General features: G+C 71.1%; 66 protein-coding genes (1 of these 66 cut by a window edge). 55 read left to right on the top strand and 11 right to left on the bottom strand.

Annotated features, from left to right (window positions below):
• Positions 1–121: 121 nt before the first annotated feature.
• The 37 genes from rpsJ (at position 122) to N6H00_RS23270 (ending at position 22,120) form a co-directional block, all read left to right on the top strand.
• Positions 122–430 carry a 30S ribosomal protein S10 gene (gene rpsJ / locus N6H00_RS23090; protein WP_003948644.1) on the top strand — a complete coding sequence of 103 codons (309 nt, stop codon included), beginning with the start codon at positions 122–124 and terminating at the stop codon, positions 428–430.
• Between the two features lie 13 nt (positions 431–443).
• On the top strand, positions 444–1,088 hold the full coding sequence (gene rplC / locus N6H00_RS23095; RefSeq protein WP_020869262.1) for a 50S ribosomal protein L3: 645 nt from the start codon (positions 444–446) through the stop codon (positions 1,086–1,088).
• A gap of 8 nt (positions 1,089–1,096) precedes the next feature.
• Entirely contained in the window at positions 1,097–1,750 is a 654-nt protein-coding gene (gene rplD / locus N6H00_RS23100) for a 50S ribosomal protein L4 (protein ID WP_268973739.1), read from the top strand.
• Positions 1,750–2,076: a 50S ribosomal protein L23 gene (gene rplW, locus N6H00_RS23105; protein ID WP_030835099.1), complete on the top strand. Its 327-nt coding sequence runs from the start codon at positions 1,750–1,752 to the stop codon at positions 2,074–2,076. The genes rplD and rplW overlap by 1 nt, the downstream gene beginning before the upstream one ends.
• A gap of 47 nt (positions 2,077–2,123) precedes the next feature.
• Positions 2,124–2,960, top strand: coding sequence for a 50S ribosomal protein L2 (gene rplB, locus N6H00_RS23110; protein ID WP_268973740.1), 837 nt, complete (start codon positions 2,124–2,126; stop codon positions 2,958–2,960).
• A gap of 12 nt (positions 2,961–2,972) precedes the next feature.
• A complete protein-coding gene (rpsS, locus tag N6H00_RS23115) occupies positions 2,973–3,254 on the top strand; it encodes a 30S ribosomal protein S19 (protein ID WP_020869258.1) in 282 nt (93 codons plus the stop codon).
• Between the two features lie 40 nt (positions 3,255–3,294).
• Positions 3,295–3,642 (top strand): 50S ribosomal protein L22, encoded by a 348-nt coding sequence (rplV, locus tag N6H00_RS23120; protein ID WP_030835105.1) that lies wholly within the window; start codon positions 3,295–3,297, stop codon positions 3,640–3,642.
• Positions 3,642–4,466: a 30S ribosomal protein S3 gene (gene rpsC / locus N6H00_RS23125; protein ID WP_268973741.1), complete on the top strand. Its 825-nt coding sequence runs from the start codon at positions 3,642–3,644 to the stop codon at positions 4,464–4,466. Before rplV ends, rpsC begins: the two co-directional genes overlap by 1 nt.
• A 4-nt stretch (positions 4,467–4,470) precedes the next feature.
• Complete coding sequence (gene rplP / locus N6H00_RS23130) at positions 4,471–4,890, top strand: 50S ribosomal protein L16 (protein WP_009715875.1); 420 nt, start codon at positions 4,471–4,473, stop codon at positions 4,888–4,890.
• Entirely contained in the window at positions 4,890–5,114 is a 225-nt protein-coding gene (gene rpmC, locus N6H00_RS23135) for a 50S ribosomal protein L29 (protein WP_009715874.1), read from the top strand. Before rplP ends, rpmC begins: the two co-directional genes overlap by 1 nt.
• Entirely contained in the window at positions 5,114–5,401 is a 288-nt protein-coding gene (gene rpsQ, locus N6H00_RS23140; protein ID WP_014054172.1) for a 30S ribosomal protein S17, read from the top strand. Before rpmC ends, rpsQ begins: the two co-directional genes overlap by 1 nt.
• A 126-nt stretch (positions 5,402–5,527) precedes the next feature.
• On the top strand, positions 5,528–5,896 hold the full coding sequence (gene rplN, locus N6H00_RS23145; protein ID WP_003998823.1) for a 50S ribosomal protein L14: 369 nt from the start codon (positions 5,528–5,530) through the stop codon (positions 5,894–5,896).
• 3 nt (positions 5,897–5,899) lie between these two features.
• The gene (rplX, locus tag N6H00_RS23150) at positions 5,900–6,223 is read left to right on the top strand and encodes a 50S ribosomal protein L24 (protein WP_030835110.1); all 324 of its coding nucleotides are present in this window, start codon (positions 5,900–5,902) and stop codon (positions 6,221–6,223) included.
• Positions 6,223–6,783 carry a 50S ribosomal protein L5 gene (gene rplE / locus N6H00_RS23155; protein WP_256652946.1) on the top strand — a complete coding sequence of 187 codons (561 nt, stop codon included), beginning with the start codon at positions 6,223–6,225 and terminating at the stop codon, positions 6,781–6,783. Before rplX ends, rplE begins: the two co-directional genes overlap by 1 nt.
• A gap of 3 nt (positions 6,784–6,786) precedes the next feature.
• Entirely contained in the window at positions 6,787–6,972 is a 186-nt protein-coding gene (locus N6H00_RS23160; RefSeq protein ID WP_003956452.1) for a type Z 30S ribosomal protein S14, read from the top strand.
• 209 nt (positions 6,973–7,181) lie between these two features.
• Entirely contained in the window at positions 7,182–7,580 is a 399-nt protein-coding gene (rpsH, locus tag N6H00_RS23165) for a 30S ribosomal protein S8 (protein ID WP_210947165.1), read from the top strand.
• A 21-nt stretch (positions 7,581–7,601) separates the two neighbouring features.
• Positions 7,602–8,141: a 50S ribosomal protein L6 gene (rplF, locus tag N6H00_RS23170; RefSeq protein ID WP_268973743.1), complete on the top strand. Its 540-nt coding sequence runs from the start codon at positions 7,602–7,604 to the stop codon at positions 8,139–8,141.
• Positions 8,142–8,144: 3 nt separating this feature from the next.
• Positions 8,145–8,528 (top strand): 50S ribosomal protein L18, encoded by a 384-nt coding sequence (gene rplR, locus N6H00_RS23175; protein WP_268973744.1) that lies wholly within the window; start codon positions 8,145–8,147, stop codon positions 8,526–8,528.
• 43 nt (positions 8,529–8,571) lie between these two features.
• Positions 8,572–9,177 (top strand): 30S ribosomal protein S5, encoded by a 606-nt coding sequence (gene rpsE, locus N6H00_RS23180; protein ID WP_030835127.1) that lies wholly within the window; start codon positions 8,572–8,574, stop codon positions 9,175–9,177.
• 2 nt (positions 9,178–9,179) lie between these two features.
• Positions 9,180–9,362 (top strand): 50S ribosomal protein L30, encoded by a 183-nt coding sequence (gene rpmD, locus N6H00_RS23185; RefSeq protein WP_037952898.1) that lies wholly within the window; start codon positions 9,180–9,182, stop codon positions 9,360–9,362.
• Position 9,363: 1 nt separating this feature from the next.
• Positions 9,364–9,819, top strand: coding sequence for a 50S ribosomal protein L15 (gene rplO, locus N6H00_RS23190; RefSeq protein ID WP_268973745.1), 456 nt, complete (start codon positions 9,364–9,366; stop codon positions 9,817–9,819).
• Positions 9,820–10,023: 204 nt separating this feature from the next.
• Positions 10,024–11,337: a preprotein translocase subunit SecY gene (gene secY / locus N6H00_RS23195; protein ID WP_030835136.1), complete on the top strand. Its 1,314-nt coding sequence runs from the start codon at positions 10,024–10,026 to the stop codon at positions 11,335–11,337.
• A complete protein-coding gene (locus tag N6H00_RS23200; RefSeq protein WP_268973746.1) occupies positions 11,337–11,993 on the top strand; it encodes an adenylate kinase in 657 nt (218 codons plus the stop codon). The genes secY and N6H00_RS23200 overlap by 1 nt, the downstream gene beginning before the upstream one ends.
• 116 nt (positions 11,994–12,109) lie before the next feature.
• Positions 12,110–12,946, top strand: a complete 837-nt coding sequence (gene map, locus N6H00_RS23205; protein WP_268977080.1) for a type I methionyl aminopeptidase — start codon at positions 12,110–12,112, stop codon at positions 12,944–12,946.
• A 244-nt stretch (positions 12,947–13,190) separates the two neighbouring features.
• A complete protein-coding gene (gene infA, locus N6H00_RS23210; RefSeq protein ID WP_003956442.1) occupies positions 13,191–13,412 on the top strand; it encodes a translation initiation factor IF-1 in 222 nt (73 codons plus the stop codon).
• 28 nt (positions 13,413–13,440) lie between these two features.
• Positions 13,441–13,554 (top strand): 50S ribosomal protein L36, encoded by a 114-nt coding sequence (gene rpmJ, locus N6H00_RS23215; protein WP_003956441.1) that lies wholly within the window; start codon positions 13,441–13,443, stop codon positions 13,552–13,554.
• A 197-nt stretch (positions 13,555–13,751) separates the two neighbouring features.
• Positions 13,752–14,132, top strand: coding sequence for a 30S ribosomal protein S13 (rpsM, locus tag N6H00_RS23220; protein ID WP_060945198.1), 381 nt, complete (start codon positions 13,752–13,754; stop codon positions 14,130–14,132).
• A 66-nt stretch (positions 14,133–14,198) separates the two neighbouring features.
• Positions 14,199–14,603 (top strand): 30S ribosomal protein S11, encoded by a 405-nt coding sequence (rpsK, locus tag N6H00_RS23225; protein ID WP_009715860.1) that lies wholly within the window; start codon positions 14,199–14,201, stop codon positions 14,601–14,603.
• Positions 14,604–14,631: 28 nt separating this feature from the next.
• Positions 14,632–15,258, top strand: a complete 627-nt coding sequence (rpsD, locus tag N6H00_RS23230; protein ID WP_268973749.1) for a 30S ribosomal protein S4 — start codon at positions 14,632–14,634, stop codon at positions 15,256–15,258.
• A gap of 108 nt (positions 15,259–15,366) precedes the next feature.
• Positions 15,367–16,389 (top strand): DNA-directed RNA polymerase subunit alpha, encoded by a 1,023-nt coding sequence (locus N6H00_RS23235; RefSeq protein ID WP_009715858.1) that lies wholly within the window; start codon positions 15,367–15,369, stop codon positions 16,387–16,389.
• A gap of 78 nt (positions 16,390–16,467) precedes the next feature.
• The gene (gene rplQ / locus N6H00_RS23240) at positions 16,468–16,995 is read left to right on the top strand and encodes a 50S ribosomal protein L17 (protein WP_268973750.1); all 528 of its coding nucleotides are present in this window, start codon (positions 16,468–16,470) and stop codon (positions 16,993–16,995) included.
• A gap of 78 nt (positions 16,996–17,073) precedes the next feature.
• Complete coding sequence (gene truA / locus N6H00_RS23245) at positions 17,074–17,940, top strand: tRNA pseudouridine(38-40) synthase TruA (protein ID WP_268973751.1); 867 nt, start codon at positions 17,074–17,076, stop codon at positions 17,938–17,940.
• A 177-nt stretch (positions 17,941–18,117) separates the two neighbouring features.
• Complete coding sequence (locus N6H00_RS23250) at positions 18,118–18,996, top strand: STAS domain-containing protein (protein ID WP_268973752.1); 879 nt, start codon at positions 18,118–18,120, stop codon at positions 18,994–18,996.
• Entirely contained in the window at positions 18,993–19,403 is a 411-nt protein-coding gene (locus N6H00_RS23255) for an STAS domain-containing protein (RefSeq protein ID WP_268973754.1), read from the top strand. Before N6H00_RS23250 ends, N6H00_RS23255 begins: the two co-directional genes overlap by 4 nt.
• 28 nt (positions 19,404–19,431) lie before the next feature.
• Positions 19,432–19,866 carry an ATP-binding protein gene (locus N6H00_RS23260; RefSeq protein WP_268977081.1) on the top strand — a complete coding sequence of 145 codons (435 nt, stop codon included), beginning with the start codon at positions 19,432–19,434 and terminating at the stop codon, positions 19,864–19,866.
• Entirely contained in the window at positions 19,863–20,882 is a 1,020-nt protein-coding gene (locus tag N6H00_RS23265) for a SpoIIE family protein phosphatase (protein WP_268973755.1), read from the top strand. Before N6H00_RS23260 ends, N6H00_RS23265 begins: the two co-directional genes overlap by 4 nt.
• A complete protein-coding gene (locus tag N6H00_RS23270) occupies positions 20,879–22,120 on the top strand; it encodes a PP2C family protein-serine/threonine phosphatase (protein ID WP_268973756.1) in 1,242 nt (413 codons plus the stop codon). Before N6H00_RS23265 ends, N6H00_RS23270 begins: the two co-directional genes overlap by 4 nt.
• Positions 22,121–22,169: 49 nt before the next feature.
• Here the strand turns inward: N6H00_RS23270 and N6H00_RS23275 are convergent, their stop codons facing one another.
• From N6H00_RS23275 to N6H00_RS23285, 3 genes are all read right to left on the bottom strand, one after another.
• Positions 22,170–22,694 carry a hypothetical protein gene (locus N6H00_RS23275; protein WP_268973757.1) on the bottom strand — a complete coding sequence of 175 codons (525 nt, stop codon included), beginning with the start codon at positions 22,692–22,694 and terminating at the stop codon, positions 22,170–22,172.
• 99 nt (positions 22,695–22,793) lie between these two features.
• The gene (locus tag N6H00_RS23280) at positions 22,794–24,881 is read right to left on the bottom strand and encodes a glycosyltransferase (protein WP_268973758.1); all 2,088 of its coding nucleotides are present in this window, start codon (positions 24,879–24,881) and stop codon (positions 22,794–22,796) included.
• 507 nt (positions 24,882–25,388) lie between these two features.
• A complete protein-coding gene (locus N6H00_RS23285; RefSeq protein WP_268973759.1) occupies positions 25,389–26,264 on the bottom strand; it encodes a hypothetical protein in 876 nt (291 codons plus the stop codon).
• 790 nt (positions 26,265–27,054) lie between these two features.
• Here N6H00_RS23285 and rplM point away from each other — a divergent pair.
• The 3 genes from rplM (at position 27,055) to glmM (ending at position 29,542) form a co-directional block, all read left to right on the top strand.
• Complete coding sequence (gene rplM, locus N6H00_RS23290) at positions 27,055–27,498, top strand: 50S ribosomal protein L13 (protein WP_268973760.1); 444 nt, start codon at positions 27,055–27,057, stop codon at positions 27,496–27,498.
• 41 nt (positions 27,499–27,539) lie between these two features.
• Positions 27,540–28,043, top strand: a complete 504-nt coding sequence (rpsI, locus tag N6H00_RS23295) for a 30S ribosomal protein S9 (protein WP_268973761.1) — start codon at positions 27,540–27,542, stop codon at positions 28,041–28,043.
• Between the two features lie 140 nt (positions 28,044–28,183).
• On the top strand, positions 28,184–29,542 hold the full coding sequence (glmM, locus tag N6H00_RS23300; RefSeq protein ID WP_268973763.1) for a phosphoglucosamine mutase: 1,359 nt from the start codon (positions 28,184–28,186) through the stop codon (positions 29,540–29,542).
• A 396-nt stretch (positions 29,543–29,938) separates the two neighbouring features.
• Here the strand turns inward: glmM and N6H00_RS23305 are convergent, their stop codons facing one another.
• Together N6H00_RS23305 and coaA are read right to left on the bottom strand one after the other, a co-directional pair.
• Positions 29,939–30,880 (bottom strand): DUF389 domain-containing protein, encoded by a 942-nt coding sequence (locus N6H00_RS23305; RefSeq protein ID WP_268973764.1) that lies wholly within the window; start codon positions 30,878–30,880, stop codon positions 29,939–29,941.
• Between the two features lie 12 nt (positions 30,881–30,892).
• Positions 30,893–31,903: a type I pantothenate kinase gene (coaA, locus tag N6H00_RS23310; RefSeq protein WP_443073014.1), complete on the bottom strand. Its 1,011-nt coding sequence runs from the start codon at positions 31,901–31,903 to the stop codon at positions 30,893–30,895.
• A gap of 95 nt (positions 31,904–31,998) precedes the next feature.
• Between coaA and glmS the strand changes: the two genes are divergently transcribed.
• Both glmS and N6H00_RS23320 read left to right on the top strand, forming a co-directional pair.
• The gene (gene glmS, locus N6H00_RS23315; RefSeq protein WP_268973765.1) at positions 31,999–33,846 is read left to right on the top strand and encodes a glutamine--fructose-6-phosphate transaminase (isomerizing); all 1,848 of its coding nucleotides are present in this window, start codon (positions 31,999–32,001) and stop codon (positions 33,844–33,846) included.
• Between the two features lie 4 nt (positions 33,847–33,850).
• Positions 33,851–34,219, top strand: coding sequence for a holo-ACP synthase (locus N6H00_RS23320; protein WP_268973766.1), 369 nt, complete (start codon positions 33,851–33,853; stop codon positions 34,217–34,219).
• A 374-nt stretch (positions 34,220–34,593) separates the two neighbouring features.
• Here N6H00_RS23320 and N6H00_RS23325 read toward each other — a convergent pair whose 3' ends face one another.
• Genes N6H00_RS23325 through N6H00_RS40575 form a run of 3 tightly spaced genes read right to left on the bottom strand, consistent with a single transcriptional unit; the run spans position 34,594 to position 36,495 of the window.
• Entirely contained in the window at positions 34,594–34,959 is a 366-nt protein-coding gene (locus tag N6H00_RS23325) for a hypothetical protein (RefSeq protein ID WP_268973767.1), read from the bottom strand.
• A gap of 14 nt (positions 34,960–34,973) precedes the next feature.
• On the bottom strand, positions 34,974–35,795 hold the full coding sequence (locus N6H00_RS23330; RefSeq protein WP_443073015.1) for a transcriptional regulator: 822 nt from the start codon (positions 35,793–35,795) through the stop codon (positions 34,974–34,976).
• Entirely contained in the window at positions 35,677–36,495 is an 819-nt protein-coding gene (locus N6H00_RS40575) for a helix-turn-helix domain-containing protein (RefSeq protein ID WP_443073016.1), read from the bottom strand. The genes N6H00_RS23330 and N6H00_RS40575 overlap by 119 nt, the downstream gene beginning before the upstream one ends.
• On the opposite strand from N6H00_RS40575, the gene N6H00_RS23335 reads away from it, so the two are divergent.
• From N6H00_RS23335 to N6H00_RS23345, 3 genes are read left to right on the top strand one after another with little or no spacing between them, the layout of a single operon-like run.
• Positions 36,470–36,877, top strand: a complete 408-nt coding sequence (locus N6H00_RS23335; RefSeq protein WP_268973768.1) for an ATP-binding protein — start codon at positions 36,470–36,472, stop codon at positions 36,875–36,877. The two genes, N6H00_RS40575 and N6H00_RS23335, sit on opposite strands and share 26 nt — an antisense overlap.
• Positions 36,878–36,905: 28 nt before the next feature.
• Entirely contained in the window at positions 36,906–37,796 is an 891-nt protein-coding gene (locus N6H00_RS23340; protein WP_268973769.1) for a radical SAM/SPASM domain-containing protein, read from the top strand.
• A 5-nt stretch (positions 37,797–37,801) separates the two neighbouring features.
• The gene (locus tag N6H00_RS23345) at positions 37,802–38,623 is read left to right on the top strand and encodes a phosphotransferase (RefSeq protein ID WP_268973770.1); all 822 of its coding nucleotides are present in this window, start codon (positions 37,802–37,804) and stop codon (positions 38,621–38,623) included.
• A gap of 327 nt (positions 38,624–38,950) precedes the next feature.
• Here N6H00_RS23345 and N6H00_RS23350 read toward each other — a convergent pair whose 3' ends face one another.
• A complete protein-coding gene (locus tag N6H00_RS23350) occupies positions 38,951–40,429 on the bottom strand; it encodes an NAD(P)H-hydrate dehydratase (RefSeq protein WP_268973771.1) in 1,479 nt (492 codons plus the stop codon).
• Positions 40,430–40,534: 105 nt separating this feature from the next.
• Between N6H00_RS23350 and alr the strand changes: the two genes are divergently transcribed.
• The 4 genes from alr (at position 40,535) to N6H00_RS23370 (ending at position 44,049) form a co-directional block, all read left to right on the top strand.
• Entirely contained in the window at positions 40,535–41,689 is a 1,155-nt protein-coding gene (gene alr, locus N6H00_RS23355) for an alanine racemase (protein ID WP_268973772.1), read from the top strand.
• A gap of 2 nt (positions 41,690–41,691) precedes the next feature.
• Positions 41,692–42,915 carry an alpha/beta fold hydrolase gene (locus N6H00_RS23360; protein WP_268973773.1) on the top strand — a complete coding sequence of 408 codons (1,224 nt, stop codon included), beginning with the start codon at positions 41,692–41,694 and terminating at the stop codon, positions 42,913–42,915.
• 180 nt (positions 42,916–43,095) lie between these two features.
• Positions 43,096–43,614, top strand: a complete 519-nt coding sequence (tsaE, locus tag N6H00_RS23365) for a tRNA (adenosine(37)-N6)-threonylcarbamoyltransferase complex ATPase subunit type 1 TsaE (RefSeq protein ID WP_268973774.1) — start codon at positions 43,096–43,098, stop codon at positions 43,612–43,614.
• 219 nt (positions 43,615–43,833) lie between these two features.
• Positions 43,834–44,049 (top strand): hypothetical protein, encoded by a 216-nt coding sequence (locus tag N6H00_RS23370; protein ID WP_268973775.1) that lies wholly within the window; start codon positions 43,834–43,836, stop codon positions 44,047–44,049.
• Between the two features lie 168 nt (positions 44,050–44,217).
• Here N6H00_RS23370 and N6H00_RS23375 read toward each other — a convergent pair whose 3' ends face one another.
• Positions 44,218–44,757 carry a hypothetical protein gene (locus N6H00_RS23375; protein WP_268973776.1) on the bottom strand — a complete coding sequence of 180 codons (540 nt, stop codon included), beginning with the start codon at positions 44,755–44,757 and terminating at the stop codon, positions 44,218–44,220.
• Between the two features lie 214 nt (positions 44,758–44,971).
• On the opposite strand from N6H00_RS23375, the gene tsaB reads away from it, so the two are divergent.
• The 4 genes from tsaB to N6H00_RS23395 are packed head-to-tail and all read left to right on the top strand — an operon-like array spanning position 44,972 to position 47,604.
• Complete coding sequence (tsaB, locus tag N6H00_RS23380; RefSeq protein WP_268973777.1) at positions 44,972–45,640, top strand: tRNA (adenosine(37)-N6)-threonylcarbamoyltransferase complex dimerization subunit type 1 TsaB; 669 nt, start codon at positions 44,972–44,974, stop codon at positions 45,638–45,640.
• Between the two features lie 5 nt (positions 45,641–45,645).
• The gene (gene rimI, locus N6H00_RS23385) at positions 45,646–46,248 is read left to right on the top strand and encodes a ribosomal protein S18-alanine N-acetyltransferase (protein WP_268977083.1); all 603 of its coding nucleotides are present in this window, start codon (positions 45,646–45,648) and stop codon (positions 46,246–46,248) included.
• On the top strand, positions 46,241–47,341 hold the full coding sequence (gene tsaD, locus N6H00_RS23390) for a tRNA (adenosine(37)-N6)-threonylcarbamoyltransferase complex transferase subunit TsaD (protein ID WP_268973778.1): 1,101 nt from the start codon (positions 46,241–46,243) through the stop codon (positions 47,339–47,341). Before rimI ends, tsaD begins: the two co-directional genes overlap by 8 nt.
• Complete coding sequence (locus N6H00_RS23395) at positions 47,338–47,604, top strand: hypothetical protein (protein WP_268973779.1); 267 nt, start codon at positions 47,338–47,340, stop codon at positions 47,602–47,604. The genes tsaD and N6H00_RS23395 overlap by 4 nt, the downstream gene beginning before the upstream one ends.
• Positions 47,605–48,418: 814 nt before the next feature.
• On the opposite strand, the gene N6H00_RS23400 is transcribed toward N6H00_RS23395, so the two are convergent.
• Complete coding sequence (locus N6H00_RS23400) at positions 48,419–50,902, bottom strand: AfsR/SARP family transcriptional regulator (protein ID WP_268973780.1); 2,484 nt, start codon at positions 50,900–50,902, stop codon at positions 48,419–48,421.
• A gap of 98 nt (positions 50,903–51,000) precedes the next feature.
• Here N6H00_RS23400 and N6H00_RS23405 point away from each other — a divergent pair, with 98 nt between their 5' ends.
• Together N6H00_RS23405 and N6H00_RS23410 are read left to right on the top strand one after the other, a co-directional pair.
• A complete protein-coding gene (locus tag N6H00_RS23405; RefSeq protein ID WP_268973781.1) occupies positions 51,001–51,894 on the top strand; it encodes an alpha/beta fold hydrolase in 894 nt (297 codons plus the stop codon).
• Positions 51,895–52,119: 225 nt separating this feature from the next.
• Positions 52,120–52,799 carry the 5' portion of a hypothetical protein gene (locus N6H00_RS23410; protein WP_268973782.1) on the top strand. It continues 46 nt past the right edge of the window, so 680 of the gene's 726 nt are visible here — the first part of the coding sequence; it begins with the start codon at positions 52,120–52,122; its stop codon lies off the right edge, out of view.

The following is a 52,799-nucleotide window of genomic DNA, read 5'->3' on the forward strand; positions in this document are numbered from 1 at the left end:
CACGGAGATCTGTAAGAAGGACTGCGACACGCCCGACCGCGTGGGTCGGAAGTGAGGTGGAGAGGGCCGCGTACGCCACCGGGTCCCAGAGCGTTACGAGAGACAGGACTACGAAGTAGCCATGGCGGGACAGAAGATCCGCATCCGGCTCAAGGCCTACGACCACGAGGTCATCGACTCTTCGGCGAAGAAGATCGTCGAGACGGTGACCCGCACTGGTGCGTCGGTCGCGGGCCCGGTGCCGCTGCCCACAGAGAAGAACGTGTACTGCGTCATCAAGTCGCCGCACAAGTACAAGGACTCGCGCGAGCACTTCGAGATGCGTACGCACAAGCGCCTCATCGACATCCTCGACCCCACGCCGAAGACCGTCGACTCGCTCATGCGGCTCGACCTGCCGGCGGGCGTCGACATCGAGATCAAGCTCTGAGGTGACGCGCGAGATGGCTAAGCAGATCAAGGGCGTCCTGGGCGAGAAGCTCGGCATGACGCAGGTCTGGGACGAGAACAACCGTGTCGTCCCGGTCACCGTCGTCAAGGCCGGTCCCTGCGTCGTGACCCAGGTCCGTACCGATGACGCGGACGGCTACAGCGCCGTCCAGATCGCCTTCGGCGAGATCGACCCGCGCAAGGTGAACAAGCCCCTCAAGGGCCACTTCGCCAAGGCCGATGTGACCCCGCGCCGCCACCTGGTGGAGCTGCGTACCGCCGACGCCGGTGAGTACACGCTCGGCCAGGAGGTCACCGCCGAGGTGTTCGAGTCCGGTGTCAAGGTCGACGTGACCGGCACCAGCAAGGGCAAGGGCACCGCCGGTGTCATGAAGCGCCACGGCTTCGGCGGCCTCGGCGCCGGCCACGGCACCCAGCGCAAGCACCGCTCGCCGGGCTCCATCGGTGGCTGCGCCACCCCGGGCCGCGTGTTCAAGGGCCTGCGCATGGCCGGCCGCATGGGCAATGAGCGGGTCACCACCCAGAACCTGACCGTCCACGCCGTTGACGCGGAGAAGGGTCTGCTCCTGATCAAGGGAGCGGTTCCTGGTCCGAACGGCGGCCTCGTCCTGGTCCGTACCGCGGCCAAGGGGGCCTGAGGTAACCGATGAGCACCATTGACATCCTTTCGCCGGCAGGCGACAAGGCCGGGACCGTCGAGCTCCCCGCGGAGATCTTCGACGCGCAGGTCAGCGTTCCGCTGATCCACCAGGTCGTCGTCGCCCAGCTGGCCGCTGCCCGCCAGGGCACGCACAAGACGAAGACCCGCGGCGAGGTCCGTGGCGGTGGCAAGAAGCCGTACCGCCAGAAGGGCACCGGCCGCGCGCGCCAGGGTTCGACCCGCGCGCCGCAGTTCGCCGGCGGTGGCACCGTGCACGGTCCCGTGCCGCGCGACTACAGCCAGCGCACCCCGAAGAAGATGAAGGCCGCCGCGCTGCGTGGCGCCCTCTCCGACCGGGCGCGCCACGACCGGATTCACGTCGTGACCGGCGTGGTCGACGGCGACATCTCCACCAAGGCCGCGAAGGCCCTGCTGGGCAAGATCAGCGAGCGCAAGAACGTGCTGCTGGTCGCCGAGCGGAGCGACGAGGCCGCGTGGCTGTCCGCCCGCAACCTGCCCCAGGTGCACATCCTGGAGCCGGGCCAGCTGAACACGTACGACGTGCTCGTCTCCGACGACGTGGTCTTCACCCAGGCCGCCTTCGAGTCCTTCGTGGCTGGTCCCAAGGCCGCTGAGAAGACCGAAGGGAGCGCCGCCTGATGAGTGAGGCGACCGCTGTCACCAGCAAGACCTTCACCGACCCCCGCGACGTTCTCGTCAAGCCGGTGGTCTCGGAGAAGAGCTACGCGCTGCTGGACGAGAACAAGTACACGTTCATCGTCGACCCGCGCGCCAACAAGACCCAGATCAAGCAGGCCGTCGAGGCGGTCTTCTCGGTCAAGGTCACCGGGGTCAACACGATCAACCGGCAGGGCAAGCGCAAGCGCACCCGCACCGGTTTCGGCAAGCGCAAGGACACCAAGCGCGCCATCGTGACCCTCGCCGAGGGCGACCGTATCGACATCTTCGGCGGCCCGGTCTCCTAACGGAGATCGGAACGTCCAGAAGTCCGGAATCTTCCGAGGACTGAGAAATGGGTATCCGCAAGTACAAGCCGACGACCCCGGGCCGTCGTGGCTCCAGCGTCGCCGACTTCGTCGAGATCACGCGGTCCACGCCGGAGAAGTCGCTGGTCCGCCCGTTGCACAGCAAGGGTGGTCGTAACAACGCCGGCCGCATCACGGTCCGCCACCAGGGTGGCGGTCACAAGCGTGCGTACCGCGTGATCGACTTCCGCCGTCACGACAAGGACGGCGTCCCGGCGAAGGTCGCACACATCGAGTACGACCCCAACCGCACCGCGCGCATCGCGCTGCTGCACTACGCCGACGGCGAGAAGCGCTACATCCTCGCGCCGCGCGGCCTGTCGCAGGGCGACCGGATCGAGAACGGCCCCGGCGCCGACATCAAGCCCGGTAACAACCTGTCGCTGCGCAACATCCCGGTTGGTACCACTCTCCACGCCATCGAGCTGCGGCCCGGCGGCGGCGCGAAGTTCGCCCGCTCCGCGGGTGCCTCCGTGCAGCTGCTGGCGAAGGAGGGCTCCATGGCCCACCTGCGCATGCCGTCCGGTGAGATCCGCCTGGTCGACGTCCGCTGCCGCGCCACCGTCGGCGAGGTCGGCAACGCCGAGCAGTCGAACATCAACTGGGGCAAGGCCGGCCGCATGCGCTGGAAGGGCGTCCGCCCGACCGTTCGTGGTGTGGTCATGAACCCCGTCGACCACCCGCACGGTGGTGGTGAGGGCAAGACCTCCGGTGGTCGCCACCCGGTCTCGCCGTGGGGTCAGAAGGAGGGCCGTACGCGCTCGCCGAAGAAGGCCAGCAACAAGTACATCGTCCGCCGCCGCAAGACGAACAAGAAGCGCTAGGAGCGGGTTTAGATGCCGCGCAGTCTCAAGAAGGGGCCCTTCGTCGACGACCACCTGATCAAGAAGGTGGACACGCAGAACGAAGCCGGCACCAAGAACGTCATCAAGACCTGGTCCCGCCGCTCGATGATCGTCCCGGCCATGCTCGGCCACACGATCGCGGTGCACGACGGCCGCAAGCACGTCCCGGTGTTCGTCACCGAGTCGATGGTCGGCCACAAGCTCGGCGAGTTCGCGCCGACCCGCACCTTCCGCGGCCATGAGAAGGACGACCGCAAGTCGCGTCGTCGCTGATCAGCGGAAAAGACTCATGACAGACACCGAAGGGACAACCATGGAAGCCAGGGCCCAGGCGCGGTACATCCGCGTCACGCCCATGAAGGCCCGCCGCGTGGTGGACCTCATCCGTGGCATGAGCGCCACGGAGGCTCAGGCGGTCCTGCGTTTCGCCCCGCAGGCCGCGAGCGTGCCGGTCGGCAAGGTGCTGGACAGCGCCATCGCCAACGCCGCGCACAACTACGACCACACCGACGCCGACAGCCTCTACATCTCCGAGGCGTACGTCGACGAGGGCCCGACCCTGAAGCGGTTCCGTCCGCGCGCCCAGGGCCGCGCCTACCGGATCCGCAAGCGGACCAGCCACATCACCGTGGTCGTCAGCAGCAAGGAAGGAACCCGGTAATGGGCCAGAAGGTAAACCCGCACGGGTTCCGGCTCGGCATCACCACCGACTTCAAGTCCCGGTGGTACGCCGACAAGCTGTACAAGGACTACGTCAAGGAAGACGTCGCCATCCGCCGGATGATGACGAAGGGCATGGAGCGCGCCGGTATCTCCAAGGTGGAGATCGAGCGCACCCGTGACCGCGTCCGCGTCGACATCCACACCGCCCGGCCGGGCATCGTCATCGGCCGCCGCGGCGCGGAGGCCGACCGTATCCGCGGCGAGCTGGAGAAGCTCACCGGCAAGCAGGTGCAGCTGAACATCCTCGAGGTGAAGAACCCCGAGACCGACGCTCAGCTGGTCGCCCAGGCCGTCGCCGAGCAGCTCTCCTCCCGCGTCTCCTTCCGTCGTGCGATGCGCAAGTCGATGCAGAGCTCGATGAAGGCCGGCGCCCGCGGCATCAAGATCCAGTGCGGTGGCCGTCTCGGCGGCGCCGAGATGTCCCGCTCGGAGTTCTACCGCGAGGGCCGGGTGCCCCTGCACACCCTCCGGGCCAACGTCGACTACGGCTTCTTCGAGGCCAGGACCACCTTCGGCCGCATCGGCGTCAAGGTGTGGATCTACAAGGGCGACGTCAAGAACATCGCCGAGGTCCGCGCCGAGAACGCCGCCGCCCGCGCCGGCAACCGTCCGTCGCGTGGCAGCGACCGCCCGCAGCGCCGTGGTGGCGAGCGCGGTGGCCGCGGCCGTAAGCCGCAGCAGTCGGCCGCCGCCACCGAGGCCAAGGCCGAGGCGCCCGCCGCCGCGGCCGCTGAGCCCAGCGCCGCCGGAAAGGAGAGCTGACCCCATGCTGATCCCTCGCAGGGTCAAGCACCGCAAGCAGCACCACCCCAAGCGGTCCGGCATGGCCAAGGGCGGTACGGAGCTGGCGTTCGGCGAGTACGGCATCCAGGCCGTCACCCCGGCGTACGTCACCAACCGTCAGATCGAGGCCGCTCGTATCGCGATGACCCGCCACATCAAGCGTGGCGGCAAGGTCTGGATCAACATCTACCCGGACCGTCCGCTGACGAAGAAGCCCGCTGAGACCCGTATGGGTTCCGGTAAGGGTTCGCCGGAGTGGTGGGTCGCGAACGTCAAGCCCGGCCGGGTGATGTTCGAGCTGTCCTACCCGAACGAGAAGACTGCGCGTGAGGCGCTCACCCGCGCTGCTCACAAGCTCCCGATGAAGTGCCGGATCGTGCGGCGCGAGGCAGGTGAGTCGTGATGGCGGCCGGTACCAAGGCGTCCGAGCTGCGTGAGCTGAACAACGAGGACCTCGTTGGCAAGCTCCGTGAGGCCAAGGAAGAGCTGTTCAACCTCCGCTTCCAGGCGGCGACCGGACAGCTTGAGAACCACGGCCGGCTGAAGGCCGTCCGCAAGGACATCGCCCGGATCTACACCCTGATGCGGGAGCGCGAGCTCGGCATCGAGACGGTGGAGAGCGCCTGATGAGCGAGACGAATGTGACTGAGAACGCAACGCAGAACCGCGGCTTCCGCAAGACCCGTGAGGGTCTGGTCGTCAGCGACAAGATGGACAAGACCGTCGTCGTCGCCGTCGAGGACCGCGTCAAGCACGCGCTGTACGGCAAGGTCATCCGCCGTACCAACAAGCTCAAGGCGCACGACGAGCAGAACGCCGCGGGTGTCGGCGACCGCGTCCTCCTGATGGAGACCCGGCCGCTGTCCGCGACCAAGCGCTGGCGCGTCGTCGAGATCCTCGAGAAGGCCAAGTAGGTAATTCCCGTAAGGGGATTCCAAGTACCGCAGCCTGCGGGCAATAGCCCGCAGGACAGTTCCGCCAGGCTCGGCAGGGGCTGATCCAGCCCCTGCCGGGAACCGGCAGACGATCAGGAGATAGACGTGATCCAGCAGGAGTCGCGACTGCGCGTCGCCGACAACACGGGAGCGAAGGAGATCCTTTGCATCCGTGTTCTCGGTGGCTCCGGTCGCCGCTACGCGGGCATTGGTGACGTCATCGTCGCCACCGTCAAGGATGCGATCCCCGGTGGCAACGTGAAGAAGGGTGACGTCGTCAAGGCGGTCATCGTGCGCACCGTCAAGGAGCGCCGCCGCCCGGACGGTTCGTACATCCGCTTCGACGAGAACGCGGCCGTCATCCTCAAGAACGATGGCGACCCCCGCGGCACCCGTATCTTCGGCCCGGTGGGCCGTGAGCTGCGCGAGAAGAAGTTCATGAAGATCATCTCCCTCGCGCCGGAGGTGCTGTAACCGATGAAGATCAAGAAGGGCGACCTGGTCCAGGTCATCACCGGCAAGGACAAGGGCAAGCAGGGCAAGGTCATCGCGGCCTTCCCGCGCGAGGACCGTGTCCTGGTCGAGGGTGTCAACCGGGTCAAGAAGCACACCAAGGCCGGCCAGACCGCTCGTGGTTCGAAGACCGGCGGCATCGTGACGACCGAGGCCCCGATCCACGTGAGCAATGTTCAGCTCGTGGTGGAGAAGGACGGCAAGAAGGTCGTCACCCGCGTCGGATACCGCTTCGACGACGAGGGCAACAAGATCCGCGTTGCCAAGCGGACCGGTGAGGACATCTGATGACTGCCACCACCACTGCACCGCGTCTCAAGACGCGCTACCGCGAAGAGATCCAGGGCAAGCTGCAGGAGCAGTTCTCGTACGAGAACGTCATGCAGATCCCCGGTCTGACCAAGGTCGTGGTCAACATGGGTGTGGGCGACGCCGCCCGCGACTCCAAGCTGATCGAGGGCGCCATCCGCGACCTCGCCACGATCACCGGCCAGAAGCCCGCCGTCACCAAGGCCCGCAAGTCCATCGCGCAGTTCAAGCTGCGTGAGGGTCAGCCGATCGGTGCCCACGTCACCCTCCGCGGTGACCGCATGTGGGAGTTCCTGGACCGCCTGGTGTCGCTCGCGCTGCCGCGCATCCGCGACTTCCGCGGTCTGTCGCCGAAGCAGTTCGACGGCCGGGGCAACTACACCTTCGGTCTCACGGAGCAGGTCATGTTCCACGAGATCGACCAGGACAAGATCGACCGCGTCCGGGGTATGGACATCACCGTGGTGACCACGGCGACCAACGACGAAGAGGGCCGGGCCCTGCTGCGTCACCTCGGCTTCCCGTTCAAGGAGGCGTGAGCCGTGGCGAAGAAGGCTCTCATTGCCAAGGCCGCCCGCAAGCCCAAGTTCGGCGTGCGCGCGTACACGCGCTGCCAGCGCTGCGGTCGTCCGCACTCCGTGTACCGCAAGTTCGGCCTGTGCCGCGTGTGCCTTCGTGAGATGGCTCACCGTGGCGAGCTGCCGGGCGTGACCAAGAGCTCCTGGTAATCGACCCTTACGGGTTGATACCGGGCTCTCGGTAAGCAAATGGATGGCGAGGCCCGACCGTCCGCTCCCGTAGAGTGGAAGGGTTGGGCGCTCGCCGCCCAGAATCCTTACTACGCCGTAGGTCCCCGCGCCGCACCCGTGCCCGCCACTGAGCGGGTGAGAGGGATGGCGCAGACAGGAAACCCCGGCGAGAGAGGCCGAAGGCCATCATGACCATGACCGATCCGATCGCAGACATGCTGACGCGTCTGCGAAACGCGAACTCGGCGTACCACGACTCCGTCGTGATGCCCCACAGCAAGATCAAGTCGCACATCGCGGAGATCCTCCAGCAGGAGGGCTACATCACCGGCTGGAAGGTCGAGGACGCCGAGGTCGGCAAGAACCTCATCCTCGAGCTGAAGTTCGGTCCGAACCGCGAGCGCTCGATCGCCGGCATCAAGCGGATCTCGAAGCCGGGCCTGCGGGTCTACGCAAAGTCCACCAACCTGCCGAAGGTGCTCGGCGGCCTGGGCGTGGCGATCATCTCCACGTCGCACGGGCTCCTCACCGACAAGCAGGCCGGCAAGAAGGGCGTGGGTGGGGAAGTCCTCGCCTACGTCTGGTAACCAGGGAACGGAGGAAAGCACATGTCGCGCATTGGCAAGCTGCCCATCCAGGTTCCCGCTGGTGTGGACGTCACCATCGATGGCCGCACGGTCGCCGTGAAGGGTCCCAAGGGCTCTCTCTCGCACACCGTCGCCGCGCCGATCGAGGTCGCCAAGGGTGAGGACAACGTGCTCGTTGTCAGCCGCCCGAACGACGAGCGTCAGAACAAGGCCCTGCACGGCCTGTCCCGCACGCTGGTGGCGAACATGATCACCGGCGTGACCCAGGGCTACAGCAAGGCGCTCGAGATCAGCGGTGTCGGTTACCGCGTCCAGGCGAAGGGCTCCAACCTGGAGTTCTCCCTGGGCTACAGCCACCCGATCCTGGTCGAGGCCCCCGAGGGCATCACCTTCAAGGTGGAGTCCCCGACCAAGCTGAGCGTCGAGGGCATCGACAAGCAGAAGGTCGGCGAGGTCGCCGCGAACATCCGCAAGCTGCGCAAGCCCGACCCGTACAAGGCCAAGGGCGTGAAGTACGCGGGCGAGGTCATCCGCCGCAAGGTCGGAAAGGCTGGTAAGTAAGCCATGGCATACGGTGTGAAGATCGCCAAGGGCGACGCCCGTAAGGCTGCCGCCGTCAAGCGCCGTCACATCCGCGTCCGCAAGCGGGTCTCCGGTACGCCGGCCCGTCCCCGCCTGGTCGTGACGCGGTCCAACCGTCACATGGTGGCGCAGGTCATCGACGACATCGCGGGCCACACCCTGGCCTCGGCGTCGACCCTGGACAGCTCCATCCGGGCGGCCGAGGGCGACAAGAGCGCCCAGGCGCAGCAGGTCGGCGCCCTGGTGGCCGAGCGGGCGAAGGCCGCGGGCGTCGAGGCCGTCGTGTTCGACCGCGGTGGCAACAGGTACGCCGGGCGGATCGCCGCTCTGGCGGACGCCGCCCGTGAGGCCGGGCTGAAGTTCTGAGCCCCGGTTCCAACGCAAAGCGGAAACGAGAGAGGTAAATCCAATGGCTGGACCCCAGCGCCGCGGTGGCGGCGCCGGTGGCGGCGAGCGGCGGGACCGGAAGGACCGGCGGGACGGTGGCGCTGCCGCCGAGAAGACCGCTTACGTCGAGCGCGTTGTCGCGATCAACCGCGTCGCCAAGGTTGTGAAGGGTGGTCGTCGCTTCAGCTTCACCGCGCTGGTCGTGGTGGGCGACGGTGACGGCACCGTGGGTGTCGGTTACGGCAAGGCCAAGGAGGTGCCGGCCGCGATCGCCAAGGGCGTGGAGGAGGCCAAGAAGCACTTCTTCAAGGTCCCCCGGATCGCCGGCACCATCCCGCACCCGATCCAGGGTGAGGAGGCCGCGGGTGTCGTGCTGCTGAAGCCGGCGTCCCCCGGTACCGGTGTGATCGCCGGTGGCCCGGTGCGCGCCGTGCTGGAGTGCGCGGGCATCCACGACGTGCTCAGCAAGTCGCTCGGCTCGTCGAACCCGATCAACATCGTGCACGCCACGGTGGCCGCTCTCCAGGGCCTTCAGCGCCCCGAGGAGATCGCTGCCCGTCGTGGTCTGCCGCTGGAGGACGTCGCCCCCGCCGCTCTGCTGCGGGCGCGTGCCGGGGTGGGTGTGTGAGCATGGCCCGCCTGAAGATCACGCAGACGAAGTCCTACATCGGCAGCAAGCAGAACCACCGCGACACGCTGCGTTCGCTCGGGCTGAAGAAGCTCGGCGACGTGGTTGTCAAGGAGGACCGCCCCGAGTTCCGCGGCATGGCGCAGACCGTGCGGCACCTCGTGACGGTCGAGGAGGTCGACTGAGATGGCGGAGAACAACCCGCTGAAGGTCCACAACCTCCGGCCCGCCCCGGGCGCCAAGACCGCCAAGACCCGTGTCGGTCGTGGTGAGGCGTCCAAGGGTAAGACCGCTGGTCGTGGCACCAAGGGCACCAAGGCCCGCTACCAGGTTCCGGAGCGCTTCGAGGGTGGGCAGATGCCCCTCCACATGCGGCTCCCGAAGCTCAAGGGCTTCAAGAACCCCTTCCGTACCGAGTACCAGGTCGTGAACCTGGACAAGCTCGCCGCGCTCTACCCCGAGGGTGGCGAGGTCACCAAGGCGGGTCTGGTCGCCAAGGGTGCGGTGCGGAAGAACCAGCTCGTCAAGGTGCTGGGCACCGGTGAGGTCTCGGTGGCGCTCCAGGTGACGGTCGACGCCGTCTCCGGCTCCGCCAAGGAGAAGATCACCGCCGCCGGCGGCACCGTCACCGAGCTCGGCTGAGCACGGTGCACACCCAACCGGGGATGCCCCAGATATGGGGCATCCCCGGTTGGTCGTTCCAAGGGGGGCCAGGTCGCCGGTAAGGTGGCGTGCGTTGTTACCTTCCGTGCGGTACGTCTCCGTGCGGGACCTGGCTGATAAGTATTCGTCGATCCTCAAGACCGTCACCTCTCGCGCAAGCACGCGGGGGGCGCAGGAGGCAATGTGCTCACCGCGTTCGCCCGGGCGTTCAAGACGCCCGACCTGCGCAAGAAGCTGCTGTTCACGCTGGGCATCATCGTGCTCTTCCGGCTCGGGCAACACGTCCCGATCCCGGGTATCGACTACAAGAACGTCCAGACGTGCATGGACCTCGCCAAGGGCCAGCAGGGGCTGTTCGGCTTGGTCAACATGTTCAGTGGTGGCGCACTGCTCCAGATCACCATCTTCGCGCTCGGGATCATGCCGTACATCACGGCGAGCATCATCCTTCAGCTGCTGACCGTGGTGATCCCGCGTCTCGAGGCCCTCAAGAAGGAGGGCCAGACCGGGCAGGCGAAGATCACGCAGTACACCCGTTATCTGACCATCGCGCTCGCGATCCTCCAGGGCACCGGGCTGGTGGCCACCGCCCGCAGCGGCTCGCTCTTCCAGAGCTGCCCGGTCGGCGGCCAGATCGTCCGGGACGACTCGATCTTCACCACCGCCGTGATGGTCATCACGATGACCGCCGGCACCGCGTTGATCATGTGGCTCGGTGAGCTGGTGACCGACCGGGGCATCGGCAACGGCATGTCGATCCTGATGTTCGTCTCGATCGCCGCCGGGTTCCCCAGCGCGATGTGGAGCATCAAGCAGCAGGGCAAGATCATGGGGGGCTGGCTGGAGTTCAGCCTGGTCATCCTCTGTGGTCTGGCCATGGTCGCCCTGGTGGTCTTCGTCGAGCAGGCGCAGCGTCGCATCCCCGTGCAATACGCCAAACGCATGATCGGCCGTCGCAGTTACGGCGGTACGTCCACCTACATCCCGATGAAGGTGAACCAGGCGGGTGTGATCCCCGTGATCTTCGCCTCGTCGCTGCTGTACATCCCGGCGCTGATCGTCCAGTTCTCCAATTCCAAGGCCGGCTGGGCGACGTGGATCTCGCAGAACTTCGTCAAGGGCGACCATCCGATCTACATCGCCACGTACTTCCTGCTGATCGTCTTCTTCGCGTTCTTCTATGTCGCCATCAGCTTCAACCCCGAAGAAGTTGCCGACAACATGAAGAAGTATGGTGGGTTCATCCCGGGTATCCGGGCTGGTCGTCCCACCGCGGAGTATCTGAGCTACGTGCTGAACCGCATCACGTGGCCCGGTGCGCTCTATCTGGGCTTGATCGCCCTGGTGCCCACGGTGGCACTGGTGACGCTCAACGCCAACCAGAACTTCCCGTTCGGCGGCACGAGCATCCTGATCATCGTGGGTGTCGGCCTGGAGACTGTGAAGCAGATCGAGAGCCAGCTTCAGCAGCGACACTACGAAGGGTTCCTCCGCTGATGCGAATCGTCCTCGTCGGGCCTCCGGGAGCCGGCAAGGGTACGCAGGCCGCGTACCTTGCCGAGAAGCTGTCGATCCCGCATATCTCCACCGGCGACCTGTTCCGCGCGAACATCAGCCAGGGCACTCCCCTCGGCAAGCAGGCGCAGGAGTACATGAGGGCCGGGCAGCTGGTACCGGACGAGGTCACCATCGCCATGGCGGAGGACCGGCTGAACCAGCCCGACGCGGAGCAGGGCTTCCTGCTGGACGGGTTCCCGCGGAACCAGTTCCAGGCCGAGGCCCTGGACACCTATCTGGCGGACCGCGGTGTCTCGCTGGACGCGGTGCTGGACCTGGAGGTCCCCGAGTCCGAGGTGATCAAGCGCATCGCGGGCCGTCGTACCTGCCGTAACGACAGCTCGCACACGTTCCACGTGGAGTACAAGCCCCCGAAGACCGAGGGCGTGTGCGACACCTGCGGCGGCGAGCTGTACCAGCGCGAGGACGACAGCGAGGAGACGGTCCGCAAGCGCCTGGAGGTCTACCACCGGGAGACCGAGCCGATCATCGACTACTACAAGGCCAAGGGCCTGGTCGTGACGATCTCGGCGCTCGGCAAGGTGGCGGAGGTCACCCAGCGGGCGATGGACGCCCTGGCGGCGAAGGCGGCCTGAAGGCCGCGAGGACCCCTACGGAACGGCCGCAGGCGCCCGGTACGGGCCCTGCGGCCGTACTGTTGAGCAAATACGTCACTGCACAGACCATGAGAGAACGACCCGGGAAGGCCCCCATGGTGGAGATCAAGACTGCCGAGCAGATCGCCAAGATGCGTGAGGCGGGGCTGGTCGTCGCCGCCATCCATGAGGCGACGCGCGCGGCGGCCGTGCCGGGCGCGACCACCAAGGACCTGGACGACGTGGCCCGCAAGGTGATCGCCGACCACGGCGCCAAGTCGAACTTCCTCGGCTACGGCGGCTTCCCCGCCACGATCTGCACCTCGGTGAACGATGTCGTGGTGCACGGCATCCCGGACCGGGAGACCGTCCTCAGGGACGGCGACATCATCTCCATCGACGCGGGCGCGATCGTGGACGGCTGGCACGGCGACGCCGCCTTCACCGCCTTCGTGGGCACCGGCCACGCCCCGGAGCTGTACGAGCTCAGTCGGGTCACCGAGGAGTCGATGTGGGCCGGGATCGCCGCGGTCCGCAAGGGCAACCGGCTGGTCGACATCTCCAAGGCGATCGAGGGCTACATCCGCCGCCAGCCCCGTCCGGCCTCCGGCAAGTACGGGATCATCGAGGACTACGGCGGCCATGGCATCGGCACCGAGATGCACATGGACCCGCATCTGCTGAACTACGTCTCCAAGAAGCGAGGCAAGGGCCCCCGGCTGGTCCCCGGCTTCTGCATCGCGATCGAGCCCATGGTGAGCCTGGGCACCGCGAAGACCCACGTCCTGGCCGACGACTGGACGGTCAAGACGGACGACGGGACCTGGTCCAGCCACTGGGAGCACTCGGTCGCGCTGACCGAGGAGGGCCCGCTGGTGCTGACCGCCGTGGACGGCGGCAAGGCCAAGCTGGCCGAGCTGGGCGTGGAGGCCGCGCCCGACCCGCTGGCCTGAGTCTCCTCGGCCGGTGACTCCCCGGCCGGTGAATGCCGGGTCGATGACTCCTTGGCCGGTGACTCCTTGGCCGGTGACTCCTTGGCCTGAAGACTCCGGATCTCCGGGGTAAAGATCTCAAAATCGGGGCATGATGCCCCGGATTCGTGTTTCGGGAAGCGCTGACGTAGACTGACACGTCGGCTCACGCATGCCCTCCCGCATGTCGCGAGCCGATCAAGGTAGCCGATCCCGAAAGCAGGACATGGCCAAGAAGCAAGGCGCCATCGAAATCGAGGGCACCGTGATCGAGTCTCTGCCGAACGCGATGTTCAAGGTGGAGCTCCAGAACGGTCACAAGGTCCTCGCGCACATCAGCGGCAAGATGCGTATGCACTACATCCGCATCCTGCCCGATGACCGGGTTGTCGTGGAGCTGTCTCCGTACGACCTCACGCGCGGACGGATCGTCTACCGCTACAAGTAGATCTCACGACCCGGAGAACCTCACACCCATGAAGGTCAAGCCGAGCGTCAAGAAGATCTGCGACAAGTGCAAGGTGATCCGCCGCCACGGCCGGGTCATGGTCATCTGCGACAACCTGCGCCACAAGCAGCGCCAGGGCTGACCCGCACCGACCGGTAGACCTGCACCACTCGCAGCATCTTCGCGCGACGACATAACTCTGTGTACATACGCAGTCACCCGTTCCCGCCCTGCGGGGACGACACCCCCGGTCGGAGGCCGGGGACCCGGTAGCCGTGTTCGGCGGCGGCCGGGAGTGGTGCTGCGGAAGACCTCCGACAACCATCTGGAGCCAGATTCATGGCACGCCTCGCAGGCGTTGATCTCCCGCGCGACAAGCGCGTCGAGGTCGCCCTCACCTACGTCTTCGGCATCGGTCGCACCCTTGCCCAGCAGACGCTCGCCAACACCGGTGTGAACCCGGACACCCGCGTTCGCGACCTGGCCGAAGAGGACCTGGTCAAGATCCGCGAGTACGTGGACAACAACATCAAGACCGAGGGTGACCTCCGTCGTGAGATCCAGGCCGACATCCGCCGCAAGGTCGAGATCGGCTGCTACCAGGGTCTGCGTCACCGCCGCGGCCTGCCGGTCCACGGCCAGCGCACCAGCACCAACGCCCGCACCCGCAAGGGCCCGCGTCGCGCCATCGCCGGTAAGAAGAAGCCGGGCAAGAAGTAGTCCGCACCGGACGCTGACAAGCGGTCCGAGCTGTAGGACCGACCACCTCCACGGGAGAATTCCAGAATGCCTCCGAAGAGCAGGACGGCCGGCGCCAAGAAGGTGCGCCGCAAGGAGAAGAAGAACGTCGCCCACGGGCACGCTCACATCAAGAGCACGTTCAACAACACCATCGTCTCGATCACCGACCCGACCGGGAACGTGATCTCTTGGGCCTCGGCCGGCCACGTCGGCTTCAAGGGCTCGCGCAAGTCCACTCCGTTCGCCGCGCAGATGGCCGCCGAGTCGGCCGCCCGCCGCGCGCAGGAGCACGGCATGCGCAAGGTCGACGTGTTCGTCAAGGGTCCGGGCTCCGGCCGTGAGACCGCGATCCGCTCGCTCCAGGCCACCGGCCTGGAGGTGGGCTCGATCCAGGACGTCACTCCGACTCCGCACAACGGATGCCGCCCGCCCAAGCGTCGGCGCGTCTGACCAGCTGAAGTAGGAGACAACAAAAACAATGGCGCGTTACACCGGGGCCGACTGCAAGCGTTGCCGTCGGGAGAAGCAGAAGCTCTTCCTCAAGGGGAGCAAGTGCGAGAGCGCGAAGTGCCCGATCGAGATCCGTCCTTACCCCCCGGGTGAGCACGGTCGCGGGCGCACCAAGGACAGCGAGTACCTGCTCCAGCTTCGTGAGAAGCAGAAGGCGACCCGCATCTACGGTGTCCTTGAGAAGCAGTTCCGTGGCTACTACGCGGAGGCGAACAGGAAGACCGGCAAGACCGGTGAGAACCTGCTGCGCATCCTCGAGACCCGTCTCGACAACGTGATCTACCGGGCCGGCTTCGCCAAGTCCCGCGACCACGCCCGTCAGCTGGTCCGCCACGGCCACATCAACGTGAACGGCCGCAAGACCGACATCCCGTCGGCCCGCGTCACCGTGAACGACATCATCGAGGTCCGTCCGAAGTCCCGGACCCTGACCCCCTTCCAGGTGGCTCAGGCCGAGGCGGGCGACCGCACCGTGCCGGCGTGGCTGGAGGCCATTCCGTCGCAGCTGCGGATCCTCGTGCACTCGCTGCCCGAGCGCCAGGTGATCGACACCCAGGTGCAGGAGCAGCTGATCGTCGAGCTCTACTCGAAGTAGTAGAGGGCTGGACGATACGGGCGGTACGGAGCCGTTTGGCACGTACCGCCCGTACCATTGAAGGGTTCGGCGTCAAATAGCGGGCGCCGAAGACTGGAGGCAAACCCCATGCTGATCGCTCAGCGTCCCTCGTTGACCGAAGAGGTCGTCGACGAGTTCCGCTCCCGGTTCGTGATCGAGCCGCTGGAGCCGGGCTTCGGCTACACCCTCGGAAACTCCCTGCGTCGTACGCTCCTGTCCTCGATCCCCGGTGCGGCCGTCACCAGCATCCGGATCGACGGGGTCCTGCACGAGTTCACCACCGTGCCGGGCGTCAAGGAGGACGTCACCGACCTGATCCTCAACATCAAGCAGCTGGTCGTCTCGAGCGAGCACGACGAGCCGGTCGTGATGTACCTGCGCAAGCAGGGCCCGGGTCTGGTCACCGCCGCCGACATCGCGCCGCCCGCCGGTGTCGAGGTGCACAACCCCGACCTGGTCCTGGCCACGCTGAACGGCAAGGGCAAGCTGGAGATGGAGCTGACCGTCGAGCGCGGTCGCGGCTACGTCTCCGCCGTCCAGAACAAGCAGGTCGGCCAGGAGATCGGCCGCATCCCGGTCGACTCCATCTACTCGCCGGTGCTCAAGGTCACCTACAAGGTCGAGGCGACCCGTGTCGAGCAGCGCACCGACTTCGACAAGCTGATCGTCGACGTCGAGACCAAGCAGGCCATGCGGCCGCGTGACGCCATGGCGTCGGCCGGTAAGACCCTGGTCGAGCTGTTCGGCCTGGCCCGCGAGCTCAATGTGGACGCCGAGGGCATCGACATGGGCCCGTCCCCGACGGACGCCGCGCTCGCCGCGGACCTGGCGCTGCCGATCGAGGAGCTCGAGCTCACCGTCCGTTCGTACAACTGCCTCAAGCGCGAGGGCATCCACTCCGTGGGTGAGCTCGTGGCGCGGTCCGAGGCGGACCTGCTCGACATCCGGAACTTCGGCGCCAAGTCGATCGACGAGGTCAAGGCGAAGCTGGCCGGTATGGGCCTGGCGCTCAAGGACAGCCCGCCCGGATTCGACCCGACCGCCGCGGCGGACGCCTTCGGCGCGGACGACGACGCGGACGCCGGTTTCGTCGAGACCGAGCAGTACTGAGACCTCCGGCGGGCACTCGCCCGTCGGTAACTGACACCGGTACCTGATACGGCCGGTGCAGACATCTAGGAGATACACATGCCGAAGCCCACCAAGGGCGCCCGTCTGGGCGGCAGCGCTGCGCACGAGCGGCTCCTGCTGGCGAACCTCGCCACCGCGCTGTTCGAGCACGGCCGGATCACCACCACCGAGGCGAAGGCCCGCCGCCTGCGCCCGGTCGCGGAGAAGCTGGTCACCAAGGCGAAGAAGGGCGACCTTCACAACCGCCGTCTGGTGCTCCAGACCATCCGCGACAAGAGCGTCGTGCACACTCTCTTCACCGAGATCGGGCCGCGCTACGAGAACCGGCCGGGTGGCTACACCCGCATCACCAAGATCGGTAACCGCCGTGGCGACAACGCCCCGATGGCGGTCATCGAGCTGGTCGAGGCGCTGACCGTGCAGCAGGAGGCCGTCGGCGAGGCCGAGGCCGCCACCAAGCGCTCCGCCAAGGACGCCGCCGGCGACCAGGCCGCCGCGAACCTCAAGAAGGACGAGGCCCCGGCCGCCGAGGCCACCGAGGCCGAGGCCACCGAGGCTCCGGCCGAGGAGAGCAAGGACGCCTGAGCGCCCTTCCGGCCACATGGACGGGCCCGCCCCCGCGACACGGGGGGCGGGCCCGTCCCGCATGGAGAGGAACCATTGGTGACTGACGAGGCGGCGCCCGGTTTCGTACGGGTCCGGCTGGATCTCGCCTACGACGGCAAGGACTTCTCGGGCTGGGCCAAGCAGCGCGAGCGGCGCACCGTACAGGGCGAGCTGGAGAGCGCGCTGCGGACGGTGACGCGCTCCTGTGAGACGTACGAGCTGACCGTCGCGGGCCGCACCGACGCCGGGGTGCACGCCCGTGGCCAGGTGGCGCACGTGGACCTGCCCGAGGAGCTGTGGGCCGAGCACCGGGACAAGCTGCTCCGCCGGCTGGCCGGCCGGCTGCCCCACGACATACGGGTCTGGCGGGTCGCCGAGGCCCCGGCCGGGTTCAACGCCCGCTTCTCCGCGATCTGGCGGCGCTACGCCTACCGGGTCACCGACCACCCCGGCGGGGTCGACCCGCTGCTGCGCGGCCATGTGCTGTGGCACGACTGGCCGCTGGACGTGGACGCCATGAACGCGGCCTCGAAGCGGCTCCTGGGCGAGCACGACTTCGCCGCGTACTGCAAGCGGCGCGACGGCGCCACCACCATCCGCACCCTCCAGCGGCTCGACTGGGTGCGCGGCGCGGACGGCATCGTCACGGCCACGGTGCGGGCGGACGCCTTCTGCCACAACATGGTGCGCTCGCTGGTGGGCGCCCTGCTCTTCGTCGGCGACGGCCACCGTGCCCCCGACTGGCCGGCCACGGTGCTCGCCGCGGGCGTGCGCGACTCCGCCGTCCACGTGGTCCGTCCCCATGGCCTGACGCTGGAGGAGGTCGGCTATCCGGCCGACGGCCAACTCGCGGCCCGTAACCGGGAGTCGCGCAACAAGCGCTCCCTGGCGGGTGCGACGGCGATCGGCTCCAGCTGCTGCTGAACCGTGAAGGGGTGTTGGCAGGCGATCACCGGGTACTCACCACGGGCATGGTGGCGCATCCGCCGGGCGGCAGAGGCCGAGGCGGCACGGGGATGGACATGAGGCGCTTCCGGGGCCTTCGGAAGATCGATAAAATCTGCCCACCGACAACGGTCGACGACCGCGAAAGGGACCCGCGTGACTACCAGCGAGGCCGCTGTACGGGAGCGCCTGACCAGGGCGCTCCAGGAGCGTGACGAGGAGATCGCCGATCGCTGGGTCGAGCTGCAGATGGAGCAGGCCCTGCTGGACACCGACATCGGGGAGGCCGAACTCCGCGAGGAGGCCTACGCGTTGATCGAGGCGCTGGTCCCGGGTCTGCAGAGCGGTGTGCCGGTGGACCGGGTGGTGACCTCCACCCCGGGGCTGCACGAGGCCGTGGTCGGGCTGTCGCTGCGCCGGGCGCGGGCCGGGGCCACGCCGACGGCCACCTCGCTCGCGGTGCTCGCGCTCAAGGAGGCCCTGCTCAAGGCGGTGCAGCGGGACACCCGTGACGCCGAGGAGCTGTTCGCCTCGGCGGTCTTCATGAACCGGCTGCTCGATGTGGCCGGGGCGCTGTCCTTCGAGACGTATGTGGAGGGCCGGGAGGAGATCATCCGCCGGCAGAGCCAGCAGCTGATGGAGCAGTCGACACCGGTGGTGCGGCTGTGGCGGCAAGTGCTGGCCGTCCCGCTGATCGGCACGCTGGACACCGCGCGGACCCAGGTGGTCATGGAGAACCTCCTCCAGGCCATCCAGGACCATGAGGCGCTGGTCGCGATCGTCGACATCACGGGTGTGCCGACGGTGGACACCGCCGTCGCCCAGCATCTGATGCAGACCGTCAACGCGGTGCGGCTGATGGGCGCGGACTGCGTCATCAGCGGGGTCCGCCCCTCGATCGCCCAGACCATCGCCCAGCTCGGTATCGATCTGTCCACCATCCTCACCCGGGCGACGCTGGCCGACGCGCTGGCCGCCGCGATCAAGCTGATCGACGGCCCCGGGCCCGACGGTGATGAAGGAGACGGCCGGTGACCGGTCAGCCCCAGCCCGGAGTTCCGATTCTGCGACTGGGCGATGTCCTGGTCACCGGCCTGCTCAATGAGCTCGACGACCGGACCGCCATCGCCTTCACCGAGGAGCTGACCGAGCGGATCTCGGCCGAGGGCGCCCGCGGGGTGCTCATCGACATCTCCCGGCTGGAGATCATCGACTCGTTCGTGGCCCGGACGCTGATGGAGCTGACCACGGTGGCCCGGCTGCTGGGCGCCCGGGTGATCGTGGCCGGGATGCGACCGCCGGTGGCGATCACCCTGGTCGAGCTGGGGATCGAACTCGTCGGTGTGGAGACCGCACTCAATCCGGAGCAGGGCATGGCCGCGCTGGGGTGGCGGCAGGCCCCACAGCCCCTGGAAGGGGCCCGACGTGGCACTGCCAGGTGAATCCCTGTTCGCCTCCCGCGGTACCAAGGTGTCCTCGCGGGCGCAGGGCCGGCGCCCGACCGCGCCGGCCACGTATCCGGTACGCACCGAGGAGGACCTGCTGACGGTCCGCCACGCGGTGCGTGCGGCCACCGTCGAGGTGGGCTTCGGCCTGGTGGACCAGACCCGGGTGGTCACGGCCGCCAGTGAGCTCGCCCGTAACGCGTATGTCCACGGGGGCGGCGGCACGGTCACCCTCGAGTATCCGTGCGAGTCCTCCGGACGGCGGGGGCTGCGGCTGATCGTCAAGGACGAGGGGCCGGGGATCGCGGACCTCGACGCGGCGCTCACCGACGGCTTCACCACCGGCACGGGCCTGGGCCACGGCCTGGGCGGCGCCCGGCGGCTGATGGACGAGTTCACCGTGCGCACCGGACCGGGTGAGGGCACCGTGGTGGTCGCCACCCGCTGGACGGTCCGGTGACCCACCCGCTCACGGCGCCCACCACCGAGGTGCGTGTCGACCACCGCAGCGCCGTGCACCTGGCCGCCGAGACGGCGCGTATGGTGGCCCGGGAGTGCGGGCTGCCGGGCGCGCTGCCCGATCAGGCGGCGCTGATCGCCTCGGAGCTGGCGACCAACCTGGACAAGCACGCCGGCGACGGCACGCTCTACGTCCAGCCCCTGCCGCTGGGCCACGGAGTGGAGATCGTCGCCGCCGACCGGGGCCCCGGTATGCGGGACCCCGAGCGCTGTCTGGCGGACGGCTACACCACCGCCGGAACGCTGGGGGGCGGGCTCGGCGCCGTCAACCGGATGGCCACCCACTTCACCATCCGCAGCGCCGACGGCCCCGACGCGGGCACCTGGGCCTGCGCCCGGCTCACCCCGCCGGGCGAGCGGCGGCAGGAGTGGCAGGGGGTGGGCACGGTCTGTCTGCCCGCCGAAGGGGAGGAGGACTGCGGCGACGCCCGCGCGATCGTCGACACCGGCTCCGCCCGCACCGCGGTCGTCCTCGACGGTCTCGGCCACGGCCGGGCCGCCGCCGAGGCGGCCCAGGCGGCCCTGGGGGCGTTCCACACCGGCCCCGACCGGCCGCTGCCGGAGGTGGTCACCCGGATGCACCGGGTTCTGCGGCACACCCGCGGGGCCGCGGTGGGGCTGCTGCGGCTGTACCCCGACCGCGCCGACTACTGCGGCATCGGCAACATCCGCGCCCTCGCCCTGAGCCACGAGGGCGTGTCGCACCGGCTGACCGGGCAGCCCGGGGTGGTCGGCTGGGAGATGCCCGCACCGCGCGTGCACGGTTTCCCGCTGCCCCAGGGGGCCACGGCGGTGCTGCACAGCGACGGCATCGACGCCCGCTGGGGGCTCGACCCGCCCCCGCGGCTGCTCCGTCTGCCGCCGCCCCTGCTGTCCGCCGCACTCGCCCATGGCCATCGCCGCGTCCGCGACGACGCCACGGTTCTCGCGGCCAGGTCTCCCTTAAGGCTTCCATGACGACGAGGACCCTCACCTGCGCCACGACAGCGGCGCTCAGCCGGGCCGTCCGGGTGCTGGCCCGGGACCACGCCCTGGACCCGGCGGTCCGGGCACGCCTGGTGCTGTCCGCCGCCGAGGCCGCCGGGGCGGCGCTGCGCGCAGGCCGCGAGACCGGGCTGACGTGGGCGTACGACCCGGAGGAGGGGGAGCTCACGGTGGTGCTGCGGATGCCGCCGGGCGGGACGGGCCCGGTGGCCGGGGACCTTCCGCTGGCCGCCGACGCGGTGACCGAGGACGAGGTGGTGTGGCGCCTCCCGGCGTCCCCGGCGTCCCCGGCCTCCCCGGGGCAGGCGGCGCCCGACGGTGCCGGGGAGGACGCCCCCGACGACGCCGCCCTCGCCGCCGAGGAGCTGCGGGCCGTCGTGGCCGCCGCCGACGCGCTCACCGCCGAGCACCGCCGCCTCAACGACGAACTCGCGGAGACCAACAGCGGGGTGCTCGCGCTCTACGTCCAGCTCGACGAGCGGGACGAGCAGTTGCGCACCGCACACGGCCAGACCCTGCGGGAGCTGGAGGACGCGCTGCGTCCGCCGCCCATCAAGGCCGACGGTCTCGAACTCGCCGTGCACTACGAGCCGGCCGGCACCGACGCGCCCACCGGCGGCGATCTGTACGACTGGTTCGTGCTGCCCGACGGCACCGTCCACATCACCATCGTGGACGCGCTGGGCCATGGGGTGACCAGTACGCGCAGCGCGCTCAACGTCACCCACGCGGTACGCACCCTGGCCCTGGAGGGCCACCGGCTCCAGTCCATCGTGGGCCGCACGGACGAGATCCTGCGCCCCTTCGACCGGTCGGTGATGGCCACCGTGCTGCTCGCCCGGATCGATCCGGCCACCGGTGAGCTGTGGCTGGCCAACGGGAGCCATCCGCCGGCGCTGTTGCTGCGCCGCGACGGGTCGGCCCGGTATCTGGAGGCCCGGGGGCGCGGGATCGGCTTCCCGCTGCCCGGCAGCGAGACGCCGCTGACCGAGCGGCTGGCCCCCGGGGACCTCCTCGTGCTCTACACCGACGGCCTCACCGAGAGCCGCCGGGACCCGATCGAGGGCGAGAAGCGCCTGATCGAGGCCGCGCACAAGCAGCTCCAGAGCCCGATCGAGGAAGTCCCCGGCGCCATCGCGGAGGATATGCACACGGTGATCCTGCATCCGGACGACACCCTCGCGATGGCGGTGCGGGTCGCCGGTCGGTGAGCCCGCCGGCGCGGGCCCGCGTCCATGGGTCCGTGCCGGCGGGGCCGGATCAGTGATCGGCGGCCGGGCCGAGGCGCTGCCGCGGGATACGGCCCTGATGGTCCCGCTGCCGGGGGACCGGACGCGGGAGCGGGCGCTCGTCATGCGGCTGCGCGCGGACCAGTTGCTCGAACAGGGGCCGCGCCGCGACCAGCGCCTCCCGCATCCGCTCGGTGTCGGCCTCGCCCTCATGCACCCGCGCGGCCATGGTGTGCAGCCGGCGGTAGCCGTCGATCTCGCCGGGATGACGGACGGACAGCGCGTCCATCCGCTTCTCGTCGGACTCGGCCGGATAGCCACGGTCGACGGCCAACGCGCCCAGCAGCCGGTCGGCTTCGCGCAGCGCCCATCCGGGTGAGTCCACGAACCGCTCCTGAAGGCCCGCCCACCGTGCCGCGTACTGCTCCCTCGCTTCGGGGGGCAGGCTCCGGACCGGCAGATCGCCGCTACGGCCCTGCCGCACCGAGGGGGCGATCACAAGGCCCGCCATGGCGGCCAGGGCCGCCAGCAGGATGATGAGCGTGACTGTTGACATCGCAGTGCCTTCCGCAGAGATTTCCCTCGCTCGAGGCTGTTATCACCGAGTGTTACCGATGATCTCTGCGGCAAACACGGCAGGTATGCGCCAAGGGTCTCAATTCCCCGTGGTGGACGAGGTGATGGCGAGGTCACCGGTGCGGGTGAGGTGAGGGCGGACACCGTGGGTGACCGGGAAGAGATCCGTTTTGTCGCGGTCCACGATGTCGCCGACGATACGGCCGATCCGGATCGGGGTGCCGGCCCCGGCCGACTTATGGAGCGTCAGGGTCCAGCCCGCGGTGCCCTGATCGTCCGTACGGGCCTCCTGGATCCGGCCGTAGGGGATGGTGAAGCGGAACCGGCCGCCGTCCACCGCCGTGACCCCGGTGCGGAACGGCCGGGCCGGGCCCCGGGACGGGGTGGCCACCGCGACCGGGGCGGCGCCGGGCCCGAAGCGCGCCCCGTGCAGGGTGCCTTCGACGGCGATCCCCTCGGCGTCCGGGCGGATCACCCGGGCCTCGGCGTGGGCCGGGCGCCGCCAGGCGCGCAGCGCGAGATAGCCGTCGACGGTGGGGTAGGGGATCCACCAGGCGAACGGAGAGCCGGGCAGCGGCTCCAGGCCCAGCAACCCGCGCCCCTCGGCGAACCGGCAGACGACCCGGCGGCGGGCGCCGTCGGCGGGGCGGACCACATGCAGATCCCAGCGGCCCTCGGCGAGATCGAGCGTCGCGCGGTCGAGCGTGGCCGTCCAGGGCGCGGCCGGCGCGGGGCCGGCCGGGGGCAGAAGCGGAATCCGGAAGGGGGCCTCGTCGCTCCTGCGGCGGGTGACGGTCAGCTCCAGCTCCTCGCCGCGCACCTCGGCGGGCTCCAGCAGCACCGACAGATTGCCCTCGGCGGTGACCCGGCAGGACGCCACGGGCCGCAGCGGCTTGCGGATCAGCTGCTTGACCGCGCTCTTGAGGGTGGCGGACAGCGGCGCCCCGGCCGCCCGGCCCCGGACCGGCGCGACCGTACGGCGCCGGGCGGCCGGGGCGACGGTGCCGCGGGCGGTGTGGAGTTCCCCGATGAGCCGCTCGTAGGCGGCCGCCACCCGCTCCGGTGCGTACCGCCGCGCCGCGACGCGGGCCGCCGCGCCCATCGACCGGCGCAGCTCGTCGTCCTCGATCAGGGTCAGCAGCCCCTTGGCGATGCCGTCGGCGTCGCCGACCGGCACCAGCAGACCGTCCCGCCCATCGGTGATGATCTCGCCGGGCCCGTGCGGGCAGTCGGTGGCGACCACGGGCACCCCGCAGTGCATCGCCTCGACGATCGTCATGCCGAAGGACTCCTCGCGGGAGGTGACGGCGGCGATCGCACCCTTGGCCCACTCGGTCTCGATGGGGGAGTGGGCGCCCATGAGGGTGATGTGGCAGGCCAGTCCGAGCTCGTCGATCTGACGGCGCAGCACCGGGAGTTGCGGGCCGCGGCCGTAGATGCGCAGATGCCAGTCGGGGTGTTTGGCGGCGACCGACGCCCAGGCCGCCACCAGCAGGTCGTACCGCTTGACGGGGATCAGCCGGCCCGCGGCCACCACCAGTTTGGCGCGCCCGTCGGAGGGCTCGATCCCGGTGGCGGGCACCCCGTTGGGCAGGGCGGTCAGCCGGGTGGTGACGCCGGGGAGGTGGGCCCGGTGGGTGGCCGCGTCGGCCTCGGAGACGGAGGTGTACGCGTCGAGGTGGGGTATGGCGGCGTCGCAGGCGGCGCGGATCTCGGCACGGTGGGTTCCGTAGAGCCGGTGCTCCTGGCCGATCCGCAGATAGCGGCCGGTCCGGCCGAGCGCGGCGAGGTAGATGACCAGGCCGGGGCGGGTGGCGATGACGACATCGGCGTCGGTGCGGCCGAGGTAGTCGGCGACGCGTTCGTCGGTGAGGGCGTTGAAGTTGGTGGTGCCCCTGGCCTCGGCGGCGGGGATGTGGGCGCTGGGCCGCGTCAGCAGCGGATGGCCGAGATCGGCGGGCCGGGCGGCCTTCTCGTGGGGGCGCAGGTCGATCAGGGGCCTGAGCCGCACGGCGGGGTGGAGGGGGAGGTTCGGGGTGTCGATGGTGCGGATCAGGGAGACGATCTCCACGGTGTGGTGCGCGGCGAGCGCCCCGGCCACATTGAAGGTCGACCGGATGGTGCCGCCGATGCCATAGGCGTTGTGGAGCAGGAAAGAAATCTTCATGGTGATGTACGCGCGGCGAGCCTGAGCTGCCGCGGCGTGCCCTCCCCTCCTGGGCCGCGCTGGGTTCTGGTTCCGGACCGGGCCGCATTGGGGCGGTGGTGAGCCGATTGGTGCTGCCGCTGCGGAGCCAGTAAGGACCGACTCGGTCGGTAAGACAGGCGGGAGCCGAGAAGGTTGCGTATGCGTGTGGTGATATGGGATCCACCACATTGGTGAAGGGGAGTACAACCCTCCCGGTGTTCCGGGAGTCTGCGGGGTGTCCGTGCGGTGACCGTGCGGTGTCCGTACGGTGACCGTGCGGTGTCCGTGCGGGTCCGAAATCGACGGGCGACGCCGAGCGGACGGTGAAGGGCCTGGAGCCGTCATCACGTACGCGGCGGTGCGGACGGGGCCGCACCTGACGGTGTCCTTCGGGACGAACCTCTCCGACCCCTCGAAGTCCGAGGTCCCGGAGCTACTGGTGAACGGGCAGGCGGTGAAGGCGGCGCAGGCCGCCGCACCGGCTGCTCAGTCGGTGGCGGCCGCCTCCGCCGACGCCTGGGCGCTACCGCGGGCCAGGATGCGGCGGAAGGTGTAGTCGGCCACGTCGCGGCCGGCCTGGAGGGTCGCGGCGTCCGACTCCGTGACCGCCTTCCCCGACGTATAGCCGGAGATCGTGAAGTAGGCGTACCGCCCGATCGCGTTCGCCGAGCTCTGGCAGGCGGTGCGGCGGCAGAAGACCGGCACGCCCCCGCCGGAGAGCGAGGCGATGTTGGGCTTGTACTGGTCCTTGGCCTTCTCGGCCGCCGCCTTGCCGTCGAAGACGGCGACGCCGACCGTCACCGCGACGCCGTCCCGCGAGAAGGTGGCCCGCAGCAGCTTACGGCAGCCGTTGTTCACCAGGACCGTGCCGAGCCCTCCCTGGGCGGCGGTGGCGCAGCTGGTCGTGGAGGCGGTGGACGCCTTCGCGTACGAGCGGTCGTCCTTCATGGCGCTCTTGTCCGGGAAGAGGGTGGCCGGACTCAGCGGCGCCTTGTCCCGCTCGGCGCTGGAGATGATGTCCAGCGGCTTCGGCGGCGCGGGCGGCGCCACATCGGAGAAGGTGGGCTCGGGCGCGGCCGACTCGCTGGGGAGCTTCTGGGGAGTGGGCAGCCCGTCGGCCGAGTCGCCGCCGTTCTTGCCCTTGTGGCCGCTGCTGACCACGGCGATGGCGACGATCGCGGCGACCGCGGCGGTCGCCAGCGCCCCGCCGCCGATGAAGAGCAGCTTGCGGCGGCGGTCGCGGGCGGCGGACTGGTCGGCGAGCGCCGCCCAGTCCGGGGTCGACTGCTGAGGCGGCTGAGATCCTTCGGGCCCGTAAGGCCCCCCTTGCGGCCCGTAAGGCCCCCCTTGCCCAAAGCTCATGGCGCGCATCTTAGACCGGCCGGATGACGCGGGGGACCCGCCGTGCGGGCACGCCACCCGGCGCGCGGCCCCGCCCGGTACGCCCTTCCGCCCCGGCGCGGAGGGGCGGGCGCGTCCCGTGGCCTCCCGCGCGGCGGGGGCACGGGGGTCCCATGGCCTCCCGCCGGATGTGTGGCCGGGCGCGGGTGTTCCGCCCCGCGGAGGGCCGGGCGCGTCTCGTGGCTCTCCTGTGCAGTGGGGGCGCGGGCGCGTCCCATGGCACCCGCGAGGTGGGGACATGGCTGGAGCGGAGGGTCCGTGGTGCCCTTGCGGGCGGATACCGTCCGGTGGTGGCCGGGTGCGTATGAGGTGGCGGGGGCTCGTGACCGCTGCCGGATGGCGGGATCGCCCCACGGTCTCCCGCGCGGCGGGGCGCGGGCGTGTCCCATGGCCTCCCGCGCGGCGGTCGCCCCCGTGCGGAGGGGCGGGCTCGTCCCGTGGCCTCCCGCGCGGTGGCGCGGGCGCGTCCCCTGGTCTCCGGCCGGGTGCGTGGTGGGGCGGGGGGCGTTTTGACCCGTGGAGGGGCGGGCCGGTATTCTGCCAGTTCGTTATGCGTATTGGCTTGCTCGTTCTCACGTGAGAGGCCGTTACGCCGGTTCACCGGGCCGATGACCAGCGGCAGGCACTCGGATGCGTCACCGATGTGCGGCCAGGGCTGTCGTGATCGTCCGGGTGGCCTTGTCCGGACCCGTCCCTCCGGTCCTCGCGGATCCGGGGAGACCCACTCACTGAAGAAGCGAAGGCTACGACCGTGCGTACGTACAGCCCCAAGCCCGGCGACGTTCAGCGTCAGTGGCACGTCATCGACGCCACCGACGTGGTACTGGGCCGTCTGGCCTCCCAGGCCGCCACCCTTCTGCGGGGCAAGCACAAGCCGGTGTACGCACCGCATGTCGACGCTGGTGACTTCGTCATCATCATCAACGCCGACAAGGTGCACCTCTCCGGCAACAAGCGGACCCAGAAGATGGCGTACCGCCACTCCGGCTACCCGGGTGGTCTGCGCTCCATCCGCTACGACGAGCTGCTGGAGAAGAGCCCGGAGAAGGCCGTCGAGAAGGCCATCAAGGGCATGCTCCCCAAGAACACCCTGGGCCGTCAGATGCTCTCGAAGCTGAAGGTGTACTCGGGCGACCAGCACCCGCACGCCGCTCAGCAGCCGGTCCCGTTCGAGATCACCCAGGTCGCGCAGTAGTCCCGGCCACCCCTTACGACGAAGAGAATCTGAGGAGCATCGTGGCCGAGACCACCGCCGAGACCCCCCTCGATGTCGAGGAGTACACCACCGAGAGCGTCGAGACGATCGAGTCGGAGTACACCTCCGAGTCGCTCGCTTCCCGCTTCGGTGACCCGCAGCCGGCCGCCGGCACCGGGCGCCGCAAGAACGCCGTGGCGCGTGTTCGCATCGTGCCGGGCAGCGGGCAGTGGAAGATCAACGGACGTACCCTTGAGGAGTACTTCCCCAACAAGGTTCACCAGCAGGAAGTCAACGAGCCCTTCAAGGTGCTCGAGCTGGACGACCGCTACGACGTCATCGCCCGCATCGCGGGTGGCGGCGTCTCCGGCCAGGCCGGAGCGCTGCGTCTGGGCATCGCCCGCGCGCTGAACGAGGCGGACGTGGACAACAACCGCGGCCCGCTCAAGAAGGCCGGCTTCCTGACCCGTGACGACCGCGCCACCGAGCGTAAGAAGTCCGGTCTGAAGAAGGCCCGCAAGGCGCCGCAGTACAGCAAGCGCTGACGCCCATCGCGGCACCGCAGCTTCACCCGAACGCCCCGGCGGCACCACCTGTGCCTCCGGGGCGTTCGGCTATCGCCACCTGGGGGCGTATACCTACAGGCAAGGTCCAGCCCCCCAGCTCGTAACTTCGGAGGACACCAGTGGGACGACTCTTCGGTACGGATGGTGTGCGCGGCGTCGCCAACGCCGATCTGACGGCTGAGATGGCGCTCGGCCTGTCGGTGGCCGCGGCGCATGTGCTCGCCGAAGCGGGAACCTTCGAGGGCCATCGACCGGTGGCGGTGGTCGGACGGGACCCGCGGGCGTCCGGGGAGTTCCTGGAGGCGGCCGTGGTGGCCGGGCTGGCCAGCGCCGGGGTGGACGTGCTGCGGGTCGGGGTGCTGCCCACCCCGGCCGTCGCGCATCTGACCGCGGCGCTCGACGCGGACCTCGGGGTGATGCTCTCCGCGAGCCACAACCCGATGCCCGACAACGGGATCAAGTTCTTCGCCCGCGGCGGCCACAAGCTCGCCGATGAGCTGGAGGACCGCATCGAGACCACCTACCGCGCCCACGCCTCCGGTGAGCCGTGGGACCGGCCGACCGGCGCCGGGGTGGGCCGGGTCCGGACCTACGACGAGGGCTTCGACGCCTATGTGGCCCATCTGGTCGGCGTCCTCCCCAACCGGCTCGACGGCCTCAAGGTCGTCATCGACGGAGCGCACGGCGCCGCCGCACGGGTCTCCCCGGAGGCGTTCGCGCGGGCCGGGGCCGAGGTCGTGACGATCGGCACCGACCCGGACGGGCTCAACATCAACGACGGCTACGGCTCCACCCACCTCGCCCGGCTCCAGGCCGCCGTCGTGGAGCACCGGGCGGACCTCGGCGTCGCCCACGACGGGGACGCCGACCGCTGTCTCGCGGTGGACGCGACGGGCCGGGAGGTCGACGGCGACCAGATCCTCGCCGTCCTGGCGCTGGCCATGCGCGAGGCGGGCGAACTGCGCAAGGACACGGTGGTCGGCACCGTGATGTCCAACCTCGGCTTCAAGCTCGCCATGCGGCGGGAGGGCCTCGAGCTGGTCCAGACGGCGGTCGGTGACCGCTATGTGCTGGAGGAGATGAAGACCCAAGGCTACGCGCTGGGCGGTGAGCAGTCCGGACACGTGATCGTCCTCGACCACGCCACCACCGGGGACGGCACGCTCACCGGTCTGCTGCTGGCGGCCCGCGTCGCCGCCACCGGCCGCACCCTGGCCGACCTCGCGGGCGTCATGGAGCGCCTGCCGCAGGTGCTGGTCAACGTCCCCGACGTGGACAAGTCCCGCGTCTCCTCCAGCGCCGACCTGGCCGCGGCCGTCGCCGAGGCGGAGCGCGAGCTGGGCGAGACCGGCCGGGTGCTGCTGCGCCCCTCGGGCACCGAGCCGCTGGTGCGGGTCATGGTCGAGGCGGCCGACATCGACCAGGCCCGCTCGGTCGCCGGGCGGCTGGCGGACGCGGTGAAGTCGGCCCTGGGCTAGGTCCCGGGCGGTGGTCCAGGGGGCCAGGGGGCCCGGCAGGGGCCCGGCCCCCTGGTCCGCTGGTCCTCTGGTCTTCCGGTCTTCCGGATTCCAGTCTTACGGGCCCCAGTCTTACGGGCCCCGGTCTTCCGGGACCCGGCTGTCCGGGACCCGGCCGGCCTTCCGGACTGCCGCTCGCCCCTCCGGACCGTTCCGCCCGGCCGCTGGACCGTGACCCTGTGGACCTCGGCCCGGCCCTGTGGCCCCTGGCCCTGTGGACCTCCACCCGGCCCCGCGGCCACGGTCGTCCGGGCCACGCGTTCGGGCCGGCCGTCCGGGCCGTGCGTCCGGGCCATCCGCCCGGTCTCCGGCCCTCGGTCCCGGACCATGCGCCCGGCCCGTCGGGCCGGTTCGCGGTCAGCCCCGCGGCAGCGTCCGTCGCCGCTGCCGTTTCCACAGCACCTTCTGGAGCACCAGCGTCAGCGTCCCGGCCAGCACGATCCCCACCAGGTTCAGCAGCAGCTGCTCGGTCGAGCCCCACATCTGGTGGATCTCGCCGTAGCCGAGCGCCACCGCCGCGTTGGCCGCCGCCGGGACCGTGGTCACCGAGATGGCCACGCCCACCAGCGCACCGGACTTCGCCGAGGTCAGCGAGAGCGTTCCGGCGATCCCCGCGAGCACGGCCACCACGAACGAGAACATGTCCGGCTTCCAGATGAAGTCCGTGTTCGGCCGGGCGCCCTCCAGCATGTCCGCGCTGAACAGCCCCACGGCGTCCATCAGCATGCCGAAGCCGGTCGTCAGCGCCATCGCCGCGGCGAATCCCACCAGCAGCGCGATCGCCGAGCGGGCGGCCAGCCGTGGTGCGCGCCGCACCAGCGCGGTGCACAGCCCCGCCAGCGGTCCGAACTCCGGGCCGACGGCCATCGCGCCGACGATCAGGATCGCGTTGTCCAGCACCACACCGCATGCCGCGATCATCGTCGCGAGGGTGAGGAAGGCGAGATAGGTGACCGAGAGCGTGGACTCCTCGTGGGTGGCGTCCGTCAGCTGCTCCCACAGGACGGCGTCCGCTCCCTCACCGGGCGCGGCCTCCTCCGCCTCGTCGGCACGCCGGGACAGCGACAGGTCGATGTTCTCCACGGCGATCGAGCCGGTCTCGTCCAGCCCCAGCTCACGCAGCTCGCCCAGCAGGGAGTCGCCCGCCTCGCGCGCCACGTCGCACATCACGACGTCCCCCATGGGGTCGCGCGCGGCGCCCGGCAGCACCACCAGATGGGTGGTGCCGACCGTCTTCTCGACGGTGCGCACCACCTCCTCGGTGCGGTCGGCGGGGACGATCAACCGCAGATGCAGCACGGCACGCTCTCCTCAGAGTTTGCGCAGGGACAGCCGCTGGACCTTGTGGTCCGGTCCCTTGCGCAGCACCAGCGTCGCCCGGCCCCGGGTGGGCTGGACGTTCTGCTGGAGGTTGGGCTTGTTGATGGTCCGCCAGATCATCCGGCCGTAGTCCAGCGCCTCCTCCTCGGAGACCTGGGTGTACTTGCGGAAGTACGAGGACGGGTCCTGGAAGGCCGTCTGCCGCAGCTTCCGGAAGCGGCCCAGGTACCAGCTCTCGATGTCCTCGGTCCGGGCGTCCACGTACACGCTGAAGTCGAAGAAGTCCGCCAGACCCACCCGGGTCAGCCCGTCCTTCCCCGGGAGCGCGGGCTGGAGCACGTTGAGCCCCTCGACGATCAGGATGTCGGGGCGGTGCACGGTGAGCCGCTCACCGGGCACGATGTCGTAGATCAGATGCGAGTAGACCGGCGCCGACACCTCCGCCCGGCCCGCCTTCACATCGGCGACGAAGCGGGTCAGCGCCCTGCGGTCGTAACTCTCCGGGAACCCCTTGCGGGCCATCAGCCCGCGCCGCTGGAGCTCGGCGTTGGGGTACAGGAAGCCGTCGGTGGTGACCAGCTCCACCCGGGGGTGCTCCGGCCAGCGGGCCAGCAGCGCCTGGAGCAGCCGGGCGGTGGTCGACTTGCCGACCGCGACACTGCCCGCCACGCCGATGACGAACGGCGTGCCGGGCTGGGCGCCGTTGCCCCGTTTGGTGTCGCCGAGGAAGGTGTTGAGCGCGCCGCGCAGATTGCCGGTGGCGGCCACGTAGAGGTTGAGCAGCCGGGACAGCGGCAGATAGACGTCGCGCACCTCCTCGAGGTCGATGACGTCGCCGAGCCCGCGCAGCCGCTCGACCTCCTCGGCGGTCAGCGGCAGCGGGGTCTTGTCCCGCAGCGCGCTCCACTCGGCGCGGGACAGGTCCACATACGGGGTCGCCTCGCCGCCCCGCCGCTGGGCCTCGCGCACGGTGCGCGCCTCGCGCGCGGTTGACGTGATCACCCAGCCATTGTCATGGCTGGGACCGGCCGGGTGACCGGCTCCGGGACGTGGGGTCGGTCACCCCGGGCCGGGGACGGGGGCCGTACGCTGCGTCCATGTGCGGAATCGTTGGTTATGTGGGAGGGCAGTCCGCCCTCGATGTCGTCCTCGCCGGGCTCAAGCGGCTCGAGTACCGCGGCTATGACTCGGCGGGCGTCGCCGTGCTGGCCGACGGTGGGCTGGCGGCCGCCAAGAAGGCGGGCAAGCTGGCCAACCTGGAGAAGGAGCTGGCCGACCGGCCGCTGCCCAGCGGCGGCACCGGCATCGGCCACACCCGGTGGGCCACCCACGGCGGCCCGACCGACGCCAACGCCCATCCGCACCTGGACAACGCGGGCCGGGTCTCCGTCGTCCACAACGGCATCATCGAGAACTTCGCCGCGCTCCGCGCCGAACTGGCCGAGCGCGGCCACGACCTGGCCTCCGAGACCGACACCGAGGTCGTGGCGCATCTGCTCGCCGAGCAGTTCTCGTCCTGCGGCGACCTCGCCGAGGCGATGCGCCAGGTCTGCCGCCGGCTGGAGGGCGCCTTCACCCTGGTCGCGGTGCACGCGGACGCGCCCGACGTGGTGGTCGGGGCGCGCCGCAACTCGCCGCTGGTCGTCGGCGTCGGCGAGGACGAGGCGTTCCTCGCCTCCGATGTGGCCGCCTTCATCGCCCACACCCGCGAGGCCATCGAGCTGGGCCAGGACCAGGTCGTGGAGGCCCGCCGGGACGGTGTGGTGGTCACCGACTTCGACGGGGCGCCGGCCGAGGTCCGCCCGTACCACGTGGACTGGGACGCCTCCGCCGCCGAGAAGGGCGGCTACGACTACTTCATGCTCAAGGAGATCGCCGAGCAGCCGAAGGCCGTCGCGGACACCCTGCTCGGCCGCATCGACCTGGCCGGGAACCTCTGCCTGGACGAGGTGCGCATCCCGGCCTCGGTGCTGCGCGAGGTCAGCAAGGTCGTGATCGTGGCGTGCGGCACCGCCTACCACGCCGGCATGATCGCCAAGTACGCCATCGAGCACTGGACCCGTATCCCCTGTGAGACGGAGCTGGCCAGCGAGTTCCGCTACCGCGACCCGATCCTGGACCAGCGGACGCTGGTGATCGCCATCTCCCAGTCCGGCGAGACCATGGACACCCTGATGGCGCTGCGGCACGCGCGCGAGCAGGGCGCGAAGGTGCTGGCCATCTGCAACACCAACGGCTCCACCATCCCGCGTGAATCGGACGCGGTGCTCTACACCCACGCCGGGCCCGAGGTCGCCGTCGCCTCCACCAAGGCGTTCCTCACCCAGCTGGTGGCCTGCTACCTGGTGGCGCTCTACCTGGGCCAGGTGCGCGGCACCAAGTGGGGCGACGAGATCCTGTCCGTGATCCGCGAGCTGTCGGAGATCGCCACCCAGGTGGACCAGGTCCTGGAGACCATGGAGCCGGTGCGGGAGCTGGCCCGGACGCTGGCCGACAAGAACACCGTGCTCTTCCTGGGCCGGCACGTGGGCTACCCCGTCGCCCTGGAGGGCGCGCTCAAGCTCAAGGAACTGGCGTACATGCACGCCGAGGGCTTCGCGGCGGGCGAGCTCAAGCACGGGCCGATCGCGCTCATCGAGCAGGACGTGCCGGTCGTGGTCGTCGTGCCGTCGCCGCGCGGGCGGTCGGTGCTGCACGACAAGATCGTCTCCAATATCCAGGAGATCCGGGCCCGCGGCGCCCGCACGATCGTGATCGCCGAACGCGGCGACGAGTCCGTTGCCCCGTACGCCGACCACCTGATCGAGATCCCGGCCACCCCGACCCTGCTCCAGCCGCTGGTGGCCACGGTGCCGCTCCAGGTCTTCGCGTGTGAGCTGGCGACGGCGCGGGGCAACGAGGTCGACCAGCCGAGGAACCTGGCGAAGTCGGTGACCGTGGAGTGACCGGGTGATCGTCGGCGTGGGCATCGATGTGGCCGGTATCGACCGTTTCGCGGAGGCGCTGGAGCGCACCCCCGGGATGGCGGACCGGCTGTTCGTCGAGCACGAACTGTGGCTGCCGAGCGGGGAGCGCCGTGGCATGGCCTCGCTGGCGGCCCGGTTCGCCGCCAAGGAGGCGCTCGCCAAGTCCCTGGGCGCCCCCGGCGGCCTCCGCTGGACGGACGCCGAAGTCCTCACCGAGCCGAGCGGCCGCCCCCGCCTCTCGGTCCGCGGCACGGTCGCCACGTGCGCGGAACGGCTGGGGGTGCGGGGCCTGCACGTCTCCCTGAGCCATGACGCGGGGGTCGCGTCGGCGGTCGTGATCGCGGAGGGGTGAGGGCGGGTGCAGGCGCGGGTGCGGGGGCTCCGCCCCCACGCCCCCGCCGGGGCTCCGCCCCGGACCCCGCGCGGTCGCTCCCGGTGACGGGTGTGGTGCGGGCGCGTGGTGGGTGTGCCCGCTGTTCGTGGTGGGTGCCGGGGGCGGGGCCTCCGGGGCGGCGCCCTGGACCGCATATTTACGGCGCCGACGGACGATGATCGTTGGGTTGGCCGGAGATTGGCGCCACAAATATGCGACAGCGTCCAGGACACCACCCCTCCGACCCCACCCCCTCCCGCCGTTCTGCGGCTACCCGCCGGTGGCCTCGGTCCCGTCCGATCGGGTACGCCCGCCAGGGCCGTTCCACGACAAGGGCAAGGGCGTGACGCCGGTCAGTCGGCGTCCTTCTCGATCGCCTCGAAGATGTCCGCGTCCGTCTCCTGCTGCCAGCCGGGAAGATCCGGCCAGTCGGCGACGTACCCGGGCTTCGGGTCCTCGAAGTGCCGGTACATCTGCGCGGTCCAGCACGTAGCGACGAAGCGCCCCTTCTGCTCCCGCGTAAGTCGCCCGGCGTGCCCCTCGCTCACCTCCAGGAACTGCCTCACCTGCTCGTACACCGCCCCAGCAGCCGCCCGCTCCCACTCCGGGGTCTCCTCCCAAGGGGTCACATAACCCGGCTTGGGCTCCCCGGGAAAGTGCCGCCGCACCCCCGCGATCCACGCCTCCCGGAACAGCCGGGCACCCTCGGTCCGCGACATCCCTGCCCCTTTCGTCAGTTCACGCTCAGTGCCTTGATCTCGGCATCCAACTCGGCAACCCGCACATCGCGAGCGAGAGAGCCGAAGTCCCTACGCAGGGCCTGGAGTCTACGAGCGACGTAACCGGAGGATGATTCCCGCGCCAGATGAATCGCCTTGCGGGTATAGACGACAACCTGCTCCGGGTCCTTGCGCTTGACGCCGATGGCGGCCAGATTCGCGAGCACGACACCTCGGCGCCGAAAGGACTGGCCCTCCGCCAGGGCACCTTGCTGAAGGGCGCTCTGAAGCACCTGCTCAGCGAGGTCGAGCCGACCCAACTGGAGGTACCGAGCGCCGCGCTCCTCCGCGAGCCGGGAGCCATCGAAGCGGAGCCACCCGCCGTTCTGCGCCGATCCGTTCATGTCCGCGACCTTCTCGGCCTGCTCGAGTGCACTTTCGCACGCGGTCAGATCTCCCAGTCCCGCGAACGCCTCAGCCCGTACCGCAGCGACCCAGTGTCGTGTCGACAGGCAACTGTCCCCTCGGCGAGCGATGCGCTCAGCGACTGACAAGATGTCCGCGGCCTCCCGGTAGCGACGCTCGTACACGTCGACGTACGCATGCCGAATGAGAGCACAAGCCCATAGATCGAACGCCCCTGCTTCCTTACCGGCTGACGCGGCGAGCGTGTACGAAGCCGCTGCGTCGGTATACCGGTTGCCGTCGAAAGCCAGCTCACCGGCAAGCTGGAAGAGGTCCGCCGCAGCGCCGCACAGAGCTTGCCCGTCCTTGCCGGAGCGTCCGTCCAGGGCTTTGGCGAGGGCAGCGAGCTGTGCGGAGACGATGGGGTGCACGGCCCCTTTGGCACGGGCGAGTTGATACACCTGCCAGAGGTGGTTGTTCATCCGGATGAAGTCGCCGGACGCTCGGCGGTGCACTCCTTCCGCGAGCGCCTCCGACTCCTCGGCCGGCAGACCGGCCAGTGCCCCGGCAACGGCAAGTACGCGCAGGAACTTGCGTGTCGTCGGTATCCCCCGAGCCGTAGTGGTCGACTGAACACGACACTACGGGCTCCTGGAAAGTGGCTTGGGGTTTGGTGACCCAGGCGTCCAGTTCGGCAAGGTCGAGTTGCAGCGCTGCTGCGTACTGTGGACGCAACTGGGGCTGGATCTCAGTTTTCCCGCTCTCCCAGCGGCTGATCGTTGTGCGGTCCACACCGACGACGTGAGCGAGCCCCTCCTGGCTGTACCCCAGTGCTTTGCGCCGCTCAGCTAACCCCATGGGGCTCCCCTTCCCCGCTCCGCGGACCGCCACTCGACGTGTGCACACCCTGCACGCTTCTGCGTCACCTCTGCCGCATGGACGCCGTGGAGCGCGCCTGCTCGGAGCGGTTTCCTTGACGTTGTCAGCATCAAGAACCGGCGTGAGCCACCACAAGATGCGGTCGTGATGGCGAGACGCCGGCCACCGGCCAGACGACAGAGCCGCCGGGCTGGCGGTACCCGGCCCCGGAAGAAAGACCCCGTCCATGACCATGACGAGACCCAACGCCATCGGCGCCCCAGGCTACAGCGAAACGATGCCGTGCGAGCCGACGTCAGCGAGCCGCGCTCGCCGACTCGTCCGCGCAGCACTCCACACCTGGGACCTCGGCCATCTCATCGACGACGGGACGCTGATCATCTCCGAGCTGGTCGGCAACGCCGCACGCCACAGCGGGTGCCGCCTCGCCCGCGTCAGCGTTCGGCTGCCCGATCGGGATCGCGTACGTCTCGCCGTTACGGACAAATGCCCCCAGCCGCCCACCGCCCAGGCGCCGTGCTGCGACGACGAGTCCGGCCGCGGTCTGGTGCTGGTCGAAGCGATGTCGGACCGCTGGGGCACCCAATACCGCACCTGGGGAAAGACCGTCTGGGCCGAGCTTCGGCCGAAATGACACCGACTGAAGAAGAAAGGACACGACTGTGAAGACCATCGTTGCTGCCGCCCCCGCCATGGACACCAATTTCCTGTGGCTGGACCTGACCCGAAAGTGCCAGCTCCGCTGCAGCCCGTGCTTCAACTCCTCGGGTCCGGAGGGAACACACGGCATCATGGAGCGCGATGACTGGTTACACGTCCTCGACCAGGCCGCAGAATGTGGCGTGCGCCGTGTCCAGCTCATCGGGGGCGAGCCGACGCTGTACCCGGACAGTCTGCTCCTGGCCGACCGCGCACTTTCTCTCGGCCTCGGCGTGGAGATCTACAGCAATCTGGTGCGCGTCACCGAAGCCTGGTGGGCTCTCCTCCGACGCGACGGCATGTCCTTGGCGGCGTCGTACTACTCCGACACTCCGGAGGAACACAACAAAGTCACCGGCCGACCCAGCCACGCCCGCACCCTCGCGAACATCAAGAAAGCGGTAGAGCTTGGCATCCCGCTGCGCATCGGGATTGTCGCGACCGCCGAGAGGCAGCGCGTCGCCCAAGCGCGGCGGGAGCTTGAGGCGCTTGGGGTGAAGCGTATCAACGTAGATCACGTCCGTCCCTTCGGACGGGGTGCGCAGGGGCGCACCCCGGACCTCTCCGGACTGTGCGGCCGGTGCGGCATCGGACGGGCTGCCGTTGGTCCGGACGGGCGCGTGTCGCCGTGTGTGTTCTCCGCTGCCCTGCTGGGCGTCGGGAACGTCCGAAGCACCCCACTGGCCACTATCCTCGGCAGTGCCGCCATGGCCGAGGCCCGCGCATCCATCCGGAGCGTCTTCGCCAAGGGCGGCGGGGACGACGAAGACAAAGACTCCTGCGATCCCTCGTGTGACCCCAATGCCGAATGCTCTCCTGGGTACCCGGGAAGCGAATGCGGCCCAAGGAACTGAAGGCGATGAACCGTGAACTGCCAGGGCCCGATTTCTGGGAACTGATTCAGCCGCACACGGGAATCTTGTCCCAGGCGCAGCCCACCGCACGGGGTTTCGGCTCTGATCTGACAGCGGTCATCGAGTGCGAGAAAGGCCCTTTCTTCGTCAAGGCCATGCGTAACCGTCCTGGGGGGCGCCGGACCTCACTCATCCGGGAAAGACTGATCAACCCGGCCGTACAGTCCGTTTCCCCCGCCCTGCTCTGGCACGTGGAAGACGACGAATGGCTCGTCCTGGGATTCGACGTCGTGGATGCCCGCCGGTCGGACTTCACACCAGCCTCGCCCGATCTGCCAGGAGTGGTCGACCTCGTTGACCGACTCGGGGACCTGCCCATCCCCGATGTCGCCAGAGACTGGCCGGAGAGCCGTTGGGACCGGTTCGCGGTTGACGAGACCGACGCTGAACTGTTCCGGGGCGACGCGCTGCTCCACACCGACATCAACCCCAGCAACCTGATCCTCGGGGAGCGTGACCGATGGATCGTGGACTGGTCCTGGCCAACCCGAGGCGCCGGGTTCATCGACCCCGCATGCCTCGTCGTGCAGCTCATCGCCGCCGGGCACGCCCCCCAGGCGGCTGAGGGATGGGCGGCCGAGTGCAGGGCATGGGCGGACGCGGACCCCACCGCAATCGACGCATTCGCCGCCGCTACCCGCCGCATGCACCGATCGCGCGCCGACCGGCATCCCGAGGCCTCCTGGCTCGAAGCCATGGCCGCAGCCGCAGGGGCGTGGGCCGCCCACCGGGGCGTGGCCGAGGCGCCCGTCCAGGCGATGACGTAGGCATGCATGCTGATCGGCCCGGCGCTCGCATCCCAGGGCGATCGGGAACCTGGCCGGGGTCTGGGCCACCGGCGGGGAGTCGCCGACGAGTCGGGAGGGGGTGGGGTCGGAGGGGTGGTGTCCTGGACGCTGTCGCATATTTGTGGCGCCAATCTCCGGCCGACCCAATGATCATCGTCCGTCGGCGCTGTAAATATGCGGTCCAGGGCGCCGCACCGGAGGCCCCGCCCCCGGCACCCGCGACGCACAGCGGGCGCACCCCAGCAACCACCACGCACCCGCACAAGCAACACGCAACCGCACCCGCACCCGCACTCAGCGGAACCCTCAGCCCAGTACGTCCCGCCACGTGTCCGTCAGCGCCGTCGACACGTCGTACGCCGCGATGGGCGCCCCTTGCGGGGCCGTGACGCGGCGGGCGGCGAGGCCGTGGAGGTAGGCGCCGACCGAGGCCGCGTCGCGGGCGGTGAGGCCCGCGGCGAGCAGGGAGCCGATCAGCCCGGACAGCACGTCGCCGCTGCCCGCCGTGGCCAGCCAGCCGGTGCCGGTGGGGTTGACGCGTACCGGCCGGCCCTCGGTGGCGATCAGCGTGGTCGACCCCTTCAGCAGTACGGTCGCGCCGTAGCGCTCGGCCAGCGCGCGGACGGCGGCCAGGCGGCCCGCCTCGACCTCCTCGCGGCTCACGCCGAGCAGCGCCGCCGCCTCGCCCGCATGCGGCGTGAGGACCGTCGCAGCCTCGCGTTTGCGCAGGTCACCCCCTGTGGGCAGCAGGTGCAGCCCATCGGCGTCGACCATGACCGGGACATCGGAGGCGAGGACGTCGTCCAGGGAGTGCTTGGCCGCCGCGCCGTCGCCGAGGCCGGGGCCGACGACCCACGACTGGACCCGGCCCGCCTTGGCCGGGGGCCCGGAGTGGACGAGGGTCTCGGGGAAGCGCGAGATGACCGTGTCGGCCGCGGGGCCGACGTAGCGCACCGCCCCCGCACCGCCCCGCAGCGCGCCCGAGACCGCCAGCACGGCCGCGCCCGGGTAGCGGGCGGAGCCCGCGACGACGCCCACCACGCCCCGCCGGTACTTGTCGCTCTCCGGCGTGGGCCGGGGCAGCAGCGCGGCCACCTCCTCGTGCTGCAACGCCTCCACGTCGGGGTCGGCGGGCAGGTGCGCCGCCAGCCCGATGTCGATCAGGCGCAGGGCGCCCGCCCGCTCATGGCCCGGGTCGATGAGCAGGCCCGGCTTGTACGCGCCGAAGGTGACCGTGGCGTTCGCGCGCACCGCGGGGCCCCGCACCTCGCCGGTGTCGGCGTCGATCCCGCTGGGCAGGTCCACGGCGACGACGATGCCGCGCACCGCCCGGACCAGCCGCTCCGCCTCCGGCCGCAGACCGCCCTTGCCGCCGATGCCGACGATCCCGTCGATGACGAGATCGGCGCGGGCCACGACGGCCTCGGCCCCGCCGGCGTCCGCCCGCCCGGCGTCCGCCCCGTCGGCCTCGGCCGCCACCACGCGTCCGCCGACTGCCCGCAGGGCGGTGAGCCCGCCCCGGTGGGCCCGGTCGGGTTTGAGCAGCACCGCCGTGACCCCGGCGCCGCGCCGGGCCAGCCGGGCGCCCGCGTAGAGCGCGTCACCTCCGTTGTCGCCGCTGCCGACGAGCAGGGCCACCCGGGAGCCGTACACCCGGCCCAGCAGACCGGCGCAGGTGGCCGCGAGTCCCGCCGCCGCGCGCTGCATGAGCGCTCCTTCGGGCAGCCGCGCCATCAGTTCGCGCTCGGCGGCCCGTACGGTTTCGACGCTGTAGGCAATCCTCATGTCCACAGTCTCCCGAACGGACGGCGCTCCTCGCGGGGAAGCCGGGCACTCCTCGCGTGGAAGCACATACTCCGGCCGAACGACCGGCCTGAGAGACTGACGGAGATGGACGAGACACCGATGCGTGCCCGTGCCGTGGTCGATCTGGCCGCACTACGGGCCAATGTGAGGGCGCTGCGCGACGCGGCGCCCACCGCCGAGCTGATGACCGTGGTCAAGTCGGACGCCTATGGCCACGGCATGATCCGCTGCGCCCGCGCCGCCCGTGAGGCGGGCGCGAGCTGGCTGGGCACGGCCACGCCGGAGGAGGCGTTCGCGCTGCGCGCGGCGGGGGACATGGGCCGGCTGATGTGCTGGCTGTGGACGCCCGGCGGCCCCTGGCGGCAGGCCATCGAGGCGGACATCGACGTTTCGGCCAGCGGCGTGTGGGCGCTGCGCGAGGCCGTCGCCGCGGCCCGCGCGTGCGGCCGTACCGCGCGGCTCCAGCTGAAGGCGGACACCGGGCTCGGCCGCAACGGCTGCCAGCCCGCCGACTGGCCCGAGTTGGTCGCCGAGGCCCGCGCGGCCGAGGCGGAAGGGGCCATTCGGGTGACGGGGCTGTGGTCCCACTTCGCCTGCGCGGACGAGCCGGGCCATCCGTCCATCGCCGTCCAGCTGTCGGTCTTCCGCGAGATGGTGGCGCAGGCCGAACGCGCGGGACTGCGGCCCGAGGTGCGCCACCTGGCCAACTCCCCGGCCACCCTGACCCTGCCCGAGTCCCACTTCGACCTGGTCCGGACCGGCATCGCCACCTACGGCATCTCCCCGAGCCCCGAGGTCGGCACGCCCGCCGACCTCGGGCTGCGGCCGGTGATGACGCTCTCCGCCTCGCTCGCCTCCGTCAAGCAGGTGCCGGGCGGGCACGGCGTCTCCTACGGGCACCGCTATGTGACCCCCGGTGAGACGAGCCTCGCCCTGGTGCCGGTCGGCTACGGGGACGGCATCCCGCGCCATGCCTCGGGCACCGGACCGGTGCTGGTCGCGGGCAAGTGGCGGACCGTCGCGGGCACGGTCGCCATGGACCAGTTCGTGGTGGACCTGGGCGGCGACGCCGCCCGGCCGGGGGACGAGGCGGTGCTGTTCGGCCCGGGTGACCGGGGCGAGCCGACCGTCGAGGACTGGGCGCGGGCCGTGGGCACGATCGGCTACGAGATCGTCACCCGGATCTCGGCCCGCGTCCCCCGCGTTTATGTAGGTGAGCACGGGGGCACAGGGAACTGACCATGGGCGACGAGAGCACGGCCGGCAGCACGGCGGAGATGGCGACACGAGTCGCGGCGGGGGCCACAGCCGTGAGCTGGCGCCGGGGTGCCGGATTCGCGGGAGCCGCGATCGGCGTGCTCGCGGCGGGCGCGGCGGCGGGCGTCGCACTCGAGCGGCTGACGGTCGGCCGTGGCGTACGGCGCAAGGCGCGGCTCGCCCTGGACGCCGAGGGCCCGTACGGCACGCTGCGCGGCACTCCGGGGACGGCGATCGCCGACGACGGCACCGAGCTCTACTACGAGGTCGAAGAGGTCCGGGAGAACGCCGCCACGCCCGCGCCGCTGCGCAAGCGGCGGTTCGGGCGCCGCACCCCCGCCCCCGTCACCATGATCTTCAGCCATGGCTACTGCCTCGGCCAGGACTCCTGGCACTTCCAGCGGTCCGCGCTGCGCGAGGTGGCCCGCACTGTCTACTGGGACCAGCGCTGCCACGGCCGCTCCCAGCGCGGCTGCGCCCAGGCGGACGGCGAAGCGATCAGCATCGACCAGCTCGGCCGCGATCTGAAGGCGGTGATCGACGCGGCCGCGCCAGAGGGGCCGCTGGTGCTGGTCGGCCACTCCATGGGCGGCATGACAATGATGGCGCTGGCCGCGCAGTACCCCGAGCTGGTGCGCGAGCGGGTGATCGGCGCGGCCTTCATCGGCACATCGGCGGGGCGGCTGGGCGAGGTCAGCTTCGGCCTCCCGGTGGTCGGGGTGAACGCGGTGCGGCGGGTGCTGCCGGGCCTGCTCAAGGCGCTGGGCTGGCAGGCCGAGCTGGTCGAACGGGGGCGGCGGGCGACCGCCGATCTCTTCGCGGGGCTGATCAAGCGCTATTCGTTCGGCTCGAAGGACGTGGACCCGGGGGTCGCGCGGTTCGCCGAGCGGCTGATCGAGGCGACACCGATCGATGTGGTCGCGGAGTTCTATCCGGCGTTCATCGCCCATGACAAGGCGGCGGCGCTGCCGCGCTTCGACGGGCTGCCGGTGCTGGTGCTCGCGGGCGACAAGGACCTGATCACCCCGATGGAGCACAGCGAGGCGATCGCGGAGCTGCTGCCGGGGGCGGAGCTGGTGATCCTGGAGGAGGCCGGGCATCTGGTGATCCTGGAGCATCCCGAGGTGGTCAACGGCCATCTGACCGAGCTGCTCACGCGGGCCGTGGACGGGGCGGGCGACCGGACGAAGCGGGGCGTGTCGGGCTGAGGTGCGGCGCCGCGCGACGCCGACCGGGTCGCGCCGAGCGGGGCCAGGGGGTGCGTGCCCGGCCGGGCGCTCGGGGGCGGTCCGCGCCGGTCCGCGCCCGTTCGCAACCCATTCACACCCCTTGCGTGCCCTTCCGTACCCGTCCGCACCGGTGCTTTCCGCCCCGTACCATCGGCGACTATGGACGTAGGCACGCGCATCACCGTCACCTCTCCCGACCAGATGCGGGACGTGGGCCGCAGACTCGCCAAGCTGCTGCGCCCCGGCGATCTGGTGCTGCTCACCGGTGAACTCGGCGCGGGCAAGACGACCCTGACGCGGGGCCTGGGCGAGGGCCTCGGGGTCCGTGGCGCCGTCACCTCACCCACCTTCGTGATCGCCCGGGTGCACCCCTCGCTGGGCGACGGCCCGCCGCTGGTCCACGTCGACGCCTACCGGCTGAACGGCGGCCTCGATGAGATGGAGGACCTGGACCTCGACGTCTCCTTGCCGGATTCGGTGGTGGCCGTGGAGTGGGGCGAGGGGAAGGTCGAGGGGCTGTCGGAGGACCGGCTGCATGTGGTGATCCAGCGGACGGTGGGCAGCGACCCGGCGGTCACGGACACGATGGCCGCCGACGTGGACGACGTACGGGATGTGGTGGTGACGGGCGTGGGCCCGCGCTGGGCCGGGGAGGACCTGGCGTCGCTCGCCGGGTAGCGCGGTAGCGCGGCAGGGCTGGAGCCGCGGGGCGGTGCCGCGCGGGATGGCGCCGTCGGTAGAGCTCCCGTGCAGATGCCGAGTAGTTTCCGACAGTTTCCGACAAGCCGTCGGCATGATGTTGCATTCCGGGCATCGCCCGTGGTCACATGGTGGGAGAAAGCGTGGTTAGGTCTGCCTAACTCCGCTCGACTGCCCCAGGACCCTCAGGAGGCATCCATGTCGGCCCACGACCCCGTGGCCGGGACCGCCGGCGCGCGCGAGGACCGGTCACCGTCGATGTCGGAGCTCCTGGCGGCGTGTGCGGCGGCGAGCGCGGTCTCGACGCCCCCGCGGCCGGCCGACGAGGAGACGGAGGAGACGTCCGTGTCCGAGGAGACTTCCGCGTCCGCCGAGTCCGAGGCGGACGACGAGAAGCGGCGCGACGCGGCGTAGCCAAGCCACGGCGGCCCACAAGGGCGCGGCGGCCCCCAAGGGCACGTCGGCGCACTAGGGCACGGCGGCCCCACTCGGGCACGGCGGCCCCCAGGGGCACGTCGCCCCACTCGGGCGCGGCGGCTCGCTGGAGCGTGTGGCGTCAACCCACTGGGGCGCGTCAGCCCACTAGGCGATGACGACGACCTTCGTGCTCACCTGGGCGAACTCCCACATCGCCGCACCGTCCGCCCGGCTCTCCCGGACGGCTCCGGTCCGCTTGCGCGCGTTCGGGTCCGGCATCGACCCGTCCACCGCCGCGCTGAAACCGAACACGACTCCCCCTTCCGTGTGGAAGACGACGACGTGCTCGACCTGCACTCCGTCCGAGCCGATCCCGCCCTCGTTGCGCGACGTCACCGCATAGGTCCCCGGGTCGGGGCTGGCCGGGCTGGGGCCCACCTCGAAGGTGCGGGTGGCCTTGCCGTCGGCGCCGACCAGCCAGACCCGCTTGTCGTCCAGCGCGTAGACGACCCGCTCGCCCGTGCCGGAGCCGGCCGGGAGGGCGGTGGACTTCTGCTTCGACGCCGCCTTGTCCTTGCCCTTCTCCTTGGACTGGGAGGAGTGCGACCCGGGCCGGGCCAGGGTCGGATGGTCGGGCGCGGTCGCGGCGGCCTGGTAGCCGAGGAAGCCGACGACGCCCAGCGCGGCGGCGGTGAGTACGGCCACGGCTGGTCCGGTACTGCTCCTTGGCACGGCGGCAACCCTCTCCTGCGGTCAGTACGCCCTGACGGTCCGTACACACTTACGGCGACGGTAGCACCGGCGCCCACCGCCTCGCCGCGCTCCGGCCACCCCGCGGCCGAGCTGTTCCACCGTCGGTACGAAAGAACGATCTCCCGGCACGAAAGAAGGACCTCCCGGCGCGCCGTAGGCTGTCCTCGTGCTGTTGCTCGCTCTTGATACCGCCACCCCCGCCGTGACCGTCGCCCTGCACGACGGCTCCGCAGTGCTCGCCGAGTCCTCCGACGTGGACGCCCGGCGCCACGGCGAGCTGCTGCTGCCCGCCGTCCACCGGACGCTGAAAGAGGCGGGCACCGAGCTGGGCGAGGTGACGGAGATCGTCGTCGGGGCGGGCCCCGGCCCGTACACCGGACTGCGCGTGGGCCTGGTGACCGCGGCCACCTTCGGGGCGGCCCTCGGCGTCCCGGTCCACGGGCTGTGCACCCTGGACGGGATCGCCTACGCCGCCGGGCAGGCCGGCCTGGCGGGCCCCTTCGTGGTGGCCACGGACGCGCGGCGCAAGGAGGTCTACTGGGCGCGCTACGACGACGCCCGCACCCGTGCCACCGAGCCCGCCGTCGACCACCCCGCCGATCTCGCCGAGCGGATCGCCGGGCTGCCCGCGGTCGGCGCGGGCGCGCTGCTCTACCCGGCCGCGTTCGCCGCCGTACCGCCCGGGATGCCGGAGTACCAGTCGGCCGGGGCACTCGCCTCGCTCGCCGCCGAGAAGCTGGCCCGGGGTGAGGAACTGCCGCCGCCCCGGCCTCTGTATCTGCGCCGCCCCGACGCGAAGGTGCCCGCGAACTACAAGGTGGTCACCCCGAAGTGACCGGCATGACCGTGACGCTGCGCGAGATGCGCTGGTGGGATCTGGACCGGGTGATGGCGCTCGAGGAGGAGCTGTTCCCCGAGGACGCCTGGTCGCGCGGGATGTTCTGGTCCGAGCTCGCCCACGCCCGGGGCCGGGACGCCACCCGTCACTATGTGGTGGCGGAGAGCGGGTCGCGGCTGGTCGGGTATGCCGGGCTCGCCGTCTTCGACCGCACCGGCGACGTCCAGACCATCGCCGCCGCCCGCGACCACTGGGGCACCGGCCTCGGCGCCCGCCTCCTCACCGACCTCCTGACGGCCGCCACCGCCTTCGAATGCCGTGAGGTGCTGCTCGAGGTGCGGGTCGACAACGCCCGCGCCCAGCGGCTGTACGAGCGCTTCGGCTTCGAGCCCATCGGCATACGCAGGGGGTACTACCAGCCGGGCAACGTGGACGCCCTGGTCATGCGGCTGTCCGACCCGGCGAGCACCTCGCCCCCCGCCCCGGCGAGCAGCACCGCCACTGCGGCCACCGCCGAGAACCCCGCGTCCACCGAGGCCGGCGCGTCCACCGCGAACCCCGCGTCCACCGCGAACCCAGTACAAGGAACCGAGACCCATGGCTGACGAACCCCTCGTCCTCGGCATCGAGACCTCCTGCGACGAGACCGGCGTCGGCATCGTCCGCGGCCACACCCTGCTCGCCGACGCCGTCGCCTCCAGCGTCGACGAGCACGCGCGCTTCGGCGGCGTCGTCCCCGAGGTCGCCAGCCGCGCCCATCTGGAGGCGATGGTCCCCACCATCCAGCGCGCCCTGAAGGAGGCCGGGGTGGCCGCCTCCGACCTCGACGGCATCGCCGTCACCGCGGGCCCCGGGCTCGCGGGAGCGCTGCTGGTCGGCGTCTCGGCCGCCAAGGCGTACGCCTACGCCCTCGGCAAGCCGCTCTACGGCGTCAACCACCTCGCCTCCCACATCTGCGTCGACCAGCTGGAACACGGTCCGCTGCCGGAGCCGACGATGGCGCTGCTGGTGAGCGGCGGCCACTCCTCGCTGCTCCTCGCGCCCGACATCACGGCCGACGTCCGCCCGCTCGGCTCGACGATCGACGACGCGGCGGGCGAGGCGTTCGACAAGATCGCCCGGGTGCTGAACCTGGGGTTCCCCGGCGGCCCCGTCATCGACCGCATCGCCCGTGAGGGCGACCCGGACGCGATCGCCTTCCCGCGCGGGCTGACCGGTCCGCGCGACGCCGCCTACGACTTCTCCTTCTCGGGGCTGAAGACCGCCGTCGCCCGCTGGATCGAGGCGAAGCGGGCGGCGGGCGAGGAGGTTCCGGTCGCCGATGTCTCGGCCTCCTTCCAGGAGGCGGTCGTGGACGTGCTGACCCGCAAGGCCGTCCGCGCCTGCAAGGACGAGGGCGTGGAGCATCTGATGATCGGCGGTGGCGTCGCCGCCAACTCCCGGCTGCGGGCCATGGCCGAGCGCCGCTGCGAGGACGCGGGCATCACGCTGCGGGTGCCGCGGCCGAAGCTGTGCACGGACAACGGGGCGATGGTCGCGGCGCTCGGTGCGGAGATGGTGGCGCGGGGGCGGTCCGCCTCGGCCTGGGACCTGTCGGCCGACTCCTCGCTTCCGGTGACCGATCCGCACGTCCCGGCGCCCGCCGGGCACACCCACGACCATGTGCACGAGCTGAGCCGAAAGAACCTGTACGCATGACCGTCGCGATGATGTGGGAAGCCCGAGCGGTGGCGGGGAAGGGCGAGGAACTGCTGGCCTGGGCCACCCGCCAGCCCCTCGACCCGGCCCCGCTGCGCCGTGAGACCTTCCGCGCGCCCGAGGACCGCGTGCTCGTCATCACCTGGTGGGAGGGGACGTACGACACGCAGGGGCTGCCGGAACTCCCCGAGCCGGGGGATGACCTGGTACGGCGTGCGGTGCACCGATGGCGCTTCGAGGCGGTCGCGGACGAGCAGGTCTGAACCGCCGGCCCCTGCCGGTACGCCAGGCCGACGCCGAACGTCGGCGCCCCCCTGTCCGCCGTCCGCCCGTCCGCGGTCTGACGTTCGGCGCCGGTCCGGTCGGCGCCGCCTGTGTGCCGTCCGGCGTCTGGCGCCCGTCGCGTCGGCGTCTGCCCGGTCGGCGTCCGCCTGTCTGCGGTCTGTCTGCGGTCCGGCGTCTGGCGCTCGTCCGTCCGCTGTCCGCCGTTCGGCGCTCGTCCGGTCGGCGTCCGCCTGTCCGCGGTCCGGCGTCTGGCGCTCGTCCGGTCGGCGTCCGCCCGGTCGGCGTCCGCCCGGCCGGCGTTCGTCCATCTGGCGCCCGTCACGTCTGGCGTTCGCCCGTCCGCTGTCCGCCGTTCGGCGCTCGTCCGGTCGCCGTCTGCCCGCCCGGCGCCAGTCCGGTCGCCGTCTGCCCGTTCGGCGCCCGCCCGGTCGGCGCCCGTCCGTCCGACGTCGCCTGGTCGGCGTTCGCCTGTCTGGCGCACGTCGGGTCGGCGTCCGCCTGTCCGCGGTCCGGCGTCTGGCGCTCGTCCGTTCGGCGCTCGTCCGGTCGGCGTCCGCCCGGCCGGCGTTCGTCCATCTGGTGCCCGTCACGTCTGGCGTTCGCCCGTCCGCTGTCCGCTGTCCGCCGTTCGGCGCTCGTCCGGTCGGCGTCCGCCTGTCCGCGGTCCGGCGTCTGGCGCTCGTCGGGTCGGCGTCCGTCCGTTCGACGTCGCCTGGTCGGCGTTTGCCCGCCTGGCGTTCGCTTGCCCGGTGTCCGTCCGGTGCCTGGTGCCCGGTGCACGGCGTTCTGTCGTCAGTGGAGGGCGTTGGTGAGGTCGGTGAGGTGTCGGGAGACCGGGCCGAGGGTGAGTAGTCCGCTGCCTGCCCCGGCCAGTTCCGCTGCCGCTGGGGCCAGCGCGGTGTGGGCGCGCGCCATCGTCTCCCGGTCACCGACGGCGATGGCCGCCCGGCCGGTGAGGCACCACAGGGCCTCCAGCAGCAGGTCGCGGGGCGGGTCGGGGACCGCGCGCAGCGCCGTCGCGGCCTCGGCATGACGGCCTTGGGCCAGCAGCACCAGCGGGCGGGCCCAGGGCGCGTACGGCCCCCAGTCGAGGTCCTCGTCGGTCGGCGCGGGCCGCCCCTGCTCCACGCGCAGACAGAGCAGCGCGAGCGGGAGCAGACCGTGCTCCAGGCCGGGCATCCCGGCGCCGTCCAACTGCGCGGCCGCGTCCCGGTAGGCGGCCTCGACCTCGGCCGCCCGCCCCCCTGTCGCGGCCAGCCGCAGCGCCCGGTACCACTGGGTGAAGACCCCCACCAACGGCCGTTCATGGTGCTCGCCCAGACGGTCGGCGGCGGCCGCGTGCCGGTCGGCCGACGCGAAGTCCGCGAGCGCGCTGCGGGCCTGGAGCCGGATGAGATGGCCGAGCACCTCGAAGGCGACCAGACCGTGCCGCGCCGACAGGGCGATCAGCTCGGCCCCGATCGCGTCCCGGCGCGGCGCCAGTCCCGCGCGGTCGAAGGACTGCATGAAGACGCCGTTGAGGGCGAACGCCAGCAGCGCGGGATCGTCCAGCCGACGGGCGATCCCCTCGGCCTCCCGAGCCGCCTGAGCCCCCCGCCACCCCCGGCTGCCCCGCGACTCCACGGCGACCGTGGCCAACAACCGAGCCCGGACCGCGTCGTGCCGCGTGCCCTCGCGGGCGACGGCGTCGTGTGCGGGTGCCCCGTGCTTGGGCGCTTCGCGGCCGGGCGCCTCCTGATCGCTCGGCTCCCGGCCGGGCCCCCAGTGGCCGGTTCCCTCGCGGGCGGGGGTTTCGCGGCCGGCGGCCTCGTGGCCGGGGGCCCGGTGGCTGGGCGGCTCGTGCCCGGTTGTCTCGCGCCGGGTTGCCTCGTGCCCGGTTGCTTCGTGGCTGGGCAGCTCATGGTAGGACCGGCCGTAGCCGGACCCACGAGGGCCGGTTGCTTCGTGGTCGGGGGCCTCGTGGGCGGGGGCCCGGTGGCTGGGCGGCTCGTGCCCGGTTGCCTCGTGCTCGCTGGCTTCGTGCCCGGTTGCTTCGTGGCTGGGCGTCTCGTGGCTGGGCGGCTCACGGTGGGACCGGCCGTGGCCGGACCCACGAGGGCCGAAGGCTTCGTGGCCGGGGTGCTTGTCGTGCGGGGTCTCGCGGCCGAAAGCGTCGTGGCCGGGCCGTCCGGGGGCGGGCGCGAGCGTGGCCAGGGTGCGTTCGGCCGCTGCCACGATGTGGGCTGCCTGCTCCGGGTCGTCCAGGCGGGTCCAGATCGCCGGGACGTCGTAGGTGCCGATCACGCGGGCGGTCAGTTCGGGGTCGCCCAGTTCCTCCGCCGCCGCGACGGCCGCCACGCGCTGCTGCCGGGCCGTTCGCAGTCCGTCGCCCCCGGTCATCGAGAGGTTGCGGAGCAGGCCGGCCGTGGACTCCAGCCGGGCCCGCGCGCCCGTGGCCACGGTGCGGTCGTAGGCGGCGGCCGCTTCGGCCCACACCCGGGCCGCCGCCGCGCCCCCGGCCCCGCCCGGCGCCGTGGCGGGGGCGAGGTGAGGGGCCTGGCCGAGGATGTCCGTCTCCAGTCGGCGCAGTTCCGGGCCGGGGTCCACGCCCAGCTGTTCGACCAGCAGCGTGCGCGCCCGGCGCAGTACCGCCAGCGCGTCGCCCTGGCGGCCGGTGCGGTAGAGCGCGAGGGCCAGCGTCCGCCAGGCGCCCTCGCGCCAGGGGTGCTCGGCCAGATGGGCCTCCAGGTCCGGCACCGCCTCGGCGGCCCGGCCCAGCGCCAGCCGGGCCTCGGCCTGCCGTTCGACGGCGTGCAGCCGTAGCTCCGCCAGCCGGGAGCGCTCGCCCCGGGCCCAGCCCTCGTCGGTGAAGTCCGCGTACGCGGGCCCGCGCCACCGGCCCAGCGCCTGCTCCAGCCGCGCCGACGCGCCGTCCGGGGGCAGGGTCGCGGCGGCGGCCACGTCCTGTTCGAAGCGCCAGGCGTCCACCGCGTCCGGGTCGGCCCGCAGCGCGTACCCGGGCCCCTCGGTGACCAGCAGCCGGGCCGGGGCGCGGGGCGGACGCCGGGGCTCCAGCGCGCGGCGCAGCGCGGCCACGAACGTACGCACCGCGCCCACCGCCCCCGGCGGCGGTTCCGTCCACAGGTCCTCGACCAGCCGTGAGACGGGTACGACGCGGCGGCGGGCGACGATCAGCCGGGCCAGCACCGCGCGGTGCCGTGGCCCCTTGAGCGCGATGGCGCGCCCGTCGGCGTCCCAGGCCACCACCGGCCCCAGCACCCCGAACCAGACCCGCATGGGCCCACGGTAGCGCGCTGATCGGATGCTCATTCGCGCCCGGCAGGCTGACCGGTACCTACCTCATCACTCCACCCACCTTCTCGAAAGGCGCGATCATGGCCCCTGTCATCCCCGGTTTCGACTACCGGCGCGTCCCCGTCGCCGACGGCGTGTCCCTGAACGCGGCCGTCGCGGGCTCGGGCAGCCCCGTCGTGCTGTTGCACGGGTTCCCGCAGACCCACCTGATGTGGCGGCACGTCGCCGCCGACCTCGCGGCCGACCACACCGTGATCTGCCCCGATCTGCGCGGCTACGGCGCCAGCGACAAACCGGCCGCCGGCGACGGACCGGCCGCCGACGACACCACCTACGCCAAGCGCACCATGGCCGCCGACGTCGTCGCCCTGGCCCGCGCCCTCGGCCATGACCGCTTCGCCCTGGCCGGCCATGACCGCGGCGCCCTGGTCGCCTTCCGGGCCGGCCTCGACCACCCCGCGGCGATCACCCATCTGGCCTGCCTGGATGTGCTGCCGACCCTCGACATGTGGGACGTGATGCGCGGTACCACCGCCGCCGTCGGCTTCCACCTCTTCCTGATGGCCCAGCCCCCGGGGCTGCCCGAGCGGATGATCGCCGCCTGCCCGGACGACTTCTTCGGCCACTTCCTCGACCTGTGGGCGGGCGACCGGGGGGCCATCCCCGCCGAGGTCCGCACCGCCTACCTGGACGCCTGCCGCGCCGCGGTGCCGTCGATCGTGGCCGACTACCGCGCCTCGGCCGGTGTCGACGTCGACCACGACCGGGCCGACCGGGCCGCGGGCCGTCGGCTGACGATGCCGGTGACCGTGCTCCAGCAGGACTGGGGCGCCGCCCTCGGCTATGACGCGGCGGCGCTGTGGCGCGCCTGGGCCGCCGACCTGGAGCACTCCACCGTCGGCTACGGCCACTTCATGGCCGAGGAGGCGCCCGCCGAGGTCGCCAAGGCGCTGCGGGAACTCCTCGCCCGTTAGCGGAGGCGGAGGGCCGGTCCGCGGAGGGGCGGTCCGCGCTCGATGACGGGGCGGTGGCCGAAGCATCGGCCACCGCCCCGTCAGGGCACGCCTCGCCTGCGGCGGTTGGGTCCGCTCGGTGGGCGGCGATCAGCTGTCGGCGGCCGTGTCCGGGAGCTGAGAGACTGCGTCGGTCGCATATCGCCGCGCCATGAGCGCCATGAGTGCCGCATGAGGAAGGACGTCATGACGTCGCCCAACGAGCTTCCGTCACCGCCGCCCGCCCCGGACGAGCGGCCGTGGAACGACCGCGCCGGGCTGCTCGACGAGCGGGCGCGGGCGATGGGGGCGCTGGCGCGGTGGTACCTGGCGCCGCACCGGGCGCTGCTGTTGTGGCTGTCCACGCTCGTCTTCGCGCTGGGCTGGACCCTCGCGGTGTCGGGGTTCCAGTTCCTGGTCCAGGGCGAGATCATCGAGCACATCCTGGGCGTCATCTTCCTGGGCCTCGCCCTGGGCGCCACGGTCCCCTCCAGCCTCGGGGTGATATCGGGCATCCGGCGCGACGTCTTCGTGGGCGCGTGCCTGCGTGACTGGGCGGAGCTGGAGCGCGATCCCCGGACCCTGCCGCACTGGCGTGTCTCCGGCGGTGCGCTCCTCTGGCTGGGCCCGTCCATCGTGCTGGCCTGTCTGGGGCTGGTGCTGGGCGGGTCCGCCGTCTTCTCGGACATCGATACGGAGAGCTTCGGCACCGTCGCCGGAATCGGCATCGTCTTCGCGGCGGCCGGAGCGCTCGGCATGGCCAAGGCGATCGACTACTACCGCCTCGTCAGCCGCGAACTCGCCCCCGAGACCGGCGGCCCCGAGACCGGCAGTCCGGACACCGGCGGTCCGGACAGCGGCGGCCTGGACAGCGGCGTTCCGGACAC

Origin of the sequence: Streptomyces sp. S465 (assembly GCF_026898115.1) — a bacterium.
Classification (GTDB): Bacteria; Actinomycetota; Actinomycetes; order Streptomycetales; family Streptomycetaceae; genus Streptomyces; species Streptomyces luomodiensis.

Coding starts and splice junctions, on each gene's coding strand:
- N6H00_RS23325 (WP_268973767.1), bottom strand. CDS start 34,959: ATGTCGCGGACCGAGGGTGCCCGGCTGTTCCGGGAGGCGTGGATCGCG.
- tsaD (WP_268973778.1), top strand. CDS start 46,241: ATGGCTGACGAACCCCTCGTCCTCGGCATCGAGACCTCCTGCGACGAG.
- N6H00_RS23275 (WP_268973757.1), bottom strand. CDS start 22,694: ATGTCAACAGTCACGCTCATCATCCTGCTGGCGGCCCTGGCCGCCATG.
- rpsC (WP_268973741.1), top strand. CDS start 3,642: ATGGGCCAGAAGGTAAACCCGCACGGGTTCCGGCTCGGCATCACCACC.
- rplR (WP_268973744.1), top strand. CDS start 8,145: ATGGCATACGGTGTGAAGATCGCCAAGGGCGACGCCCGTAAGGCTGCC.
- rplE (WP_256652946.1), top strand. CDS start 6,223: ATGACTGCCACCACCACTGCACCGCGTCTCAAGACGCGCTACCGCGAA.
- N6H00_RS23405 (WP_268973781.1), top strand. CDS start 51,001: ATGGCCCCTGTCATCCCCGGTTTCGACTACCGGCGCGTCCCCGTCGCC.
- alr (WP_268973772.1), top strand. CDS start 40,535: ATGGACGAGACACCGATGCGTGCCCGTGCCGTGGTCGATCTGGCCGCA.
- N6H00_RS23350 (WP_268973771.1), bottom strand. CDS start 40,429: ATGAGGATTGCCTACAGCGTCGAAACCGTACGGGCCGCCGAGCGCGAA.
- N6H00_RS23285 (WP_268973759.1), bottom strand. CDS start 26,264: ATGAGCTTTGGGCAAGGGGGGCCTTACGGGCCGCAAGGGGGGCCTTAC.
- rplF (WP_268973743.1), top strand. CDS start 7,602: ATGTCGCGCATTGGCAAGCTGCCCATCCAGGTTCCCGCTGGTGTGGAC.
- glmS (WP_268973765.1), top strand. CDS start 31,999: ATGTGCGGAATCGTTGGTTATGTGGGAGGGCAGTCCGCCCTCGATGTC.
- rplX (WP_030835110.1), top strand. CDS start 5,900: ATGAAGATCAAGAAGGGCGACCTGGTCCAGGTCATCACCGGCAAGGAC.
- infA (WP_003956442.1), top strand. CDS start 13,191: ATGGCCAAGAAGCAAGGCGCCATCGAAATCGAGGGCACCGTGATCGAG.
- N6H00_RS23270 (WP_268973756.1), top strand. CDS start 20,879: ATGACGACGAGGACCCTCACCTGCGCCACGACAGCGGCGCTCAGCCGG.
- rpmD (WP_037952898.1), top strand. CDS start 9,180: ATGGCCCGCCTGAAGATCACGCAGACGAAGTCCTACATCGGCAGCAAG.
- rpsQ (WP_014054172.1), top strand. CDS start 5,114: ATGAGCGAGACGAATGTGACTGAGAACGCAACGCAGAACCGCGGCTTC.
- rplP (WP_009715875.1), top strand. CDS start 4,471: ATGCTGATCCCTCGCAGGGTCAAGCACCGCAAGCAGCACCACCCCAAG.
- rplD (WP_268973739.1), top strand. CDS start 1,097: ATGAGCACCATTGACATCCTTTCGCCGGCAGGCGACAAGGCCGGGACC.
- rplO (WP_268973745.1), top strand. CDS start 9,364: ATGGCGGAGAACAACCCGCTGAAGGTCCACAACCTCCGGCCCGCCCCG.
- rpsM (WP_060945198.1), top strand. CDS start 13,752: ATGGCACGCCTCGCAGGCGTTGATCTCCCGCGCGACAAGCGCGTCGAG.
- N6H00_RS23345 (WP_268973770.1), top strand. CDS start 37,802: ATGAACCGTGAACTGCCAGGGCCCGATTTCTGGGAACTGATTCAGCCG.
- rpsK (WP_009715860.1), top strand. CDS start 14,199: ATGCCTCCGAAGAGCAGGACGGCCGGCGCCAAGAAGGTGCGCCGCAAG.
- N6H00_RS23395 (WP_268973779.1), top strand. CDS start 47,338: ATGACCGTCGCGATGATGTGGGAAGCCCGAGCGGTGGCGGGGAAGGGC.
- rplV (WP_030835105.1), top strand. CDS start 3,295: ATGGAAGCCAGGGCCCAGGCGCGGTACATCCGCGTCACGCCCATGAAG.
- rpsD (WP_268973749.1), top strand. CDS start 14,632: ATGGCGCGTTACACCGGGGCCGACTGCAAGCGTTGCCGTCGGGAGAAG.
- rplB (WP_268973740.1), top strand. CDS start 2,124: ATGGGTATCCGCAAGTACAAGCCGACGACCCCGGGCCGTCGTGGCTCC.
- rpsJ (WP_003948644.1), top strand. CDS start 122: ATGGCGGGACAGAAGATCCGCATCCGGCTCAAGGCCTACGACCACGAG.
- rpsH (WP_210947165.1), top strand. CDS start 7,182: ATGACCATGACCGATCCGATCGCAGACATGCTGACGCGTCTGCGAAAC.
- map (WP_268977080.1), top strand. CDS start 12,110: ATGGTGGAGATCAAGACTGCCGAGCAGATCGCCAAGATGCGTGAGGCG.
- N6H00_RS23370 (WP_268973775.1), top strand. CDS start 43,834: ATGTCGGCCCACGACCCCGTGGCCGGGACCGCCGGCGCGCGCGAGGAC.
- rplC (WP_020869262.1), top strand. CDS start 444: ATGGCTAAGCAGATCAAGGGCGTCCTGGGCGAGAAGCTCGGCATGACG.
- N6H00_RS23335 (WP_268973768.1), top strand. CDS start 36,470: ATGACCATGACGAGACCCAACGCCATCGGCGCCCCAGGCTACAGCGAA.
- rpsS (WP_020869258.1), top strand. CDS start 2,973: ATGCCGCGCAGTCTCAAGAAGGGGCCCTTCGTCGACGACCACCTGATC.
- rpmJ (WP_003956441.1), top strand. CDS start 13,441: ATGAAGGTCAAGCCGAGCGTCAAGAAGATCTGCGACAAGTGCAAGGTG.
- rimI (WP_268977083.1), top strand. CDS start 45,646: ATGACCGTGACGCTGCGCGAGATGCGCTGGTGGGATCTGGACCGGGTG.
- N6H00_RS23235 (WP_009715858.1), top strand. CDS start 15,367: ATGCTGATCGCTCAGCGTCCCTCGTTGACCGAAGAGGTCGTCGACGAG.
- rplW (WP_030835099.1), top strand. CDS start 1,750: ATGAGTGAGGCGACCGCTGTCACCAGCAAGACCTTCACCGACCCCCGC.
- tsaE (WP_268973774.1), top strand. CDS start 43,096: ATGGACGTAGGCACGCGCATCACCGTCACCTCTCCCGACCAGATGCGG.
- rplQ (WP_268973750.1), top strand. CDS start 16,468: ATGCCGAAGCCCACCAAGGGCGCCCGTCTGGGCGGCAGCGCTGCGCAC.
- N6H00_RS23280 (WP_268973758.1), bottom strand. CDS start 24,881: ATGAAGATTTCTTTCCTGCTCCACAACGCCTATGGCATCGGCGGCACC.
- N6H00_RS23200 (WP_268973746.1), top strand. CDS start 11,337: ATGCGAATCGTCCTCGTCGGGCCTCCGGGAGCCGGCAAGGGTACGCAG.
- rpmC (WP_009715874.1), top strand. CDS start 4,890: ATGGCGGCCGGTACCAAGGCGTCCGAGCTGCGTGAGCTGAACAACGAG.
- N6H00_RS23360 (WP_268973773.1), top strand. CDS start 41,692: ATGGGCGACGAGAGCACGGCCGGCAGCACGGCGGAGATGGCGACACGA.
- N6H00_RS23400 (WP_268973780.1), bottom strand. CDS start 50,902: ATGCGGGTCTGGTTCGGGGTGCTGGGGCCGGTGGTGGCCTGGGACGCC.
- rpsE (WP_030835127.1), top strand. CDS start 8,572: ATGGCTGGACCCCAGCGCCGCGGTGGCGGCGCCGGTGGCGGCGAGCGG.
- N6H00_RS40575 (WP_443073016.1), bottom strand. CDS start 36,495: ATGGCGTTGGGTCTCGTCATGGTCATGGACGGGGTCTTTCTTCCGGGG.